Source organism: Streptomyces sp. NPDC097595 (assembly GCF_044761525.1).
Classification (GTDB): Bacteria; Actinomycetota; Actinomycetes; order Streptomycetales; family Streptomycetaceae; genus Streptomyces; species Streptomyces drozdowiczii_A.
In genome coordinates this window covers 1-54,000 of the sequence record NZ_JBIWCN010000034.1, presented here as the reverse complement: position 1 = coordinate 54,000, position 54,000 = coordinate 1, and the positions used below count along the sequence as shown (strand labels likewise).

General features: G+C 72.5%; 40 protein-coding genes and 1 pseudogene. 16 read left to right on the top strand and 25 right to left on the bottom strand.

The features are described from left to right. Window positions 1-109 precede the first annotated feature (109 nt). Together ACIQZN_RS34605 and ACIQZN_RS34600 are read left to right on the top strand one after the other, a co-directional pair. Window positions 110-925: an alpha/beta fold hydrolase gene (locus ACIQZN_RS34605; RefSeq protein WP_404002634.1), complete on the top strand. Its 816-nt coding sequence runs from the start codon at window positions 110-112 to the stop codon at window positions 923-925. Beyond that, window positions 918-1,568, top strand: coding sequence for a hypothetical protein (locus ACIQZN_RS34600; RefSeq protein ID WP_404002632.1), 651 nt, complete (start codon window positions 918-920; stop codon window positions 1,566-1,568). Before ACIQZN_RS34605 ends, ACIQZN_RS34600 begins: the two co-directional genes overlap by 8 nt. Window positions 1,569-1,629: 61 nt before the next feature. Here ACIQZN_RS34600 and ACIQZN_RS34595 read toward each other — a convergent pair whose 3' ends face one another. Then, the gene (locus tag ACIQZN_RS34595) at window positions 1,630-2,103 is read right to left on the bottom strand and encodes a MarR family winged helix-turn-helix transcriptional regulator (protein WP_404002630.1); all 474 of its coding nucleotides are present in this window, start codon (window positions 2,101-2,103) and stop codon (window positions 1,630-1,632) included. Window positions 2,104-2,189: 86 nt separating this feature from the next. On the opposite strand from ACIQZN_RS34595, the gene ACIQZN_RS34590 reads away from it, so the two are divergent. Continuing rightward, complete coding sequence (locus ACIQZN_RS34590; RefSeq protein ID WP_404002629.1) at window positions 2,190-3,119, top strand: zinc-binding alcohol dehydrogenase family protein; 930 nt, start codon at window positions 2,190-2,192, stop codon at window positions 3,117-3,119. A 55-nt stretch (window positions 3,120-3,174) separates the two neighbouring features. Next, on the top strand, window positions 3,175-3,774 hold the full coding sequence (locus ACIQZN_RS34585; protein WP_404002627.1) for a hypothetical protein: 600 nt from the start codon (window positions 3,175-3,177) through the stop codon (window positions 3,772-3,774). A 4-nt stretch (window positions 3,775-3,778) separates the two neighbouring features. Here the strand turns inward: ACIQZN_RS34585 and ACIQZN_RS34580 are convergent. The 6 genes and pseudogenes from ACIQZN_RS34580 to ACIQZN_RS34555 all read right to left on the bottom strand — a co-directional run. Beyond that, window positions 3,779-3,928 (bottom strand): annotated as a pseudogene (locus ACIQZN_RS34580) (SAM-dependent methyltransferase); the annotation flags it as partial. Window positions 3,929-3,934: 6 nt separating this feature from the next. Then, window positions 3,935-4,684, bottom strand: a complete 750-nt coding sequence (locus ACIQZN_RS34575; protein ID WP_404002625.1) for a hypothetical protein — start codon at window positions 4,682-4,684, stop codon at window positions 3,935-3,937. Between the two features lie 119 nt (window positions 4,685-4,803). Next, window positions 4,804-5,718 (bottom strand): ABC transporter ATP-binding protein, encoded by a 915-nt coding sequence (locus tag ACIQZN_RS34570; protein ID WP_404002623.1) that lies wholly within the window; start codon window positions 5,716-5,718, stop codon window positions 4,804-4,806. Window positions 5,719-5,960: 242 nt separating this feature from the next. Beyond that, on the bottom strand, window positions 5,961-6,236 hold the full coding sequence (locus ACIQZN_RS34565; RefSeq protein ID WP_404002621.1) for a hypothetical protein: 276 nt from the start codon (window positions 6,234-6,236) through the stop codon (window positions 5,961-5,963). A 123-nt stretch (window positions 6,237-6,359) separates the two neighbouring features. After that, window positions 6,360-6,761 (bottom strand): hypothetical protein, encoded by a 402-nt coding sequence (locus tag ACIQZN_RS34560; protein WP_404002620.1) that lies wholly within the window; start codon window positions 6,759-6,761, stop codon window positions 6,360-6,362. 566 nt (window positions 6,762-7,327) lie between these two features. Beyond that, window positions 7,328-8,494, bottom strand: a complete 1,167-nt coding sequence (locus ACIQZN_RS34555; RefSeq protein WP_404002618.1) for a serine hydrolase domain-containing protein — start codon at window positions 8,492-8,494, stop codon at window positions 7,328-7,330. Window positions 8,495-8,644: 150 nt separating this feature from the next. Between ACIQZN_RS34555 and ACIQZN_RS34550 the strand changes: the two genes are divergently transcribed. Beyond that, window positions 8,645-9,538 carry an NAD(P)/FAD-dependent oxidoreductase gene (locus tag ACIQZN_RS34550; RefSeq protein WP_404002616.1) on the top strand — a complete coding sequence of 298 codons (894 nt, stop codon included), beginning with the start codon at window positions 8,645-8,647 and terminating at the stop codon, window positions 9,536-9,538. Here ACIQZN_RS34550 and ACIQZN_RS34545 read toward each other — a convergent pair. Together ACIQZN_RS34545 and ACIQZN_RS34540 are read right to left on the bottom strand one after the other, a co-directional pair. After that, entirely contained in the window at window positions 9,502-10,821 is a 1,320-nt protein-coding gene (locus tag ACIQZN_RS34545; protein WP_404002614.1) for an MFS transporter, read from the bottom strand. The two genes, ACIQZN_RS34550 and ACIQZN_RS34545, sit on opposite strands and share 37 nt — an antisense overlap. After that, window positions 10,818-11,480: an ArsR/SmtB family transcription factor gene (locus tag ACIQZN_RS34540; RefSeq protein ID WP_404002612.1), complete on the bottom strand. Its 663-nt coding sequence runs from the start codon at window positions 11,478-11,480 to the stop codon at window positions 10,818-10,820. Before ACIQZN_RS34540 ends, ACIQZN_RS34545 begins: the two co-directional genes overlap by 4 nt. 188 nt (window positions 11,481-11,668) lie before the next feature. Between ACIQZN_RS34540 and ACIQZN_RS34535 the strand changes: the two genes are divergently transcribed. Continuing rightward, entirely contained in the window at window positions 11,669-12,868 is a 1,200-nt protein-coding gene (locus ACIQZN_RS34535; RefSeq protein WP_404002610.1) for an alpha/beta hydrolase family protein, read from the top strand. A gap of 71 nt (window positions 12,869-12,939) precedes the next feature. Here ACIQZN_RS34535 and ACIQZN_RS34530 read toward each other — a convergent pair whose 3' ends face one another. The 6 genes from ACIQZN_RS34530 to ACIQZN_RS34505 form a co-directional block, all read right to left on the bottom strand. Next, window positions 12,940-13,407, bottom strand: a complete 468-nt coding sequence (locus tag ACIQZN_RS34530; RefSeq protein ID WP_404002609.1) for a DUF2871 domain-containing protein — start codon at window positions 13,405-13,407, stop codon at window positions 12,940-12,942. Window positions 13,408-13,582: 175 nt separating this feature from the next. Beyond that, window positions 13,583-14,074 carry a nucleotidyltransferase domain-containing protein gene (locus ACIQZN_RS34525; protein WP_404002607.1) on the bottom strand — a complete coding sequence of 164 codons (492 nt, stop codon included), beginning with the start codon at window positions 14,072-14,074 and terminating at the stop codon, window positions 13,583-13,585. Then, on the bottom strand, window positions 14,071-14,832 hold the full coding sequence (locus ACIQZN_RS34520; protein ID WP_404002605.1) for a histidine phosphatase family protein: 762 nt from the start codon (window positions 14,830-14,832) through the stop codon (window positions 14,071-14,073). The genes ACIQZN_RS34525 and ACIQZN_RS34520 overlap by 4 nt, the downstream gene beginning before the upstream one ends. Window positions 14,833-14,854: 22 nt before the next feature. Then, window positions 14,855-15,916, bottom strand: coding sequence for a CU044_5270 family protein (locus ACIQZN_RS34515; RefSeq protein WP_404002603.1), 1,062 nt, complete (start codon window positions 15,914-15,916; stop codon window positions 14,855-14,857). After that, window positions 15,913-16,563: an RNA polymerase sigma factor gene (locus tag ACIQZN_RS34510; RefSeq protein ID WP_404002601.1), complete on the bottom strand. Its 651-nt coding sequence runs from the start codon at window positions 16,561-16,563 to the stop codon at window positions 15,913-15,915. The genes ACIQZN_RS34515 and ACIQZN_RS34510 overlap by 4 nt, the downstream gene beginning before the upstream one ends. 93 nt (window positions 16,564-16,656) lie before the next feature. After that, window positions 16,657-17,133 carry a nuclear transport factor 2 family protein gene (locus ACIQZN_RS34505; RefSeq protein ID WP_404002599.1) on the bottom strand — a complete coding sequence of 159 codons (477 nt, stop codon included), beginning with the start codon at window positions 17,131-17,133 and terminating at the stop codon, window positions 16,657-16,659. Between the two features lie 75 nt (window positions 17,134-17,208). Here ACIQZN_RS34505 and ACIQZN_RS34500 point away from each other — a divergent pair, with 75 nt between their 5' ends. Beyond that, the gene (locus tag ACIQZN_RS34500; protein ID WP_404002597.1) at window positions 17,209-17,682 is read left to right on the top strand and encodes a VOC family protein; all 474 of its coding nucleotides are present in this window, start codon (window positions 17,209-17,211) and stop codon (window positions 17,680-17,682) included. A 57-nt stretch (window positions 17,683-17,739) separates the two neighbouring features. On the opposite strand, the gene ACIQZN_RS34495 is transcribed toward ACIQZN_RS34500, so the two are convergent. From ACIQZN_RS34495 to ACIQZN_RS34475, 5 genes are all read right to left on the bottom strand, one after another. Further along, window positions 17,740-18,093, bottom strand: a complete 354-nt coding sequence (locus ACIQZN_RS34495; RefSeq protein WP_161211803.1) for a beta/gamma crystallin domain-containing protein — start codon at window positions 18,091-18,093, stop codon at window positions 17,740-17,742. Window positions 18,094-18,276: 183 nt separating this feature from the next. Next, window positions 18,277-19,227, bottom strand: a complete 951-nt coding sequence (locus ACIQZN_RS34490; RefSeq protein WP_404002595.1) for an RNA polymerase sigma-70 factor — start codon at window positions 19,225-19,227, stop codon at window positions 18,277-18,279. Beyond that, on the bottom strand, window positions 19,224-20,471 hold the full coding sequence (locus ACIQZN_RS34485; protein ID WP_404002593.1) for an NAD(P)/FAD-dependent oxidoreductase: 1,248 nt from the start codon (window positions 20,469-20,471) through the stop codon (window positions 19,224-19,226). The genes ACIQZN_RS34490 and ACIQZN_RS34485 overlap by 4 nt, the downstream gene beginning before the upstream one ends. 97 nt (window positions 20,472-20,568) lie before the next feature. Beyond that, window positions 20,569-21,807: an FAD-dependent monooxygenase gene (locus ACIQZN_RS34480; protein ID WP_404002591.1), complete on the bottom strand. Its 1,239-nt coding sequence runs from the start codon at window positions 21,805-21,807 to the stop codon at window positions 20,569-20,571. 12 nt (window positions 21,808-21,819) lie between these two features. Next, window positions 21,820-22,644 (bottom strand): alpha/beta fold hydrolase, encoded by an 825-nt coding sequence (locus ACIQZN_RS34475; RefSeq protein WP_404002589.1) that lies wholly within the window; start codon window positions 22,642-22,644, stop codon window positions 21,820-21,822. A 91-nt stretch (window positions 22,645-22,735) separates the two neighbouring features. Between ACIQZN_RS34475 and ACIQZN_RS34470 the strand changes: the two genes are divergently transcribed. From ACIQZN_RS34470 to ACIQZN_RS34460, 3 genes are all read left to right on the top strand, one after another. Next, on the top strand, window positions 22,736-23,566 hold the full coding sequence (locus ACIQZN_RS34470) for a helix-turn-helix domain-containing protein (RefSeq protein ID WP_404002588.1): 831 nt from the start codon (window positions 22,736-22,738) through the stop codon (window positions 23,564-23,566). A 118-nt stretch (window positions 23,567-23,684) separates the two neighbouring features. After that, the gene (locus tag ACIQZN_RS34465) at window positions 23,685-25,217 is read left to right on the top strand and encodes an ArnT family glycosyltransferase (RefSeq protein ID WP_404002587.1); all 1,533 of its coding nucleotides are present in this window, start codon (window positions 23,685-23,687) and stop codon (window positions 25,215-25,217) included. A gap of 26 nt (window positions 25,218-25,243) precedes the next feature. After that, window positions 25,244-25,900 (top strand): maleylpyruvate isomerase N-terminal domain-containing protein, encoded by a 657-nt coding sequence (locus ACIQZN_RS34460; protein WP_404002585.1) that lies wholly within the window; start codon window positions 25,244-25,246, stop codon window positions 25,898-25,900. 4 nt (window positions 25,901-25,904) lie between these two features. On the opposite strand, the gene ACIQZN_RS34455 is transcribed toward ACIQZN_RS34460, so the two are convergent. Continuing rightward, window positions 25,905-26,261: a hypothetical protein gene (locus tag ACIQZN_RS34455; RefSeq protein ID WP_404002584.1), complete on the bottom strand. Its 357-nt coding sequence runs from the start codon at window positions 26,259-26,261 to the stop codon at window positions 25,905-25,907. A 359-nt stretch (window positions 26,262-26,620) separates the two neighbouring features. Here ACIQZN_RS34455 and ACIQZN_RS34450 point away from each other — a divergent pair, with 359 nt between their 5' ends. The 4 genes from ACIQZN_RS34450 to ACIQZN_RS34435 all read left to right on the top strand — a co-directional run bounded on the left by ACIQZN_RS34450 (window position 26,621) and on the right by ACIQZN_RS34435 (window position 45,743). Beyond that, window positions 26,621-27,415, top strand: a complete 795-nt coding sequence (locus ACIQZN_RS34450; RefSeq protein ID WP_404002582.1) for a thioesterase II family protein — start codon at window positions 26,621-26,623, stop codon at window positions 27,413-27,415. Between the two features lie 116 nt (window positions 27,416-27,531). Next, a complete protein-coding gene (locus ACIQZN_RS34445) occupies window positions 27,532-30,144 on the top strand; it encodes an AAA family ATPase (RefSeq protein ID WP_404002580.1) in 2,613 nt (870 codons plus the stop codon). A gap of 104 nt (window positions 30,145-30,248) precedes the next feature. Then, the gene (locus ACIQZN_RS34440; protein ID WP_404002636.1) at window positions 30,249-44,030 is read left to right on the top strand and encodes a type I polyketide synthase; all 13,782 of its coding nucleotides are present in this window, start codon (window positions 30,249-30,251) and stop codon (window positions 44,028-44,030) included. 108 nt (window positions 44,031-44,138) lie between these two features. Further along, window positions 44,139-45,743 (top strand): DHA2 family efflux MFS transporter permease subunit, encoded by a 1,605-nt coding sequence (locus ACIQZN_RS34435; RefSeq protein WP_404002578.1) that lies wholly within the window; start codon window positions 44,139-44,141, stop codon window positions 45,741-45,743. 146 nt (window positions 45,744-45,889) lie between these two features. On the opposite strand, the gene ACIQZN_RS34430 is transcribed toward ACIQZN_RS34435, so the two are convergent. Next, entirely contained in the window at window positions 45,890-47,095 is a 1,206-nt protein-coding gene (locus ACIQZN_RS34430) for a cytochrome P450 (protein ID WP_404002577.1), read from the bottom strand. Between the two features lie 92 nt (window positions 47,096-47,187). Next, window positions 47,188-47,820, bottom strand: coding sequence for a TetR/AcrR family transcriptional regulator (locus ACIQZN_RS34425; protein ID WP_404002575.1), 633 nt, complete (start codon window positions 47,818-47,820; stop codon window positions 47,188-47,190). 99 nt (window positions 47,821-47,919) lie between these two features. On the opposite strand from ACIQZN_RS34425, the gene ACIQZN_RS34420 reads away from it, so the two are divergent. Continuing rightward, window positions 47,920-48,945, top strand: a complete 1,026-nt coding sequence (locus ACIQZN_RS34420) for a ketoacyl-ACP synthase III family protein (RefSeq protein WP_404002573.1) — start codon at window positions 47,920-47,922, stop codon at window positions 48,943-48,945. 32 nt (window positions 48,946-48,977) lie between these two features. Beyond that, window positions 48,978-49,211: a phosphopantetheine-binding protein gene (locus ACIQZN_RS34415; protein ID WP_404002571.1), complete on the top strand. Its 234-nt coding sequence runs from the start codon at window positions 48,978-48,980 to the stop codon at window positions 49,209-49,211. 90 nt (window positions 49,212-49,301) lie between these two features. Here the strand turns inward: ACIQZN_RS34415 and ACIQZN_RS34410 are convergent, their stop codons facing one another. Both ACIQZN_RS34410 and ACIQZN_RS34405 read right to left on the bottom strand, forming a co-directional pair. Continuing rightward, complete coding sequence (locus tag ACIQZN_RS34410) at window positions 49,302-50,768, bottom strand: FAD-dependent monooxygenase (RefSeq protein WP_404002569.1); 1,467 nt, start codon at window positions 50,766-50,768, stop codon at window positions 49,302-49,304. Between the two features lie 83 nt (window positions 50,769-50,851). Next, window positions 50,852-54,000 (bottom strand): SDR family NAD(P)-dependent oxidoreductase (locus ACIQZN_RS34405; RefSeq protein ID WP_404002568.1); only part of this gene is annotated, 3,149 nt, incomplete at its 5' end.

Genomic DNA, 54,000 nt, shown 5'->3' with positions numbered 1-54,000 from the left:
ACCCGGACCCTAGACAAGTCCTATCGTCCCAGGTCAGAGGCACTCCTCACCTTTTTGATCACGCTTCGGACAGGCTCGTTCGTGAAAGCGCGAGGCTAAGGTGCCCAGCATGAACGCCATAGCGCTGCGCGGCGCCACGATTCACTACGACGACCTCGGGCCCTCCGCCGGGACGCCGGTCCTGTTGGTTCACGGGCATCCGTTCAACCGCACACTGTGGGCGCCCCAGAGCGAGGCGCTGGCCGAGGCGGGGTATCGGGTCGTCACCCCTGATCTGCGGGGTTACGGCGACAGTGGCGTCACCCGGGGAAAGGTCTTCCTCTCCGACTTCGCCGATGATCTCGCCGCGCTCCTCGACCACCTCGGTATCGAACGGGCCGTGGTCGGCGGTGTTTCGATGGGCGGCCAGATCTCCATGGAGTTCCAGCGCCTTCACCCGCAGCGGGTGCGCGCCCTGGTCCTGTCCGACACCTCCGCCCCCGCCGAGACCGAGGACGGCAAGGAGTTCCGTAACCGCTTGGCCGACCGGCTTCTCGCCGAGGGTATGGACGGTTACGCGAACGAGGTGATCGACAAGATGCTCGCCGCGTACAACGTCGCGGCGATGCCGGAGGTCGCCGGCCGCGTCCTGGGCATGATGCGTGCCACGGACCCCCACGGCGCGGCGGCAGCCCTACGGGGGCGGGCCGAACGCCCCGACTACCGGGACACGTTGGCGGAGGTCCGGAAGCCGGTGCTGGTCGTGGTCGGCGCGGACGACGTCTACACCCCGGTCGCGGACGCCGAGGTGATCCGCGGCCTCGTCCCCCACGCGACCCTGGCCGTCATCGAAAAGGCCGGGCACCTGCCCGGCGCCGAGCAGCCAGACTCCTTCAACGCCGCTCTGCTGGACTTCCTCACCACCCGAGTGGCCAGCGTTGACTGAGCCGCACCCGCTCCTCGCCTACTTCACCGACGCCGCGCACGGTCATTTTCCGCCCTGCGACGGCGGCGTGACGGTGTTGCCGCCGCTGTCCGGCGGCCTGGAAGCCTCGGTCGCCTTCACGGGGCACGCGGTGATCGCCACCGCACTGGACACCGCGGAACTGCTCGCCCTGAGACCCGACGGCTTCGGTGCCTCCCTGGCTCCCGACTTCCTCCGCCACCTCGCAGGCACCGAGGGGACCATCGGCGTCACCGACGCCACCCTGACGGCCCGCGGCGTCGGCGGAACGCCCCGACTCGCCGAGCTGGGGGACGAAGCACACGATCACCCACGCGTCCGGCACGCCCGCGAGCTGAGGACCGACATCAAGGTCTACGGCGACGAGCGGGGGCTGATCACGTTGGCGGACGGCCTCGCCGGGCGGCATGAACTGAGCATCGAACTGCATGCCCCTCACCACGGCAGCCACGGCCACGGACGTGGCCTCCTGGCGGACGCTCTCACGCTCGTTCCGGCGGGCGAACCGCTCTTCGCCGCTGTGTCCCCGGGCAACGCCCGCTCGCTCCGGGCCTTTCTGGCCTGCGAATTCACACCGATCGGCAGCGAAGTGATCCTCCGGCCTCAGCGATTGGCGGAGCACTGAGCTGAGGACGACTTGGCCGGGGGTGCCCGCCCCCCGTCGCCACCCCCGCCAGGCGGCCCAGCTAACCGTCCAGGACGCCTGACCGGCCGGCCGGTCGCCGGGGGGTGAGGGGCAGGGGCGGGGAGAGCAGGGGCTCCAGGAGCTGTGCCAACTCGCGCCGCGCGCCCGGGTCGAGCCGGTCGGTGGCCGGTGCCAGCTCCTCCCGCCCCTGTGCGTAGAGCCGTTCGATGAGCTCGCGCCCCTCGTCGGTGATCAGGACGACCACGGCCCGCTTGTCCTCGGCGCTGTGGCCCCGTTTCAGCAGGCCCCGGCGCTCGGCGCGGGCGATCAGGCCGGACAGGGTCGACTTGTCCAGGCCGAGGAAGGCCGCCAGATCGCTCATGCGAGGTTCTCGGTCGCGCAGGATGCCGAGCACGCGGAGCTGGGTGAGGGACAGGTCGTGCTCGGCGCCGATCCGTGTGAGGACGCCCATGATCTGGAAGGCGCTGCGGACCAGGCCGTCCAGCAGGACATCGGTGGAGTCGTCGGGGGCCATGCCTCCCACCCTACTTGACATTGTTGGTATTACAAACAACTCTGGTAATGATTGGTAATACAAACCAAAACAGTCAGGGAGTCCTCATGCACGCAGCAGTCATCACGGCGCTCGGCACCCCGCCCGTCTACCGTGAGCACCCCGAACCCGTGGCCCGGGGCGAGCACGAGAGGGTCGTGGACGTCCTCGCGGCGGGCCTGCACCACCTCACCCGGTCCAAGGCCGAGGGCACGCACTACTCGGCCACCGGCGTCTTCCCGATCGTGCCCGGCGTCGACGCCGTCGTGCGCGAGCCCTCGGGCCGCCTGCGCTACGCGATCCTGGACGACACGGACCTGGGCACCTTCGCCGAGCGCACCGTGATCGACGTACGCCGCAGCGTTGCCCTTCCCGACAACGCGGACCCGGTCCGGATCGCCGCCGCGATGAACCCGGGCATGTCCTCCTGGGTCGCGCTGCGCCGCCGCATCGCCTTCCGGGAGGGGCAGCGCGTCCTCGTCCTCGGTGCCACCGGCAGCGCCGGACGCATGGCCGTCCAGATCGCCAAGCGGTTCGGCGCGGCGGAGGTCTTCGCGGCCGGCCGGGACACCGCCCGCCTGGCCGAGCTGCCCGCCCTCGGCGCGGACCGCGCGCTGACCTTCGAAGAGATCGCCGCCGCGGCCGACGTCGACATCGTCCTCGACTACGTCTGGGGCGAGCCCGCGGCAGGCGCCATGCTCCCCCTCCTCACCGCGCGCGCCGACCGCTCCGCCCCGCTCACCTGGGTGCAGATCGGCTCCATGGCGGGCCCGACCGCACCGATCCCCTCCGCGGCGCTGCGCAAGGCCCGGCTGGAGATCGTGGGCAGCGGCATCGGATCGCTCGCCGCCCGCGACTTCCTCGCCGAACTCCCGGAGCTGGCCGCTGCGGTGACCGAGGGCGCCATCGACGTCCGGGCGCGGGCCGTGGAGCCGGCCGGGATCGCACAGGCATGGAACGACCACCGGAGCGACGAACGCCTCGTCTTCGTCCCGTAAGCCTCGGCGACACCGGGGCGGCATCTCCGTACACCCGGGTCGATAGGCTCGCCCCATGGGCGTCGACCTCACCACACTGATCGCCGACTGGTCCTGGCTGGCCGAGGTCCCGCCCCCGGAACGGCTGGGACGGCTGCGGAGCGCCTGGTACGACGAGGCGACCGGGTTGTGGGACGCCGCGTCGGTGACGTACGGGTGGGAGTGGCCGCGCGGGCCGCACAGCGCGCTCTTCGGCGTGTACGAGTTCCCCGGCACCCTCGGCTCGTACAAGCCGCACTTCTGGGCGGGGCAGGCGTGGGAGAAGGCGCGCGACCACGTGGACCCGACCGTGCGGGCGGAGCTGGACGCGCTGCTCGGCGGGCTGATCTGGGACGGGCCGGACTACGACGACGAGGAGCCGGGCGAGGGCCACGCCTTCTTCTTCGGGGGCGACGGTCTGCTGGTAGCGCAGTCCCCGGAAGGCGTACGGGAACTGCTCGCGACCTGGGAGCGCGTACGGCCCCGGCTCGACGAGCTCCGCGCGCCCTACGAGGAGCGCTCCGAAGCGTCCCAGTACAGAGGCTTCGACGCCTTCGTGCGCCTCCTGACCGACTGGGGCGAAGTCCTGGCCGAGGCCGCCCGCCGGGGCTGGGGGATCGCGGGCGTGAACGGGTAAGCGGTCAGCGCCTGCGGGAGACCCCCAACTCGATCAGGTAGCGCTTCGTCACCCAGCCCCCGTACCGCCCGTCGATCAGCTCCGCGACGGAGTCCAGCAGCCCGAGCCGGGCGGCCTCGGGGAGCGCCCGGTGCCCGGAGTACGTGCGCAGCACGCACGGTCAGGTCTTCTTCGGGTCTCTACGGCAGTACGCCCACATTCCGGTCCCGGCGAAAGCCGCCGTGGACAGGACGAAGACCGCGGCTGCGGTCGGGGCGGGCAGGTGGGAACCGATGAGTGCCTGCACGAAGGAGCGGTCTTCTCCGGCGTAGGCCGACACGTCGGTGAGCATCGCCCGCCCGGCCGCGAACGGAAGCCAGTTGCCTATGCCATCCAGCCCGGGGACGTATCCGAGGAGCGCACCTGCGATGCGTTCTCCCAGCAGAGGCCACAGGACCAGGAAGAGGACGGAGACTGTACGACTGCGCAGCAGGGCGACGGCGGCCGGGCAGATCAGTGCCCAGCACCCCATCCAGACCACGAAGCGGGCGGCGGGTGCCACGATCTCGTCCCATGCGGGCTGGGACGCGCCGGCCGCGGCCAGTGTGACGGCGCAGGACAGCGCCCCCAGTGGTGCGCTGGCGACGGCGGTGCCGGTCCCGAACGCGACGCCGACCGCGCTCTTGGCGGCGTAGGCGGAGCCGCGCCCGTTCACGGTGAGCCATGCCGTCCGGGCGGCACCTGACACAAGGTCGGTCGCTACGGGGCCGGTGCCCAGGACCAGCATGAAGAAGCAGAGGGCGGGGACCTGGAGGGACAGCGGAGTCCATGCGATCACGTCGGCCACTGCGGCGGGGGCCGGGGCGGCTGACTGCTGCTTGTCGAGGTCGAGGAGGATCGTGATGCCGGTCAGCACACTGAGGACCGTCACCACGCTCAGCAGGACCCATGTCGAGCGGAGAGCGGTGAGGTGGCGCCACTCGTATCGGCATGCCCGGCGGAACGCCTCCGCGGGGCCAACCGGTACCGGTACTGCTACCGCGGCAGACGTCACGAGATCCTGAACTCCTCTTCGGCTACGTTGAGATAGAAGTCCTCCAGCGACGGCTTCACCTCGTGCAACCAGTACAGGGGGACCTGCGCTTCCAGCGCGAGCGTGCCGATCTGTATGCGGTCCAGGCCGGTTACGGTCGCGGTGTGCTCGCCGCTCGGCGTCAGGCGGCCGCCCCGCACTGCGACCAGGCGGGCGAGCTCGGTCAGGTCCGGTGCCTCCAGTGTGACGGTCCGGCGGCCTGCCGCTCGTTCGAGGATCTCTGCCATGGGCTCCGATGCCACGGTGCGGCCGCGTGAGAGAACGACGACGTGATCGGCCAGCTGCTCCATCTCACCGAGGAGATGGCTCGATACCAGTACGGCGCGGCCCTGTGCCGCCTGAGCGCGCAGGAAGTTCCGCAACCAGCGGATCGAATGGGGATCAAGCCCGTTCGCCGGTTCATCGAGGACCAGCACGGGCGGGTCGCCCAGGAGCGCCTGGGCGATGCCGGCGCGCTGCGCCATCCCCAGCGACAGCTCGGACAACTTCCTGCCGGCCGCCTCGGTCAGTCCCACTGTCTCCAGCAGGTCGTCCACGCGTCGGTCGGACACCGCGGATCCTGCGGCCACCATGCGCAGATGCGCGCGCAGTCGGTGACCGGAATGGCCCGCCACGCCCCCCAGAACAGCGCCTACGACGGTGCCGGGCGCACCCCACCCGTACAGGGGCCTGCCGAGGTAGCGAGTTCGTCCTTCGCCCTTCAGCAGACCCAGCATGAGGTGTATCGCTGTGGTCTTTCCCGCACCGTTCGCTCCGACCAAGCCTGCCACTTCGCCGCTGCGCAGGGTCAGCGAGACTGCGTCCAGGACGCGCACGGAGCCGAAGACCCTGCCCAGGCCCTGCGCCTCGGCGAGGACTTCGCCCTTCTCCACGGTGCTTCCTTCATGGGCCCTGCGGCTGTCGGGCCGGCCGGGCTGCCGCTGCTTTGGCTGAACAGTGTCCGTTTTCATATCGCTTCAGGTCATGTAGGGTCTTCTTGCGTTATCGCAAGGGGGAGGAAGCCTGCAAAGGTGACCTGAACAGGCGTGGAAACCGAAGGGTCCCCACGCGGACTTCTTCCCCCGATTACCATTCGGCGCCTTCGCTCGAAGCGGTGCGCATTCCCTCGCCGGTGTCAATGGCGAACAACAGCGATCAGCTGCCAGGCCCAGACGGCGTGCACCAGAATGCACATACTCCATGCGCCGGCTCCCCGCATTCCGCGCCGGAATACGGAAACCCAGCCGACCGCGATAAACAGTGCTGCCGCGGCGCAAAGGATCCAGGAAACGACGAGCCACGGGGTGGAGGGCTCGGTGAGCAGGGTGATCGCGGCAAGCGGTACGAGCGTCAGCAGAGGCAGAGCCCAGGTGCCCTCGGTAGCTGTTCGGGGGGACGTGGTTACGGTCATGCGGGACGCTCCGTCTTTCTGTGTGCGGTGTGCTGCCGACAGGCCGGGCGCGCCCGGCGGAACCAGGTACGTCCGGCCTGTCGCCATTCAGGCAGGGGTCACGATGCTGCCCGTGACCCCTCGTCAGTGGAGAGCGTTGTAGATCTCCAGGAGCGTCAGCCCCGGGGAGATCGCGGCGAGAGGCGCCCGCACCCACCAGGAGAGGCCGTCGTACCACTTCTTGAAGTCGCTGTACTTCCCGGCGATGGCCTTGGCGAAGCCGCCGACCTTGCTGAAGGCAGCCCTGATGGCGCTCCACTTGCTCGCCGCGACGACTTCACCGTTGGCGATCTGGTTCATCTCGGTCCGCTCGGCGGCCGAGAGACTGACCGCGAACGGGCTCGCCAGCAGAGCGCGCGCGGCCTGCTGGGCTTCGGCCTGCTGGGTGGCTGAAACGGCCTGCGGCGTGGCCGCGGGGGCCTGCGCCTGCGCCAGGCCGGCGGCCCCGCCGAGCGCTATGGCGGCGGCGGCCGAGACAGCGGCCATCCGCAGAGTATTACGCTTCATTCGTTTTCCCTTACGTCGTCGCAAGGGGAAGGAAGCCTGCAGGGAAACCCGAACAGGCGTGGAAACCGAAAGGTTCCCCGGACTTCTATCCCTCGATTATGTGGAACTTGCCATTCCTCCGGTCAAAGAAGAACGGACGTGCTGGTGCCAAGATCCTCGGCGCCGAGCACATGTGCACGCTACCTTCCGACCGGTCACTTGACCATGGTGAAAACAGTCGGTCGCGGCGCATATTCGACCCCGCTCCCCGCCGACCTGCAGATGTGGTACTTGGGAAGCTCCTACCCTTGGCTTGAACCAGACTTTGCCATGAGGGCGGCGGTTGCCTTCACCGTCACACTGCTCGATCGGCAACAAAAAACGACGAAATAAAAAACGGGTTCCCCCTCGGCTCGCCGCTTTCCAGCCCACGCGGACCGCGTGATACTCCGCCGCGACCGGCCCGGGGCGCGTCCTCACCGACCGTCACAGCAGCAGATGGCCCAAGCCCCGGTCCTTCCCTCGCCCGTGGCCATGGTCACCCGGCGGGCGCTGAGCACCCACGGTCATTCAGCGCGCAAGACGTGTGTCCGATGTACAACCTGGCGCCGCGCCCCGCACAGCCCCGACTCCACCGCGGCCTCGATGTCGTCGTCCTGGGCGTCCGTGCCGCCCGGGTCGAGGTTCACCATGACCGAGGTCTGACGGCCGTCCACGGTGGCGCCCCCGGCGGTCTGGAAGCCGAAGATGTCGCCGCCGTGGCCCCAGTAGGAGCCGCCGCACGGCAGCCACCGGCGCTCCAGGCCCAGGCCGTACGCCCGGCCGTCACCCACCGGAAGGGCCTTCATCATCTCCCCGAGCTGCGCCGGTTCCAGCAGCCGGCCGGCCAGGAGGGCCGCCAGGAACCGGTTGAGGTCGGAGGCGCTGGAGATCATCTCGCCGGAGGCGCCGGCGACCGACGGGTTGATCGCGGTGGCGTCCATGAGCGGCGCGTCCGCGCCCGGCCGTACGTAACCGCGCGGATGCGGGCCGGGGATCGCCGGGTCGTCACCGGGCACGGAGGTCGCCGTCAGGCCGAGCGGCTGGATGATGCGGCGGCGGATCTCCTCTCCGTACGGACGGCCCGTCACCCTCTCTATGAGCATTCCGGCCAGCAGGTAGTTCGTGTTGGAGTAGTCCCAGCCGCGCCCGGGCCGGAACGTACGGGGCTGGTCGAGCGCCAGGTCCACCAGCTCGCGGGTGTCGTGGTGGGCGAGCGGGTCCGTCAGGATGTCCTGCGGGCTGAGGAAGTCGAGATAGTCGGGCAGGCCGCTGGTGTGCTGGAGCAGCCGCCGTACGGTGACGCCCCGCCAGTCGCCGGGGTGGTCGCGGACGACGTCCGGAAGGTAGCGCTCCACGGGTGCGTCGAGGGCGACGCGGTGTTCGCCGACGAGCTGGAGCACCACCGTGGCCACGAAGGGCTTGGTCATGCTGCCGATCCGGAAGCGGCTGTCCCCGCGTACCGGCGCCCCGCTGTCGATGTCCGCGACACCGCTGGTCAGTACGGTGGCGCCGCGCCGGCCGCGCGCTTCGACCAGCGCCCCGGGGGCGCCGTCGACGGTGGTCAGCCGGTGCAGGATGCCGGGGAGCGGTGCGGCGGGCCGCTCCGCCGCGACCGCTGCCCCGCCCGCCGCCACACCGAAAGCCACGGCCAGGGCGAGCGCGCCGGACAGCGTCCGCTTGTGCTTGATCATGGGTCTCCTCCGTCGCGCGGCAACGTCACCGCGAGGTCGTCTTCCGTGTGACCTCACGATGTCCGACGGGCACGGGCGGCCGCGATGAGGCGATCATCCGTATCGGGGGTGGGGGCAGCCCCATGCCGGAAGTTTTGCTGGAATGGCCCCATGGCCGACACGCTGTACGACACCGACCTGCTCGTCATCGGCGGCGGCCCCGCCGGCTGTGCCGCCGTCCGGATGGCTGCCGGGGTGGGGCTGCGTACGGTGCTGGTCGAGCCGGGCCGGCTGTGCCGGAATCTCTACCGCATCCCCGCCCTCGACAACGTGCTCGGCGGCCACACCAGCGGCCCCGCGCTCGCCGACGCCATCACGGCGGAGGTCATGGGCACGGGGCTGTGTCGGCTCGAACTCGGGTGTTACGTGAATGAGTTGCGCGCCGGTGACGACCACGTGGCCGTCACACTCGACACCGGAGCCCGCTTCACCGCCCCGTACGCCGTCGTCGCCACCGGCGTCGGGCCGCTCCAGCCGCGCGACGTCCCCTGGATCACCGCACCGGACGGGCTCACCCTGCCGCCGCTGTGGCAGGCCGGGGCGGAAGAGGGCCGGACTCTCCTCGTACTCGGCGGCGACCGTCCGACCGGGACCTTCCTGCGCGCCCACCAGGACACCGGCACCCGCCTGCTCGTGGCGTACCCGGCGGCGGACGCGTACAAGACGGACGAGATCCGCGACGACCCCCGCGTCACGCTCGTCCCCGTGGAACACCTGACGCTCTCGGGGGCGGCGGAGGTGACGGCCCCGGAGGACCTACGGCGGACACTCGCCGCGGACGCCGTCTTCCTCAGCCTCGGCAGCGCGCCGGCCGCCCCGCCGGGCGACCTGGTCCGAGGTCCCGACGGCTACTGCGCCCCCGCCGACCAGCACCCTCGTGTCCTCGTCGCGGGCGACCTCCGCTCGGCGCGCTACCAGCGCATCATGACCGCCTTCGGCTCCGGCAGCGAGGCCGCGCTGCACGCGTACTACGCCGGGCGGGACCTGCTCGGCGCGGCCGGGTAGTCGTCGGGGGCCGCCCGCGCACGGTCCATCTCGCGCCACTCGGGCCGCAGTCCGGTCAGGTTCGTCGTCAGGAAGTACACGGCCCCACACGTGAGCAGCATCGGCACGAGTCCGGTGGCGGTCACCGCGGCCCCGACCAGCAGTCCGCCGAGGGGGATGCCTGCCCAGGCCAGCGAGTCACCGAGCGCGTTGACCCGGCCCAGCATCCGGCGCGGCACCCGCTCCACGAGGACGGCACCCATCACCGGGTTGACGAAGCCGGCCCCGAACCCGCTGACGGCGAAGACGGCCAGCACACCCCACAGCGGGGCGCCGGAGGCGAGCACCAGGAACCTCGGCGCCCCCGCCAGCAGGAACCCGGCGAGCACCACCATGCGCCGCGGCAGCCTGTGCGCGACGACGGCGGCGATCAGGCTCCCGGCGACCCCTCCGGCCCCCATCACGCCGCCCATCAGGCCGATCGCGGTCGGCCCGTTGCCGGAGTCCCTGGCCCAGACCGGAGCGAGGACCGAGGTGAACGCCGCGTCCAGCAGGTTGGTGACGCCGATCATGACGATGGCCGTGAGCAGGAGCGGCTCACCGCGCAGGAAGGCGAAGCCCTCGCCGAAGCGCCGCCAGTACCCCGGCTTCGATTCCTGGGGCGCGTCGGGGGCATCGTCGGCGGTGCGCCCCGCGCCCCGCGGCAGCGCGATCCTGATGACCACCGAACCCAGGGCGAAGCAGCCCGCGTTGACGGCGAGCGCGGTCAGTGGGCCCAGCAGCGCCACCAGAGAGCCGCCGAGCGCCATGCCGACCGTGGAGGCGAGCCGCTCGATCACGCCGGACAGCCCCGTGGCGCGCTCCAGCGGCACCCGGCCGCGCTCGGCCGCTTCCGGGACCATCACTTCCTTGGCCAGGTCGCCGGGGCCCCGGGCCGCCCCGATCAGCGCGACCATCCCCAGCAGCAGCGGGAAGGAGAGCACGTCCAGGACGTGCAGAACGGGGATCGCGGCGGCGGCGGTCGCGCTGGCCAGGTCGGTGGTCCAGGAGACGGCCCGCGGACCGGTCCGGTCCACCAGGGGGCCGGTGAACGCCTTGACCACCACGTAGGGGGCCATCTCGCAGAAGGCGACGAGCCCGGTGCGGCCGGCGCTGCCGGTCGTGACGAGGACGAACCAGGGCAGCGCCACGACGGAGATCCGCGTGCCGGTCAGCGACATCGCCATGGCCGTCAGCACCCCGGCGAGCGGCCGTAAGGACCGCGTGGCCGCTATGCCGCCGCTCTCCGGCGCGTCCTCGGTCATGACGCGGGCCCGTCGTCCGCTTCCGGGGGCGCGGGGTACGGCGACGCGCCAGGTGCGTCCAGTTCGGGCAGGACGTACGTGATCACGGTGACCCGCTCGGCGCCTTCGGGGGCGCCTGCCGCGGCCGCCGGTTCGTCCCGCCGGTAGCGCGAGACGACCTCCTTCAACTCCTGCTCCAGGGAGCCGGCTTCCTCGGGCGTGAGGCGTAGCGCCCAGTCGCTCATGTCGAAGGAGTTCCGCCATGCCGGGGGCATCGTCAGGAGCTCGTTCAGCGTCTGCTGCACGCGAAGGGTGTGGATGGCGGCGACGGACTGGAGATAGGCCAGGACCGCCTCCGGTTCCCGTTCGGCCAGCTCCGGGTCGTTGAACCAGATCGTGCGGTGCACCGAGCGCCACCAGCGCTCCCGCGCGTTGCCGCGCTCGGCGTCCTCCTCCACGAAGCCGGCCGCGCCGAGCTGCCGCAGGTGGTAGCTGGCCGTCCCGGAGTTCACCCCCAGCCGCTCCGCGAGCCGGGTGGCCGTCGAGGGGCCGTATTTCCGCAGCAGCCCGATCAGTTGTACGCGGACCGGGTGGGCCAGGGCGCGCAGTCCCTTGGCGTCCAGAACGACGGAGTCCTTGTCGAGGGCCGGGTCGTCCGGCCCCTTCACCACATCAGCCATGCGGCACACGATAGACCGCAAAGAGTTCTTCGCAAAGAGTTCTTCGCGAAGAATTGTTTGCGAAGAACTCTTCGTGAAGGGATCAGCCCGTGGTACGACACGCGCCTCGCGCGTGCGACCTCGGAGGTACCAAATCGCAGCCCGTGGGCGGACGTTGGGGCGTCGGTGCCCCGCCTAGCGTTCCGATCATGAGAACTCGTCACCGCGCCCTGGCCGCCTCGCTCCTCGTCCTCGCCGCCCTGGGCGCCACGGCCGCCACCCCGGCCGTCGCCGCCGCCCCGCGACCCGCCTCCGGCGCAACCGTGTCCGGCGTCCCCGCCCCGCAGCTGCGGCTCCCCGCCCCGTCCGGCCCGTACGCCGTCGGCGAGGACACCGTGCACCTGCGGGACACCGGGCGCACCGACCCGTACGTGCCCGAGTCGGGCGCACGCGAACTGCTGGTGTCCGTGTTCTATCCGGCGCGGGCCGGGAGCGGGGTGCGCGCCCCGTACATGAGCACGAAGGAGGCGGAACTGCTGCTGGAGTCAAGGGGGTTGGGCGGCGTGGTCGCCCCCGGGGTGATCGGGGCCACCGAGACGTACGCGCGCACCGGTGCGGCGCCCGCGCGCGGGCGGTTTCCGCTCGTCGTCCTGTCGCCCGGGTTCGGGCAGAGCCGCTTCACGCTGACGTCCCTCGCGACGGACCTGGCGTCCCGGGGGTACGTCGTCGCGGCGGTGGACCACGCCCACGAGTCCCTCGCCACCGTCTTCCCGGGCGGGCGCGTACTGCCCTGCGCCGCCTGCGACTACGTGGAGCGGGTCGGTGACGCGGGGCTGGCGGAGGTCGCACGTAACCGGGCGAAGGACGTCCCGTTCCTGCTGGACCGGCTGACGGGCGGTCACCCCGCCTGGCGGTACGCCTCGATGATCGACCGGCGGCGCATCGGCATGGCCGGGCACTCCATCGGCGGCAACTCCGCCGCGTCCACGATGGCCGCCGACCGGCGCGTGCGCGCGGGCGTGAACATGGACGGGACCTTCTACGAGCCGGTCCCCGCCGCAGGGCTCCGGGGCCGGCCGTTCATGATGCTCGGCACCGAGGTCGACCACACGTCCGGCGGCACCTTCGACACCACGTGGGACCGCGACTGGGCGCGCCTCGACGGCTGGAAGAGGTGGCTCACGGTGGCCGGCTCCGGCCACTTCACGTTCACCGACCTGCCCATGATCGGGGCGGAGTTGGGCATCACCGACCCCTCGGCACCGCTGCCGGCCGACCGGTCCGGCGACATCACCCGCGACTACGTCGCCGCCTTCTTCGACCTCCACCTCAAGGGCGTACCGCAGGGTCTGCTCGACGGCCCGACGCCGGGCAATCCCGAGGTGACGTTCCAGGCGCCTGCGCGGTAGCGGGCGCGCGGTTGCACGAAGCGGGGGCCTCGATTATTACGGCGTAATAATCGAGGCCCCGGGGTGCGAGCTCAGACGGCGCCCGCCGTCTCCGCGGTCGGCTCGTTCGGCGTGGCAGCCGGCTTGACGTGCTCGTTGACGCGCTTGCCGAGCAGGATGAAGAGCAGGATCAGCCCGACGGTCAGCAGGATGTGGCCGAGCCCGGCGGTCAGCGGCACGGCCTCCGCGATGTGGTCCTCGTCGCGGCCGAGCACCGTCAGGATGCCGTGGACGCCCATCATCGCCGTCGAGATGGCGATGCCGATGTTGTAGAACCAGAAGAACGCGGTGAACAGCTTCGAGCCGGACAGTCCGAAGACCTTGTCCAGGGCGAGGACGATCAGGAAGACGAGCATGCCGAGCGCCAGCAGGTGCGTGTGCATGAGCGCCAGCTGGGTGTCGCCGTGGAAGTCCTTGATCTTCGTGAACTCCCGGTAGAAGAGCCCTGAGATCACTCCGATGATCATGTAGACATGTGCTGCGTGAAATGACTTCCGCATCGCGGAGTTCGCCCCCCTGGGTCGAATACCGTATTGATCGCGGCCATTCAAGCACCCTGTCCCGCGCGCGACGGCGTTTCACGCAGCTCGCCGGGGAACTTCGCGAGCGAACCTCAAGCCGCCGTCAAGCGCTTCTCGTGCACGGTTGGGCTACCGGTCCCACCCGACTCCAGGATCAGAAGTGCGTGCTGATCCCGAACGCCTCGCGGAGCTGCGCCATGTCGTGGAGATCCCGGTCCCTGGGCTCGTAACCCTGGTGGAAGGAGACCTGCTGCGCGGCGGACAGGCAGGGCACGGTACGGCCCTCGACGCTGCCCATGACGAAGCAGTCCGTCGGATAGACGAACGGCTTCCCGGGCTCCAGCGACTCCTGGAGTGCGCCCCCGTCGATGCCGAACACGAGCGGATGCAGATCGATCTGACGCCCCGTCGTATCCGCAACGACGAACCGCACGGGTCGCCAGTCGAGCGTTTCGGCGAACCCGGCCGCGGCAAGAGCGGCGAGGACCGCCGGCTCCTGCTCCAGGCGGTGCATCAGGTCCAGATCCTGGTGCTCCCGCGTCTGCCGCCCCACCAGCGCGTCGATGCCCCAGCCCCCGCCGACCCAGACCTCCGAACCGGCCTCCCGCAGCAGGCCCAGGATCTCCAGCACGTCGTCGCCCGTCATGCGGCACCGTCGCCTTCCAGGTGTGCGGTCCCGCCCCAGAGCCGCAGGTCCAGGCGGTGGCCGTCGCCCTGCCAGTGGGAGAGCGAGGCGTTGGGTACCGGCGGTACGGCCTCGGGGGTCGCCGCGCCGAGGCCCGCCAGGGCGAAGCGGAGGGCGACGACCGCCGCGTCGTGCGCGACGAGCAGGACGCGCCGCCCGGGCGCGCCCCGCTCCAGATCGGCGAGGAAGCCGCGCACCCGCAGGGCGACATCGGCGAGGGATTCCCCGCCGGGCGGGCGGTAGAACCACTCGCCCAGGCGGTCCCTGCGCGCGGCCTCCTCCGGGTCGCGCGCGGCCAGGGCGGCCGGCGGGTGCAGCTCGAAGACGCCCATCTCCCGGTCGCGCAACCGCTCGTCCACGAGAAGCGGAAGCGGAGCGACGCCCTCACCGGCCGCGTACCCGGCCATCGCCTGCCAGGTCTGCCGGGCCCGTACGTACGGCGAGCAGACGACGAGGTCCAGCTCACCGGCGTACTCCACGAGCCACCGCCCGAGCGCCCGCCCCTGTGCCTGTCCGAGGGCGGACAGCGGTACGTCGCGGTCGCGGCCTTCCACGCGCACCGCGCCCGCCTCGGCGAAGGCGACGTTGGCGGTGCTCTGTCCGTGCCGGACCGCCCACAGCGCGCCCAGCGCGTTCGGTAGGGCGAGGGGCGCCCCGCCCGGTTCCCCTTCGGGACGCCAGGGCGCCGCCTCGCCGCTTCCCCGTACCGCGTCTGTCATGCCGTCAGGGTAGGTCCCCGGGTCACGCCGTGGTCGACGGCTTCTCGCGGAGGGCGTCGACCACCGCGCGTTCCAGGACCGCCGACGTGCCCGTGACGGTGCCCTTCCGGCCCATGGAGGTGTCCCGGATGAGGTAGGTCCGCTCGCCCAGGTACGCCAGGGTCTTCGCGTCGAAGATCCAGGCGGTGCGCCAGCCGGCGCGCTCGTTGTCACGGGCCACGCCGATGCCGTGCCGGCCGGCCGCGTCCACCGCGTCGGTGTCCACGCTCACGCCGGGGATCCTCGCCGCGGCCTTGTACAGCGCGGCCGCGGTCCTCGGCGGCATCAGGGTCTCCCGCAGCAGTTCGCCGATGGCCTCGAAGGCGTCCTGTTCCGGGTCCCGCTCGTCGGCCGGGGTGTTCCGCGCGTCCTGGTCCGCGGTGATCTCGCCGGCGAGCCGGCGGAGCAGGGCGTCGGGGTCGGTGGGCAGGGAGGCGAGCCAGGTGTACGTGGGCCGGTTGAGGCCGGCCGGGTAGCCGACGGGCTTCTCGCCGTCGGGGACGCCGACCTCGATCGGGTAGTACGTGCCGTCCTGGTGGATCAGGCCCTCATCGATCACCGGTCCGGACTTCTGCGCCATCCAGACCTCGCGCTCACCGGGCCTGCCCAGCTTCACCGGACCGCCGAACGTGCCCGTGTTCTCGGCCTGCAACGTCCTGACGTACACGTACTGCGCGTCGGTGACCTCGATCGCGTCGCTCTTCGACGCGACCGTGGCGATCCGGTCCAGCAGCACGGTCGCGCCGCGCGGGGCCGGGGCCGTGGCGGCGGTGCGGGGGGTCTCGTCCCGGCCGGTCACCGCGAGGGTGGTGAACAGGACCCCGCCCAGGGCCAGCCCGGCGGCGGGCAGCAGGACGGCGGGGCGCAGGAGGCGGGGCCGGGGGCGGGCGGTGGCGCGGTCGCCGTCCTGGTCGATCAGCTGCATCAGGGTTTCCTTGTGGTGGAGATGGCGCCCCGGGGGCAGATTCCGTTCGGCCGGGACCGGCACCAGCCGGGCCAGTTCCTCGCGTTCGGCCCGGGTGGGGCCGGAGGTGCGGTCGTTCATCGGGCTTCCTCCTGGATGGGCAGGGCCACGAACGCGGCCCTGCCCTGTACCTCTCCGCGACGGGGGCTGGGTTCCGTGGCGTCGCCGTTCCGTTCCCGTTCCTGTTTCCGTTCCCGGGCCAGTCGTTCGTCCGTGAGCCGCCGCAGCCGTTCGCGGGCGCGGGACAGCCGCGACCGCACCGTGCCCACCGGGACGCCGAGCGCCTCGGCGGCCTCCGCGTAATCGAGGCCGGACCAGACGCAGAGGGCCAGCACCTCGCGGTCCTGGCGGCGCAGCCCGTCCAGCGCCTCCCGGACCGCGGCGAGCCGCCGGGCGTCGTCCACCTGCCCGGCCGTGGCGTCCGCGATGTCCTCGACGGGCTCCGGGGCGGGGCGGCGGGCCAGGAAGGCGAGGCGCCGGCCGGTGCCCCGGTTGGCGTTGCGCGCCTTGTTGGTGGCGATGCCGAGCAGCCACGGCAGCAGCGATTCGCCCTCCGGCTCGACGGCCTGCCGGGTGCGCCAGGCGGCGAGGAAGGTCTCGGACATGACCTCCTCGGCCGCCGACCAGTCGCCCGTCAGCCGGTAGGCATGGTTGTAGACCGGCCGCGCGTACTCCTCGTAGAGCGCGGCGAACGCCTGGCGGTCGCCCGCCCTGATGCGTGTGCGCATACGCTCCCGGTCTTCCTGATCATCACATCTCACACCCCTACCTCTCCGGCCGGTGCGGCGGGTTCCCGTGACCCCCGCCACACCGGGCGGGCGTCAGCCGGCGACCGGTGCGAAGTCCGCCGGCAGGCGCGGCGGAGTCCCCTGTGTCCATACGATCCGCAGCGCGGTGGCGGAGACCCGCCAGCCGTCGGCCGTCCTGACCAGCTCGGTCTCCGTGTGCCCGGCGGAGACGAAGACATCGTCCGGGCCGCCCGCGAGGACATGGGTGCTCAGCTGGGCGCCACGAACCGTGGCCCGGTCACCGTCGACCTCGATGACGTTGTTCGTACCGAAATGCACGGTCCGGTCGAACAGCGCCATACCCCGCCGCACGCGGTCCCGTACGGCGTCGCGCCCCTGGACGGTGCCCACGGGCATCTCGGCGGTGACGTCCTCGGTGTGGAACGCGCGAGCCCACTCGTCGTCGATGACTCCGTGGTCCAGGGAATGGAGGTAGCGGTCCAGGAGATCGGTGATCTCGGCACGATCGGTCAGGTACCGCAGCTGCCGCTGCGCTTCTTGGGTATCCATGACACAAGCCTCATTCCTCAAGCGGACTTGAGGTCAAGGCGCCTCGTTGTCGGACCCGTCTGGGATGCTCCGGCGATGGAGACAGAGAGGGCGGCCGAGATGTCCGTGCAGCTGACGATCGACTGTGCCGATCCGCAGCGGATGGTGGCCTTCTGGGCCGAGGCCCTGGATTACGTCCCCGAGCCGCCGCCGGAGGGGCATGTCAGCTGGCGCGCCTACTGGGAGGACATGGGGGTGCCCGAGGAGGAACTGCCGCCCGGGGCCGGGGACGTACCGGAGTCGATCGTGGATCCGGCCGGGCACGGGCCGCGGGTGTGGTTCCAGAAGGTTCCGGAGGCGAAGGCGGTCAAGAATCGGTGGCACTTCGACCTCAAGGTGGGCGGGGGGCGTGCCGTTCCGCTGGAGGTCCGCAAGCGGCGGGTCGATGCCGCGGTGGCGCGGCTGGTCGGGGCCGGGGCCACGGTGGCGCAGGTCAGGGAGCTGCCGGAGATGGACTTCTACGCCACCGCCATGCTGGACCCGGAGGGCAATGAGTTCGACGTGGTCTGACGGCCACGGTCACCGCCGCTCGTGCGCGGCGGTGACCGGTGGTGCGCTCCCGGGCGCTCAGAGGATCTGGATGCTCTTGATCCGGGGCGGGTTGTTCGGGAACGTGATGTCCGTCCAGCGGTTGATCCGGACCGAGTCCCCGTTGACGTCGTAGTAGATGAGGTCGTTGTTGCCGGTGACGATCCGGTCCGCCCACCAGCCGCCGAAGTCGGTCCGGCCCGCGTTGGCGTAGCAGTCGACGCTCTGACGGCCGTCGAGGTGGGAGTAGATCTTCAGGAAGTCCGCGCCGCCGACGCACTCCACGTGGTCGATGGCGTAGGCGGACCCTACGGGGACGGCGACGGTCAGCGAGGCCGCGGCGGCGAATGCCATGGCCAGGGAGCCGAGGATCCGCTTGCCCTGTGCGATCACGGGATCTCCTTCGTACGGGTCCGGGCTGAGGCCCGGCCGTGTCGGTGACGTGGCGCCGCGACGAACGGGCGCGCTCCGCCGAGCCGGTGGCGACTCGTTGACGATCTTGTAGCCGTGGCACCGGCAGGTGCGGCAGGCGGAGCGGCGCCGCCCGTTTTCGACCCGATCGGGCGAGGGCGACGGCTACCGTGCCCCGACGTCGTACGCGACACCCTCGGTGACCGCCCGCAGCTTGTCCGGGTTGGCCACGTTGTGGATTGCGGTGATGCGCCCCCGCGCGTCGAAGTCGAAGGTCATGGTGGCGATGACACGGTCCGGGCCGCTGAACACCATGCCCGGACCGCCGTTGATCTCGACGAGTTCGGCCCTCATGTCGGCGGGCTCGACGCCCTGGTAGGCGACCGTGCCGATCGCCGAGAACCAGCCGGCCACCGTCGCCGCGCCGGTCACCGGGCGCAGCGCCTGGCGGACCTTGCCGCCGCCGTCGGTCCACAGGGTGACGTCGGGGGAGAGGAGTTCGAGGAGCGCGTTGACGTCACCGCCCGTCGCGGCGGCGTGGAAACGTTCCGCCGCCTCGCGCTGCCGCGCCCGGTCCGCCTCGAAGCGCGGGCGCCGGGCCCGCACATGCTCACGGGCGCGGTGCGCGGCCTGCCGCACCGCCGCCTCGGAACGCTCCACCGCCTCGGCGATCTCGGCGTGGCTGAAGGCGAACACCTCCTTCAGCACGAACACCGCGCGCTCCAGCGGACTGAGCGTTTCGAGGACCACCAGCATGGCCATCGACACCGACTCGGCGCCCAGCGCGGCCGATTCGCCGTCCGGGACGGGCTCGGAGGGGGTGCCGCCGGTCAGGATGGGCTCCGGCAGCCACGGCCCGACGTACGTCTCCCGCTTGTACCGGGCGGACCGCAGCCGCTCCAGCGCCAGGTTCGTCACGATCCGGGTCAGATACGCCTTGGGGTCGGCCACTTGCGAACGGTCGGCGGCGGACCACTTGAGCCAGGCGTCCTGGACGCAGTCCTCGGCATCGGCGGCGGTGCCGAGGACGCGGTACGCCACGGAGAACAGCAGCCGCCGGTACTCCAGGAAGACCTGCTGGCCGGGCTGGGCGGAACGGTCGTCGGCGTCGGTCACTTGTCCCCCCGGATACGTCGGATGCGGGTGAAGCGGCCTCCGCGAGGCCAGAACGCGCCCGATGCGGGCATCTTCTTCATACGGCCGTACGTCGGCCAGGGCGAGGCTGTCACGGTCTCCTTGTACCGGACGGCCACCGCCCCCACCAGGCAGATCCGGCGCGGGCTGTCGTCGGGCCGGGTGAACTGCACGACCGCGTCGCCCCGGCCCAGGCTCACCGGCGTGTGGTAGTAGCCGAACCGGAACGGCCTGGGCTCCTTGCCCCGCAGCACCCGGTCGATCGACAGCGCCGCGTGCACCCCGGTCGGCATGCCGCCCTGGCAGGTCCCGTGCATGACCCCGTAGCCCTGGCGGATCGCGGCCGCGTCGCCGACCGCGTACACCTCCGGGTGCGAAACGGAACGCAGCGCCCGGTCGGTGACGATGCGTCCGCGCGCGTCCACGTCCAGGCCGGCCGCTGCGGCGAGCGGTGCCACCCGGGTGCCGCCCGTCCACAGGACCGCATCGGCCGCGATGCTCTCGCCGCCCTCCAACTCCACCGAACCGGCGAGCACCTTCGCCACGCGGACGCCACCGCGCACGCGTACACCCAGCCGGTCGAGTGCGGCCCGCACATGCGCCGCCGCCTTGGCGTTCATGGTCGCGCCGGGCTGCTCGCCGCCGAGCAGGACGACGTCGAGGCGGGGGTACCGCTCGGCGATCTCCGCCGCCGACTCGATGCCGGTGAGCCCGGTGCCGACGACGACCACGGTGCCGTGGATGCCTGCACCGCCCTCGTCGTCCTCGCCGTCGAGGGCCTTCAGCCGGTCGTCGAGCAGCTGCGCGTCCTGGGCGCTGCTCAGGGTGTACGCGTAGTCGTCCGCGCCCGGCACCGGCGAGGTGTCGGCGACCCCGCCCAGCGCGTACACCAGCGTGTCGTAGGGCAGGTCGTGCTCGTCGTCGATGCGTACGGTCCTGGCCCCGGCGTCCACCGCCGTCACCCAGCCCCGCGTGAACCGCGCGCCCGTGCCCTCCAGCATCTCCGGGATGCCCATCGCGTCGAGGGGGCGGCCGGCGGCGGTCATGTGCAGCCGCATCCGCTCGGTGAAGCGTTCCCCCGCGTTCACGACGGTCACCCGCACCGCGTCGCGCCGCTTCCCGGTCCGGGCCGCCAGCTGCACGGCGGCGGCCATGCCCGCGTACCCGGCCCCCAGAACCACCACGTGGTGGGTGCCGTCCGTACGAGTCTCCCGCTGTGCGCTCATGATCGGTCCTTCCTCCATCGGTCGCTGACAACCAGGGGATGGGGGCGGGGCCCTCGGATGTGACATGGCGCGATTGTGGCGTGCGTCATCGCCCCGGCTACGACCGCGTCCGGTGACCCCCGCCGGCAGGCGCGTAGTCCTCGACGGCCATCGCGTCGTAGAGCCGCGCGCTGCGCGTCGTGAGGCGGAGCAGCGCGCGGCCCGGCCCCGCCGGCAGGGCGGAGACCAGCCGGGCCCCCTGCGCCAGGCCCCAGCCGCCCACCCGGGACGTGGGGATCAGCGTCCGCGCCGCGCTCGACGCCACCGCCTGGCTGCCGCGTACGTGCTCCGCCATCACCCGCTCGTACGCCGGGAACGCCCGCTCGTGGTCGCCCCCGGCCCGGGCCAGCTCCCCGGCCAGCACGTACGCGCCGACCACGGCCAGCGTGGTGCTGCCGCCGACCGCAGGACCGGGGCAGTAGCCCGCGTCCCCGACGAGCGTCACCCGCCCCCGCGACCAGCTGTCCATCTCCAGCCGGCTGATCGAGTCGAAGTAGAACGCCGGCGTACGGTCCAGCTCCTCCAGCCACCCGTCCACCTGGGGATGCAGCCCGGCGAACGCCCCGCGCACCAGCTCCTTCTGCCGGGGTACGTCCCGGTGGTCCCAGTCGGGTTCGCGCGCGCTCCGGAACAGGAACAGGACCCGTGCGTCGTCCAGGTGGCGCGCCCCGTACGCACCGGCGGTGCGCCCCACCCCGACGTGCATCAGCAACTCCCCGTCCAGGCCGGAGACGTTCGGCAGGCTCAGCACCGCGAAGTAGGCCCCGAGGAAGGAGCTGCGGCCCGCGTCCGCGCCGAAGACGAGGCGGCGCACGGTGGAGTGCAGCCCGTCCGCGCCGACGACGAGATCGAAGCGGCGCGGCGCGGCGTGCTCGAACGTCACCTCGCACCCGGTCGCGTCCTCGGAGGCCACAGAGGTGACCGAGTCGCCGAAGAGGTACTCGACGTCGTCGCGGGTGGCGTCGTGGTAGATCGTGGTGAGGTCGTCCCGCATGACCTCGACATGCCGGTCGGAGGCACCGCTGAAGATCTTGGTGAGGTCCGCCCGGACGGGCCGCCGGGCGCCCTCCCGGAAGACGCTCAGCCGGTCGGTTCCGGTGGCCCGCTCCTCGATGCGCGGCAGCACCCCCATCCGCTCCGAGATGTCCACGGCGGGCCGGAAGAGGTCGACCGCGTGGCCGCCGGTCCTGCGCGGCGCCGGGGCGCGCTCCACGACGGTGACCTCGAAGCCGTACCGGGTGAGCCAGTGGGCCAGCACCGGACCGGCGATCCCGGCCCCGGAGACGAGAATCCGCACGACGCCCTCCCCTCAGCCGTGGAGCGCGGCGAAGTCGAGCAGGGGCCCGGCGACCCGGGGCGGGTCCTCCAGGATCGGCGAGTGCCCAAGCCCCGGCAGCAGCTCCACCCGGGCGCCCGGCACGGCGCGGTAGTCGGCGGCGGACGAGGAGCGCCAGCGGCGGTCGTCCTCGCCGAAGAGCACCAGCAGCGGCTTCCCGGGCACCGCCAGGCGCTCCGGCAGCGCGCGCTCCTCCAGATAGGCGCGGGTGGCCCGCATGGTGGCCGCGAAGGAGTGCGGCGTCATGGCGCGCACCTCGCCGAGCAGCGCGTCCGGCACCCGGTAGCCGGGGCGGCTGAAGCCCGTGCTCGCGAACTGCCGGATCTGCTCGTCGCTCGGCGGCCACTGCGCGGGGGCGGCGGCGCCGGAGCCGGTAGCGATGAACGCGCCCAGGCTCGGCCCGGTGTTGACGAGCACCAGCGCGGACACCAGCCCGGGGCGCTCTTCGGCGAGGGCCGTCGCGGTCACCCCGCCGCTGGAATGGCCCACCACCACGGCCCGCCCGGCACCGAGCCGGTCCAGCACCTCGCCGGCCCGCCGCGCCTGGTCCGGAATCGCGTAGCGGCCGTCGTCCGGCTTGTCCGACCGGCCGTGCCCGAGCAGATCGACCCGTACGACGCGGTGGGTCCCGGGCGCCGTCAGCAGGGGCACCAGCGCGTCCCACGAGCGCGCCGAGGACGCCGAGCCGTGGATCAGCAGGAGCACGGGGGCCGCGCGCGGCCCGTCCTGGCACACATGGAGGGTGTCGCCGTCGCCCAGCGTGAGGAACGACGACTCGGTGGTCCTGGAAGCAGTCATGCCCCCACTGTCGCGACCGGCCCCGCCCGCGTATTGAACGAATGTTCCGGCGGTCGGCTTACCCGTCGCGGCGCCCTCGTAGCATGGAGGGGTGCCCACGTTCATGCACGGTACGGCTGTGTGGGACGTCGCCCGTCCGCAGCGGCCGAGCCGGGTGGCCGGAGTCACCATGGCCGGGTTCGGCGTGCACGACCTGGGCGCGTTGCGCATGGTCCCGCACCCGGCGGTCACGCTGCTCCTCGAATTCGGCGCCGGTACGCCCGTGCTCGACCGCGCCACGGGTGAGCGGCAGCGCGGGTGCCTCGTCGCCGGACCCGGGCTCGGGTCCGGGGGAGCGGTGCGGGTGCGCGGGGAGAACGTGGAGTGCGTGCAGGTGCGGCTGTCCCCGGTGATCGCCCGCGCGGTCCTCGGCGTGCCGCCCGCCGAGCTCGACGGCGCCGTCGTCCCGCTGGACGCCCTGTGGGGCCGCGAGGCGTCCCGGATCCGCGAACAGCTCGGCGAAGCCCCGTCCTGGCAGGCCCGCTTCGCGCTCGCGGACGCCCTGATCACCCGCCGTTACGCGGCCGGGGCACCGGTGGACCCGGAGCTGGCCTGGGCCTGGCGGCGGCTCACCGACGGGCACGGGCTGCCCCGGGTCGAGGAGCTCGCCGCCGACGTCGGGTGGAGCCGCAAGCGGCTGTGGTCCCGCTTCCGCTCCCAGCTCGGCCTGCCGCCCAAGCGCGCGGCGACCCTGGTCCGCTTCGACCACGCCGCCCACCGCCTGGTCGCGGGCGAGGGCCCGGCCCGGGTGGCCGCCGACGCGGGGTACGCCGACCAGTCCCACCTGCACCGCGACGTCATGGCGTTCACCGGGGCCACCCCGGCGACGCTGGCCGCCGAACCGTTCCTCGCCGTGGACGACCTCGCCTGGCCGGGGCGCTGAGAGGGCCCCAACGGTCTTGACAGGGAAGAGGATTAGGGTGTGGGCGGCCTGGCAGCGTACGGGCCGCCCGGGCCGCGGACGACGCCCCGGGCCGCCGGAACCCAGGGGGACGTACGACATGGCGGACGACACGGAAACACCCGCACCGGCCACCGCGAGCCACCCCCTCGCCCCGCCCGACCGCCGCGTCCTCCTCGTCGCCGGCGGGGTCTTCGTCCTCCTCATGGCGCTGTCCACGCGCTACGGCTTCCACATCGACGAGCTGTACTTCCTCGACTGCGCCCGGCACCTCCAGGCGAGCTACGTGGACCAGCCGGTCCTGGCCCCGTTGCTGGCGCGCGTCTCGCTGGAGCTGTTCGGTGCGTCGGAGGCCGGGCTGCGGCTGTGGCCCGCGCTGGCCGCCGCCGGCACGGTGGTCGTGGGCGGGCTGACGGCGCGTGAGCTCGGCGGCGCCCGGCGGACGCAGCTCCTCGCGGCGGTCGCGACCGCCGCCATGCCCGTGCTCCTGGGCGGCGCGCACGTCGCCAACACCACGGCGTACGAGGTGCTGGCCTGGGCGGCGATCGCACTCGTGGTCGTACGGATCGGCCGCACCGGCGACACCCGCTGGTGGCTCGCGGCCGGGGCGCTCGTCGGGATCGGGGCCGAGTTCAACCACCTCGCCGGCATCTTCGGCATCGTCCTGGTGGCCGCCGTCCTGCTCGGCCCGGCCCGGCGCACGGTGGCCGACCGGTGGCTCCTGGCGGGGGCGGCGCTCGCCGTGCTGCTCGTGCTGCCGGACCTGTGGTGGCAGGCGCACCACGACTGGGCCATGTTCGACATGACCCGGGCGCTCAACGAGAAGAACGGAGGCCCGGGGCACATCCCCACCTGGATCGTCGGCCAGCTCGCGACGGCCGGATTCGCCACGGTGCTCCTCTGGTTCGCGGGCCTGCGCTTCCTGTGGCGCTCCGGCCGGCCCCTGTGGCAGTGCCTGGTCGCCGCGTACGCCGTGCTGTTCGTGCTGTTCGCCGTGACCACGGGCGCCCAGATCTACTACCTGGGCGGTCTGTACGTATGCCTGCTGGCGGCCGGTGCCGTCGGGCTCGACGGGTGGCTGTACGCCCGCCGGGACCGCCTGCGGGACCTCATGATCGCGACGGCGGCCTCGACCACCGTGCTCGCCGTCATCGTCCTGCCCGTCCTGCCGCCGGGCGCGGTCGCCTGGACGTACGGCGTCAGCACGAACACGGGGGAGACCCTGGGCTGGCCCCAACTCGTCGGCACCGTGAGCCAGGTGTGGGACGGGCTGCCGCAGGAGCAGCGCGCACACGCGGTGATCTACACGGCCGACTACGGAGAAGCGGGCGCCATCAACGAACTCGGGCGCGGCACCGGCCTGCCGCACGCCGTGAGCGCCCACAACACCGACTGGTGGTGGGGCCCCGGCGACCCGGCCGCCACCACGGTCCTCGCGGTCGCCCCCGGCCCGGAGCACGCCCCGGGCTACGAGGCCCAGCTGCGCCGGTACTTCCGGCACGTCACCGTGGCCGCCGGCCTCACCAACCCGTACGGCATGCACAACGTGGAACAGGGCGGTCACGTCTACGTCTGTACGGGGCCGCGCCGCTCCTGGGCCGAGACGTGGCCGCAATTGCGCCACTACGGATGAGACGTGCACGCCCTAGCGTGGGGCTCATGCATCCGTTTTCGCGTTCCTGGTCAGCTCTGCTCGACGCCGTGGCCGGTCTTCCCGATGAGGACTTCGGGAAACCTTCCGGCTGTACGGGGTGGCTCGTCCGGGACCTGGTGTGCCACCTGGTCATCGACGCGCAGGACGTCCTGATCACCCTGGTCACCCCCGCCGACGAGCCCGCCACGACCGACGCGCCCGGCTACTGGAGCCTCCTGCCCGAGCCCCCGACCGGCGACGACCCGCTCGACGCGCTGATCCCCCGGCTGGCGGCGGCGTACGGCGAACCGCGCTGGCTCAAGCACCACATCGACGACGTCGGCACGGCCGCAGTCCGCGCCGCCGGTCTCGCGGACCCGGCCGCCCGGGTCCGTACGCAGGACATGGTCCTCACGGTCGCCGACTACCTCTCCGCGTACGTCCTCGAAGGCACCCTGCACCACCTCGACCTCGTGGCCCACCTGCCCGCCGCCCCCGAACCGCCCGCCGAGACCCTGGCCGTGGCCCGCCGAGCGCTGGAGGCCGTCGCGGGCGCCGCGTTCCCCGCCTCGCTCACGGACGCCGACGCGCTGCGGATCGGCACGGGGCGCAGTGCCCCGACCTCCGCGCAGACGGCGGACCTGGGCGGCCTGGCGGCGCGGCTCCCGTTCATCCTCGGCTGAGGCTTCAGTGACGCCCCGTCAGGTAGACCGAGCGCAGCTTGAGCTGGTCGGACGCGGGGAGTCCGTGCGGACGCAGGGTCCAGGAGTCGCCGGTGCAGTCGGTCCCGGTGAACACCATGGCCCACTCGTCGGTCCCGTTCTGCGGGGCGAAGGCCGGCTCGGAGGCGCGGGTGTCGGCGACCTCGGGGAGCGTGACGCAGCCGGGGCTCGGGGGCTCGTGCAGGGTGACCGTGCGCGGCATGCCGTCGAGCCCGGCGTACGTGTAGGAGAAGTCCCCCGCTGCGGCGCTCGCGGACCCCGACTGCGCGGCGAGGAGAGCGAGCGCGCCGAACGCGGCGGCCGCCCCCTGACGAAGCCTCATGAAACCCATGTCGATGCACCCGTGCCGATCCGGGGCATGCGCGGCCGCCCCGACGCCGGGCCCCGGCGAGCTGTCGGACCCGCAGGTCCATCCCCCGAGCGGGGCCCCCGGATGCGCGGGGTCACCCGCGCGGGGCCCGGCGTAACGATTCTTCGTACTCCATCCAGAGGCCGTGCGGTGTCCGCCCTTCAGTCGGAGCCGGCGCCCCGCAGCTGCTCGGCGGCGGGCCGGTACGCGTCCGAGGTGAAACTCACCGAGAGCGGCGGACTCACCCGCACAAGTACCGCTTAACCCCCCACCGCTACCTTGCCCCCCGCGCACTCGACGCGTACCGGGCAACGACGAGGAGCAGGAACGGGATGAGCACCAACGACACCGACACGGAGCTGTGGGTCCGCCGCTTCCACCCGGCCCCCGAGCAGCCGTACCGCCTCGTCTGCCTCCCGCACGCGGGGGGCACGGCCTCCGCCTTCTTCTCCTTCTCCCAGGCCCTGGCCGCCCACGCCGACGTCCTGGCCATCCAGTACCCGGGCCGCCAGGACCGCCGCCACGAGCCTCCGATCACCGTCACCGAGGAACTCGTCGACGCCATCCACCAGGCGCTGCGCCCCTGGGCCGACCGCCCGCTGGTCCTCTTCGGACACAGCATGGGCGCCGTACTGGGGTTCGAACTCGCCCGCCGCATGGAGGCGGAGGGCGAACCGCCGCTCGGCCTGATCGTCTCCGGCCGCCGCGCCCCGCACATGCCGCGCCCCGACAGCGTGCACACCAAGGGCGACGACGCCCTCATCGCGGAGATCCAGCAACTGGCCGGTACCGACCCGGGGGTGCTCGCCGACGAGGAGATCGTCCGCATGGTGCTGCCCGCCATCCGCGCCGACTTCAAGGCCATCGAGACGTACCGCTACCGCCCCGACCCCGGCCGGGACACGGCGCTGAGCTGCCCGCTCAGCGTGCTCACCGGGGAGTCCGACCCCCGCGTGAGCCTGTACGAGGCGATGGAGTGGCGCGAGCACACCTCCGGAAACTTCACCTTTCGCAGCTTCCCCGGCGGCCACTTCTACCTCACCCCGCAGCAGGACGCGGTGACCCGTGCCATCGCCGACGACTTGGCGGCCCTGGGCAAGGAGCGGCTCGGTACCGCCGTCGGCTGACCGGCGCGCGGAGTTGTGGCCAGGCAATAACTGGCCACTGCGGAGCGCGGGTGAGCCCCTCGGCCGGTCCCTACGCTGGGCGGACAAGTGACGCCGCGCAACGGGGGAAATGGCTGATGACGCTCTTGTCCCGGGACACCGAACTCGCCCGGCTGAACGCCGCCCTTGCCGCGGCGGAGGCCGGTGCGACCGCCATCGTGCTCATCGAAGGGGCCGCCGGGTGCGGGAAGTCCGAAACGCTCAGGACCGTCGCCGACACCGCCCGCGAACGTGGCGCGACCGTGCTGTGGGCCGCCGCCACCCCCGAAGGGTCCGCCACGGGCCACCGCGCGCTGGACGAATGGGCCGAGGCACTGCGCACTCCCGGGGCCGACCCCGCCCCCTTCACGGCCACCGCCTTCAACGCGGCCGTCCGGGGGCTGGACAGTCCCGCACCGCTCGTCGTCTGCCTCGATGACCTCCAGTACGCCGACGCGGCCTCCCTCGCCTGCCTGACCGGTTCGACCCGGGCACCGCGTGGCACCGGCCTGTTCATCGTGCTCACCGGCCCGCTCGGCGGCCCGGGCGCGGACGCCCGCGACGCCGTCACCGAACTGCTGCGCCACCCGGGCTTCGACCGCATCCGCCTCGGCCGCCTCGACCGCACCGCCACCGCCGCCCTCCTGCGCGACCGCCTCCGGGGCGGGGCGCGCGGCGAATCGGCCGACCGCCTGTACGCGCGCACCGGTGGCAATCCGCTGCTGCTCAGAGCCCTGCTGTCCGAGTACGACACCGCCCGCCCCGAACCGGCGGGACCGTTCGCCGACGCGGTGCGGGCCTGCCTCCAGCGCTGCGGCCACCCCGCCCGCGATCTCGCCCGCGCCCTGGCCGTCCTCGGGACCCACGCCACCGTCGAACGCGCCGCCGCCATCGCCGGGGCAGCCCCCGCGGAAGCCGCCCGGGCCCTCGCCGCACTGGACGAGACCGGACTCACCGACGGGTCCGTACTGCGGCATCCCGACATCGCCGCCGCCGCGCTGGAGACCCTCGGAGCGGCCGAGCGCACCCGTCTGCACGGCCGTACGGCCGAGGTCCTGTACGCCGACCGGGCCGAAGCCGAGACCGTCGCCTCGTATCTGCGCGTCCACGGCAGCGCTCCCGGCGACTGGGCCGTGCGTACGCTCTGCGAGGCCGGACAGCAGGCCCTCGCCGCCGACGAGACCGAACGCGCCGCCGCCTGCCTGCAACTCGCCCACGCCGGCACCGACGACGAACCGACCCGGTGGCGGATCGGCCTCCAGCTCGCCGCCCTCACCTGGCGCCTCACCCCCGCCGCCGCCGAACAGCACCTCGACGCTCCGCTCGCCGCACTGCGTGCCGGACGCTCCGGCGCCCCCACGGGCTCGCTGGCCCGTCTGCTCGTCGCCCAGGGGCGGGTGGCGGAGGCGGCGGAGGCACTGCGGCTCGCGCCCTCCGGCGCCGGCGCCCTGCGTGACCTCTTCGCGGTCCCACCCGCCTCGGAGAGCGACGAAACCCTCCTCTGCGCCGCGCTGTGGACCCACCCCGGCGGCCCCCGGGCAGCGGCCACCGCCGAACGGCTGCTTGAGGAAACCCCGCTGGCCCACGACACCTTCGAACCGCTGGTCCAGGCCGTACGCATCCTGCTCCACACCGGGCACCCGCGCCGGGCCGCCGCCCGGTGCGGGGAACTGCACGCCGATGCCGAGCACCGCCGGGCCCGAGGCTGGCAGGCCATGTTCGCCTCGCTGCGCGGCGAGGCACTCGTCCACCTCGGTGACCTCGCCGGTGCCGAGCGCGCGGCGAGCGCTGCCGTGGCGGCGGTCGCGGGACGCGGCGGAACGTTCATGTACCGCCCCGTCGCGGTCCTCGTGACCGCGCTCACCGCCATGGGCCGCTACGACGACGCCGCCCGGCACCTTCCGCTGCCCCTGCCCGACCAGCTTCCCGACCACCTGCCCGGCACCGTGCACGCCCTGCCGTACTTGCACGCACGGGGCCGGTACTACCTGGCCACACACCGTTCCCAGGCCGCCCTGAGCGAGTTCCTCGACGTGGGCCGCCTGGCCGGGCGGTGGGGCCTGGACCACCCCGGCGGACTGCCCTGGCGCGTCGACGCCGCCGACGCCCTGCTGCGGCTGCGCCGCCCCGGTGAGGCACGCGTGCTGACCACGGCGCAGCTCGCCGTCCCGGGTATCGGCGCGCGGACGCGCGGCATGGCGCTGCGCCTGCACGCCGCGACCGAGGAGGCCCACGGCCGGCCGGCCCTCCTCACCCGGGCCATCGCAGACCTGCGCGGCTGCGGTGACCGCCTGGAACTCGCCAAGGCCGTGGCCGACTTCGGCCGGAGCCTCCAGACCCTGGGCGAGGGACCGCGCGCGGGCTCCGTCATCAGGCGCGCGTGGCGACTGGCCGACGAGTGCGACGCGACACCGCTCTGCGGGGAGATACTGCCGGACCGGCGGCGCGGAGACGCCGCCGCCGAGGTGCGGCGCTGCGCCCCGGCGGCCGCCGAGCCCGACGTCGGCCTGCTCAGCCAGTCCGAACGGCGCGTGGCCGCCCTGGCCTCCGCCGGATACACGAACCGGGAGATAGGGGCCAAGCTGTTCGTCACGACGAGCACGGTCGAGCAGCACCTCACGCGGATCTACCGCAAGCTCAGCATTTCCCGTCGGCAGGACCTGCCGATCGACTTGCAGCTCGACATTCTCGAGCACGTCGGAGTCCAGTGAGCACGCAAGACGGGCTTTAGCCGGCGTTGTGACGATCGGCTTGGACCCCTGCGGTGCGACCTGGTGACGAAGTGGAGACAGGCATCATGAATCCGGACTTTGGCATGCCGAAAAACGGCCCTGTCGGCCCTATTGCCGTTGTCGGTATGTCGTGCCGTTTCCCGGGTGCTGAGGGTGGGCCGGGGGAGTTTTGGGAGGGGCTGGTCGGTGGGCTCGATGCGGTGGGTGAGGTGCCTTCGGATCGTTGGGACGGTGAGGGGTTTTATGATCCGGATCCGTCGGTGGCGGGGAGGTCGGTTGCTCGGCGTGCGGGGTTTTTGAGTCGGGTTGATGGTTTTGACGCGCGGTTTTTTGGTATTTCGCCGCGTGAGGCTGTGGCGATGGATCCGCAGCAGCGGTTGGTGTTGGAGTTGGCGTGGGAGGCGTTCGAGGACGCCGGTGTGGTGGCGGGTTCGGTGCGGGGGTCTGCCGCTGGTGTGTTCGTGGGGGCGATGGCGGATGATTATGCGGTTCTGGCGCGGCGGGGTGGTGTGGAGGGGATTGGTGCCTTCACGTCGACGGGTCTCGCGCGGAGTGTGATCGCGAATCGGGTGTCGTTTCTGTTGGGTTTGACGGGTCCGTCGTTGGTGGTGGATTCGGGTCAGTCGTCGGCGTTGGTGGCGGTGTATCAGGCGTGTGAGGCGTTGCGTCGTGGTGAGGTGTCGTTGGCGTTGGCGGGTGGGGTGAATTTGATGCTGGCGCCGGAGTCTTCGGTGGCGGTGTCGAAGTTCGGTGGGTTGTCGCCGGATGGGCGTGCGTTTGTTTTCGATGGTCGGGCGAATGGTTATGTGCGGGGTGAGGGTGGGGGTCTTGTTGTTCTGAAGCGGCTGGAGGATGCGGTCGCTGAGGGTGATGATGTGGTGTGTGTGATCGCGGGGGGTGCGGTCAACAATGATGGTGGTGGTGATGGTCTGACGGCTCCGCGTGTGGAGGGTCAGGCCGGGGTGTTGCGGCTTGCGTGTGAGCGTGCGGGTGTGGCGCCGGGCGAGGTCGGTTACGTGGAACTGCACGGGACCGGAACGGCGCTGGGTGACCCGGTCGAGGCTGCGGCTCTGGGGTTGGTGCTGGGGAATGCGCCGGGGCGTTCCGAGCCCCTTCTAGTGGGCTCGGCGAAGACGAATGTCGGGCACTTGGAGGGCGCGGCGGGGATCGTCGGTCTGATCAAGGCCGCGATGTCGGTGCGGTATGGGGTGGTGCCGGCGAGTCTGAACTTTGAGTCGGCTAATCCTGCGATTGATCTCGATGCGTTGAATCTGCGGGTCCAGACCCGAACAGGGGCTTGGGAGGGGGCCCGTGTTGCGGGTGTGTCGTCGTTCGGGATGGGCGGGACGAACTGCCACCTGATTCTGCGGCCGGCACCCGAGCGGGCCCCCCTTGCAGAAGGTGCGGAGCCCGGGCTGGTTCCGTGGGTGGTCTCCGCGCGGAGTGCGGAGGCGTTGCGTGCGCAGGCGGACAAGCTCGCCGAGTTCGTACGTACTTCTGACGCGTCGCTGCTAGATGTCGGGTATTCGCTGGTGTCGTCGCGCACGGTTTTTGAGCACCGTGCGGTGGTGGTGGGCGCGAACCGCGACGAGCTGGTCACGGCGCTCGAAGCTGTCCGTGGTGGACGTGCTGTGGGTGCTGCGGGGACGGCGTTCTTGTTCACGGGGCAGGGGTGCCAGCGGGCCGGTATGGGCCGGGAGTTGTATGAGGCGTTCCCGGTGTTCGCGGAGGCGTTCGATGCGGCGTGTGCGTATCTGGACGGGCATCTCGGCCGGTCACTGAAGGACGTGGTGTTCGGGGGTGATCCAGCGCTGGATCAGACCCGGTTCACGCAGGCCGCCCTGTTCGCCCTTGAGTCGGCTCTTTTCACGTTGGTGTCGTCGTTCGGGGTGCGTCCTGATGCGCTGATCGGTCACTCGATCGGTGAGGTGACCGCCGCGTACGCAGCGGGGGTGTTCTCGCTTGAGGACGCGTGTGCTCTGGTCGCGGTACGCGGGCGGCTGATGCAGGCCGCCCGCGCGGGCGGGGCCATGCTCGCCATCGCCGCCCCCGAAGCCGACGTCCTGCCCGAGCTCGGCGAGGCCGTGTCGCTCGCTGCGGTGAACGGCCCCGCAGCGGTCGTCGTCTCCGGTGACGCGGACGCGGTTGAGGCGCTGGAGGAGCTGTTCCGTGGGCGCGGGGTCAAGGTCAAGCGCCTCACGGTCTCGCACGCCTTCCACTCCGCGCACATGGACACGGCCCTGACGGAGTTCGAGGAGACGATCCGCTCACTGACGTTCAACGAGCCGCAGATCACGGTCATATCGAACGTGACCGGACAGGTCGCGGACGAGCTGACCAGCCCCGCCTATTGGGCGCGCCAGATCCGCGCGGCGGTCCGTTTCGCCGATGGCATCAGCACTCTGGACGCCCAGGGCATCACCACGTATCTCGAACTGGGCCCGGACCCGGTCCTGACCTCCCTCGTTCAGAACACCCTGGACACCCCGACCGCCGCCTCCGTGCTCAACGTCCGCAGCGAAGAGCCCCGCGCTCTGCTGCGAGCGCTGGGCACCGCGTACGCCAGCGGGACCGAGGTCGACTGGACCGCTTTCCTGACCGGCGGGAACCGGGTCAAGCTCCCTACGTACGCCTTCCAGCGCAAGCGCTACTGGATCGACGTCCCCGACGCCCTCGACAGCCGCTCCGTTGCCATAGCGGAGGAGGCGCCGGAGCAGGAGCCGGAAGGCGTACTGGGGGAGTGGGCGAGCCGGGTGCGCAAGCTCACCGGCAAGCAGGGCGCTCTTCTGCGTCAGAAGCTGATCACGGGTCTGATCTGCCGCCACACCGCCGAGATCCTCGAATACGACAGCGCCGATGCGATCGATTCCGAACTGCCCTTCAAGGACCTGGGCTACAACTCGCTCACCTCCGTCGAGCTGCGCAGCCGCCTGGCCGCCGACCTCGGCATCGCCCTGCCGTCCTCGCTCGTCTACGACTACCCGACCCCCGCCGTTCTTGCTCGCCACATCGTTCGCGACCTGGTGGGTGCGCCCGACCCGGACGCCGTGGACGCGGTCCTTGCCGGAGTCGAGGACGTGTCCGATGAGCCGTTGGCGATTGTGGGCATGGCGTGCCGGTATCCGGGTGGGGTGGTGTCGCCGGAGGGGCTGTGGGGCCTGGTCGCCGAGGGCGGGGACGCGATTGGTGGGTGGCCGGAGGATCGTGGCTGGGACATCGAGGGTCTGTACGACGCCGAGCGGGGTGTGCCCGGCAAGTCGTATGCGCGTTACGGCGGCTTCTTGCAGGGTGCGGACGGGTTCGACGCGGAGTTCTTCGGGATCTCGCCGCGTGAGGCGTTGGCGATGGATCCGCAGCAGCGCTTGCTGCTGGAGACGGCGTGGGAGGCGTTGGAGCGGTCGGGGATTGTTCCGCAGTCGCTCAAGGGCAGTCGGACGGGTGTGTTCGTCGGTGCGATGACGGCGGAGTACGGTCCGCGTCTGGCGGAGCCGGCGCCGGGGACGGAGGGGTACCTCCTCACCGGTAATACGGCGAGTGTCGCCTCGGGCCGTATTTCCTACACCCTCGGCCTGGAGGGGCCGGCGCTGACCGTGGATACGGCCTGTTCCTCCTCCCTGGTGGCCCTTCACCTGGCGGCGCAGGCGCTGCAACGGGGTGAGTGCTCGCTCGCCCTGGCCGGTGGTGCGACGGTGATGTCGTCGCCGGGGATGTTCGTGGAGTTCTCGCGACAGCAGGGGTTGTCGCAGGACGGCCGCTGCAAGGCGTTCTCCGCGAGTGCGGACGGTACGGCGTGGGGCGAGGGCGCGGGCGTCCTGCTGCTGGAGCGGCTGTCCGATGCCCAGGCCAACGGCCACCCGGTGCTGGCGGTGATCCGGGGTTCGGCGGTCAACCAGGACGGTGCGAGCAATGGTCTGAGCGCGCCGAATGGTCCTTCGCAGCAGCGTGTCATCCGCCAAGCGCTGGCCAACGCCGGCCTGACGGGTACGGACGTCGATGCCGTGGAGGCGCACGGTACGGGGACCAAGCTCGGTGACCCGATCGAGGCGCAGGCCCTGATCGCGACGTACGGGCAGGAGCGCTCCCCCGAACAGCCCCTGTGGCTCGGCTCGTTGAAGTCGAACATCGGGCACACCATGGCCGCCGCTGGCGTGGGCGGTGTCATCAAGATGGTCATGGCGATGCGTCAGGGAATCCTCCCGCAGACGCTGAACGTCACCGACCCGACGTCCCACGTGGACTGGTCCCAGGGCTCGGTGGAGCTGCTGACCGAGCAGCGGCCGTGGCCCGAGGTGGACCGCCCGCGCCGTGCGGCCGTCTCCTCCTTCGGGATCTCGGGCACGAACGCGCACATGATTCTGGAGCAGGCCCCGGAGGCCTCGCTGCCGGAGGTTTCCGCCAGTGGTGCGGTGCCGTGGCTCCTGTCCGGTCGGACCGAAGAGGCCCTGCGCGATCAGGTGGCCCGTCTGACGGAGTTCGTGGAGAGCGCCTCCGAGCTCACACCGAGTGCCGTGGCGACCGCACTGGCCTCCCATCGCACGGTGTTCGGGCAGCGCAAGGCCGTGGTCGGCAGCACCCGCCAGGAACTGCTGGATGCCCTGCGTGCGGACGCCGGCGCGTCGGGCGAGGCGGTCACGGGACGCACGGTGTTCGTCTTCCCGGGTCAGGGCTCGCAGTGGATCGGCATGGCGGCGGGTCTGTACGGGGCGTCGCCGGCGTTCCGGGAGCGTCTTGAGGAGTGCGCGCGGGCTCTGTCGGCTCATACGGACTGGGATCTGCTGTCAGTACTGCTGGAAGGTGACCCGGACGGCTTGCTGGAGCGGGTGGATGTGATCCAGCCCGCGCTGTGGGCGGTGATGGTGTCCCTCGCTGAGGCGTGGCGCTCCTTTGGCGTTGTGCCGGACGCGGTGGTCGGGCATTCGCAGGGCGAGATCGCGGCCGCTGTCGTCTCCGGTGCGCTGTCCTTGGAGGACGGTGCTCTGGTGGTGGCGCTGCGGAGCCGGGCCATCATCGCTCTGGCCGGCCGAGGCGGCATGCTGTCCGTCGCGCTGCCCGCTGATGCGGTGCGTCCGTATCTGACGCGGTGGGCGGACGATCTGGGTGTGGCCACGGTCAACGGCCCGTCGTCCACGGTCGTGTCGGGTACGGGCAGTGCCCTGGACGAGCTGGTCGCGGTGCTCGACGCGGACGGGGTGCGTTCGCGTCGTATCGCGGTGGATTACGCCTCGCACTCCCCGCACGTGGAGTCGATCCGGGACGAGCTGGCGGAGCTTCTGGCACCGGTCGCGCCTCGTGTGCCGGAGATTCCGTTCTATTCGACCGTCACGAATGAGGTCGTGGACAGCGCGGTCCTGGACGCGGGGTACTGGTACCGGAATCTGCGTCAGACGGTGGAGTTCGAGAAGACGACCCGGGCCCTGCTCGCGGACGGTTTCACCACGTTCATCGAGTCCAGCGCTCACCCGGTCCTGACGATCGGTCTCCAGGAGACCTTCGAGGCCGCCGATGCGGAAACGGCGCTCGCGGTGCCGTCGCTCCGCAGGGACGAAGGCGGCCTGGACCGGTTCCTGCTCTCCGTCGGTCAGGCGTGGGCCCACGGCGTCCCCGTCGACTGGACGACAGCCCTCCCCGAACCCCAGAAGCCCCTCGACCTCCCCACGTACCCCTTCCAGCGCACCCGCTACTGGCTCGAATCCGCCCCCACCACCGGCGACGTCACGATGGCCGGCCTCACCTCTGCCGAGCACCCCCTCCTCGGAGCGGTGACCGAGGTCGCCGGCAGCGGGTCCGCCGTGCTGTCCGGGCGGCTCTCGCTGAAGTCGCACCCGTGGCTCGCCGATCACGCCGTCTCCGGCACGGTCCTGCTGCCCGGCACCGCCTTCGTCGAGCTCGCCCTCCGGGCCGGGTACGAGACCGGCTGCGAGGTCCTCGAAGAGCTCACCCTCGAAGCTCCGCTGCTGCTCGGCGCCACCGGGGCTGTTCGCCTCCAGGTCGTTGTCGACGCCGAGGAGAGCGGCCGCCGTGCCGTCACCGTGTACTCCCGCCCCGAGAGCGCGGAGGAGAGCGGCGACGACGGGGCCGAGTGGACCCGGCACGCCACCGGCGAGCTCGGCCACGGCGGCGCCCCCGGCGCACCGGCCGACGAGGTGTGGCCCCCGGCCGGGGCGGTCCGCCTGGACACGAGCACGCTGTACGAGGAGCTGGCGGCAGCCGGTTACGAGTACGGGCCCGTCTTCCAGGGCGTCCAGGCCGCATGGCGCAACGGCGACGCCGTCTTCGCCGAGGTCGCCCTCGCCGAGGACCAGCACAGCGATGCCGACACCTTCGGCATCCACCCCGCCCTGCTCGACGCCACCCTCCACACCGCACTCCTCACCCCCGGCACCGAACTGCCCGCACCCCGCCTCCCCTTCGCCTGGTCCGGCATCCACCTCCACGCCACCGGCGCCACCACCGTCCGCGTCCACATCACCCCCGCCCACACCGACAGCATCACCCTCCACATCACCGACACCACCGGACAACCCGTCGCCACCATCACCTCCCTCGCACTCCGAGAGGTGCCGGCGGGCGGACTGGCGCCCGCGACCGCTGCCCGTCCCGTCCCCTACGTCGTGGAGTGGGCCGAGGCGGTGCTCCCGGACGCGGACGCTTCCGAGGCGACGGCCGTGCTCGGCGGTTCCCCGACGGACCGCGCACTCGCCGAGGCGCTGGGGGCCGGGCTCCACGACGACGCCGCCGCCCTGCTGGCAGCCGTACAGCAGGGGACGGCCGCACCGGAGTCCGTAGTGCTCCTCGTCCCCGGGGCTACCGCCGAGGACGGGTCCTCGCTGCCCGAGCGGGTCCGGGCCGTTGTCGGCCGGGCTCTGGAGACGGTCCAGACGTGGCTGGCCGACGAAGGACTCGCCGGCACCCGGCTGGTCGTCGCCACCCGGGGCGCGCTCGCCGCGCAGGAGGGCGAGGACGTACGGGACCTCGCGGGCGCCGCCGTATGGGGTCTGCTGCGCACCGCGCAGGCGGAGGAGCCGGGCCGCTTCGCCCTCCTCGATCTGGACCCGAGCGGCAGTGACGACCTGGACGCCCTGGTCCGCGCCGTGTCGGGGGCGCCCTCCGAGCCTCAGCTCGCGGTGCGTGGCGGGGCCGTCCTCGCGCCCCGGCTGATCCGCGCCGCCGACGGCCCCACCACGGTTCCGGCCCTCGACCCGGCCGGGACCGTCCTGGTCACCGGCGCCTCCGGGACGCTCGGCGGACTGTTCGCCCGGCACCTGGTCACCGCCTACGGCGTACGGCACCTGCTGCTGGCCAGCCGCCGGGGTGCCGACGCGCCCGGTGCGGCCGAACTGAGTGCGCAGCTCCGGGAGATGGGTGCCGAGGCCACCTTCGCGTCCTGCGACGTCGCCGACCGGGACGCGCTCGCGGCCCTCCTGACCACCGTCCCCACCGACCACCCCCTCACCGCCGTCGTCCACACGGCGGGCGCCCTCGACGACGGCACGGTCACCGCGCTCACCCCCGAGCGTCTCGACACCGTCCTGCGCCCCAAGGCCGACGCCGCCTGGCACCTGCACGAACTCACCCGCGACACCGACCTCGCCGCGTTCGTCCTCTTCTCCTCCGTCACCGCCACGCTCGGCAATCCGGGCCAGGGCAACTACACCGCCGCCAACGGTCTGCTCGACGGCCTCGCCGCCCACCGCCACGCACTCGGGCTGCCGGCCACCTCCCTCGCCTGGGGTCTGTGGGGCCAGGCATCCGGACTGACCGGTCACCTCAGTGACACCGACCTGTCCCGGATGACCCGAGGGGGCATCGCCGCGCTCGACACCGAGGAAGGGCTCGCGCTGTTCGACGCCTCCCTGGCGACCGGGCGTTCCGCGACCGTTCCGGCACGCCTCGACCTGGGCGCGCTGCGTGCTGAGGCGGTCGCGGGCCGGCTCCCGGCGCTGCTCCGTTCGCTGGTCCGGGTCCCCGCCCGGCGCACGGCCGCCGCCGCGGGCACCGGGCAGCCCGGAGCCTGGGCCGAGCGGATCGCCGCGCTGCCCGAGGACGCGCGGACGGAGGCGGTCGCCTCGGTCGTACGGGCCAGTGTGGCGACGGTCCTGGGGCACGGTTCGCCCGACTCGGTGGGCGAGCAGCGGCCGTTCAAGGACTTCGGCTTCGACTCGCTCGCCTCCGTGGAGCTGCGCAACCGGCTCGGGGCCGCGACCGGCCTGACCCTGCCGGCGACCCTCGTCTTCGACCACCCGACGCCGCGCGCGGTCACCGGCTACCTGCTGGAGCGGGTCCTCGGCGCGAGCACCCCGGTCGCCGAACCGGCGCGGGACACGGGCACCGCCGGGGAGGACGAGCCGATCGCCGTGGTCGCGATGAGCTGCCGCTACCCGGGCGGTGTCACCTCGCCGGAGGACCTGTGGCACCTGGTCGAGACGGGGACCGACGCGGTCGGCTCCTTCCCCGCGTCGCGGGGCTGGGACGAGGAGAAGCTGTACGACCCGGACCCGGACGCGGTCGGGCGTACGTACTCCACGCAGGGCGGATTCCTGCACGGAGCCGAGGACTTCGACGCCGAGTTCTTCGGCATCAGCCCGCGTGAGGCCCTGGCCACCGACCCGCAGCAGCGTCTGCTCCTTGAGACCGCGTGGGAGGCGTTCGAGCGGGCCGGGATCGACCCGGCCGCCGTGCGCGGCAGCCGTACCGGTGTCTTCGCGGGCGTCATGTACAACGACTACGCCTCGCGGCTCAAGCCCGCGCCCACGGGGTACGAGGGCTACCTCGGCAACGGCAGCATGGGCAGTGTCGCCTCCGGGCGCATCGCGTACACCTTCGGGTTCGAAGGCCCTGCGATCACCGTGGACACGGCCTGCTCCTCCTCGTTGGTGGCCCTGCACCTGGCCGCCGGGGCGCTGCGCTCGGGCGAGTGCACGATGGCGCTGGCCGGCGGTGTGACGCTCATGGCGACGCCCACCACCTATCTGGAGTTCAGCCGCCAGCGGGCCCTGTCGCCCGACGGCCGCTGCAAGGCCTTCGCCGCCCAGTCCAACGGGACCGGCTGGGCCGAGGGCGTCGGCCTGGTGCTCCTGGAGAAGCTCTCCGACGCCCAGGCCAACGGGCACCAGGTGCTCGCCGTGATCCGTGGCAGCGCCGTCAACCAGGACGGTGCGAGCAACGGCCTGACGGCCCCCAGCGGCCCCGCCCAGCAGCGGGTGATCCGCCAGGCGCTCGCGGACGCCGGACTGAGCGGCGCCGACGTGGACGCCGTGGAGGCGCACGGCACCGGCACCACGCTGGGCGATCCGATCGAGGCACAGGCGCTGCTGGCCACCTACGGCGAGGAGCACAGCCCCGAAGTTCCGCTGTGGCTGGGCTCGCTCAAGTCCAACATCGGGCACGCGCAGGCGGCGTCCGGCGTCGCCGGAGTCATCAAGATGATCATGGCGCTGCGCAGCGGGGTCCTGCCCCGGACCCTCCACGTGGATGCCCCGACCCCGCACGTGGACTGGTCCTCCGGGACGGTGGAACTGCTCACCGAGCAGCGGCCGTGGCCCGAGCTGGACCGCCCGCGCCGCGCGGCCGTCTCCTCCTTCGGCATCTCCGGCACCAACGCCCACCTGATCCTGGAACAGGCGCCGCAGGGCTTCCTGCCCGAGGGCGCGGCGGAGGCCGGGGAGCCGGCCGGACCCGTTCCCGTGCCGTGGGTACTCTCCGCCCGTACCGAGGAGGCGTTGCGGGACCAGGCGTCCCGCCTGCGCGACCACGTGGCCGCCGAAGGACCGGCGGTGGCGGACGTGGCCCTCGCGCTCGCCACCACGCGCGCCCGCTTCGAGCACCGCGCGGTGGTCGCCGGCGCGGACCGGGCGGAGCTCCTGGAGGCGCTGGCCGCACTCGCCGCCGGCACCGACACGCCCGCCGTCGTCCGGGGGACGGCAGCCGGCGTACCGAAGACCGCCGTGATGTTCACCGGCCAGGGCAGCCAGCGGCCCGGCATGGGACGCGACCTGTACGAGACCTTCCCGGTCTTCGCCGCCGCCTTCGACGCGGTCTGCGCCCACCTCGACCCCGAGCTGGGACGCCCGCTGAAGGAGATCGTCTTCTCGGTCCCGGACAGCCACGAGGCCGATCTGCTGGACCAGACCGTGCACACCCAGGCCGCGCTGTTCGCCCTGGAGACCTCGCTGTTCAGGCTCGCCGAGCACGCGGGCCTCGCCCCGGCCGTACTCATCGGCCACTCCGTGGGCGAGATCAGCGCCGCGCACGCCGCGGGTGTGCTGAGCCTCGCCGACGCCTGCACCCTGGTGGCCGCCCGTGGCCGGCTCATGCAGGCGGCCCCGGCGGGCGGCGCCATGATCGCGATCCGGGCCGCGGAGGCCGACGTACTGCCCCACCTGGAGCGGCACGCGGGCCGGCTGAGCCTGGCGGCCGTCAACGGGCCGGACTCGGTGGTGGTCTCCGGAGACCCGGACGCGGCCGACGAGGTCGCCGAGGACTTCCGCGCGCAGGGGGTCAAGACCCGCCGGCTGACCGTCTCGCACGCCTTCCACTCGCCCCACATGGACGGCGTCCTCGCCGAGTTCGAGGAGATCACCCGCACCCTGGACCTGCGGGAGCCCGCCATCCCCGTCGTCTCCAATATCACCGGCCGGATCGCCGGACCCGGCGAGCTGACCGACCCCGGCTACTGGGCCCGGCACATCCGGGCCGCCGTCCGCTTCCACGACGGCGTACGCACCCTGCACGAGCAGGGCGTCACCAGCTACCTGGAACTCGGTCCCGACCCGGTGCTGACGGCCATGGTGCGCGGCGCCGTGGACGGAGCCGACGCGGTGTCCGCCCTGCGCGCCGGGCACCCGGAAGGGCGGTCCCTCCTCACGGCACTGGGTACGGTCCACACCCGGGGCGCCGCCGTGGACTGGCCGTCGCTGCTGCCGGCCGCGCGCACGGTGGAACTGCCGACGTACGCCTTCCAGCGGACCCGCTACTGGCTGGAGGCCCCAGCCGTTGCCCAGGACGCGGCGGCGGCAGGACAGGAGGGCGCCGGCCACCCGCTGCTGAGCGCGGTCGTCACCCTCGCCGGCGGCCGGGGGGCGGTGCTGACCGGCCGCATCGGGTCGGCCGGCCTCCCGTGGCTCGGCGATCACGTCGTCGCGGGCTCGGTCCTCCTGCCGGGCGCCGCCTTCGCGGACCTCGCGGTGTACGCCGGGGACCAGGTGGGCTGCGACACCGTCGAGGAACTGAACCTGGAGGCGCCGCTGGTGCTCCCGGAGCACGCCGCACCGCGCCTCCAGATCCAGGTCACCGACACCGGCGACGGCAGCGGGCGGCACACCTTCGCCGTCCACTCCGGCGTCGACGGCGGCGACTGGACCCGGCACGCCACCGGCACCCTGGCACCGTCCGCGCCCACCGCGCCGCCCGCCGCGCCCTGGGCCGAGGCATGGCCCCCGGCCGGCGCCGAGCCGGTGGACGTGGACGCGCTCGCCGACCGGCTCGTGGCCGCCGGGCTCGGCTACGGCCCCGCCTTCCAGGGACTGGCCGCGGCCTGGCGGGAAGGCGACGTCCGCTACCTGGACGTACGGCTGCCCGAGGAAGCGGGCGCCGGTGAAGGGGACTTCGGCCTGCACCCCGCGCTGCTCGACTCGGCCCTGCGCACCCTCGCGCTCGGCGGCCACGGCCGGAGCGACGACGGGGAGGGCGAAGAGTCCGACCGGATCCACGTCCCCTTCCTGTGGAGCGGCCTCCGCCTGCACGCCACCGGGGCGGGCGCCCTGCGCGTCCGCGTCGCCCCCACGGGCGCCGAGGGCACGTACCGACTGGACCTCGCCGACCCGCAGGGGCGGACGGTCGCCACGGTCGACGCCCTCGCCGTACGCCCGCTCCCCGAAGGCGCCCTCGCCACCGCCGCCCAGAGCGGCCAGGGCGCGGACGGCGGGCTCCTGCGCCCCGACTGGATCCCCCTGCCGCTGCCGCAGAACGGCCGGACCGGCCCGGCGGAATGGGCCCTGCTCGGCCCCGCGTCCGAGGGGGCCGCCGTACCCGCCGGGACCACGTACTACGGCGGCCTGGCCGCGCTCACCGAGGCCGTCCGGTCCGGGGCGTCCGTGCCTCGCTTCGTCGTCACCGACGCCGTGGTCCCGTCCGAGGAGTCGGCCTCCGAGGCCACGACCCCGCCCGAGGCGCTCCGCGAAGCCATCGGCGGGCTGCTGGGGCTCCTCCAGACCTGGCCGGCCGAGGACGCGTTCGCCGACAGCAGCCTCGTCCTGCTCACCCGGGGCGGCGCGCCCGTCGGCGACGGCGTACCCGACCCTGTGGCCGCCGCCCTGCTGGGCCTGCTGCGCTCCGCCCAGGCGGAGCACCCCGGACGCCTCGTCGTCCTGGACCTGGACGAGGATCCGGCCTCCGAGGCCGCCGTCCCCGCCGCGGCGCTCCTCGCCGTGGAGCACGGCGAGCCACAGCTCGCGCTGCGCGCGGGAGCCGTCCACGCTCCACGCCTCGTGCCGGCCCGGCCCGACGACCCGGCCCCGGCCCCGGCGTTCCGGGAGGGCGGAACCGTCCTGCTCACCGGCGCCGGCGGGTTCCTGGGCGGGCTGGTCGCCCGGCACCTGGTGACCACGTACGGGGTACGGCATCTGCTGCTCGCGAGCCGCCGGGGCGCCGACGCACCCGGCGCGGCGGAACTCGGCGCGCAGCTGCGGGATCTGGGCGCGGAGGCCGTCTTCGCCGCCTGCGACGTCGCCGACCGCGACGCGCTCGCCGGACTCCTGGGACAGGTGGCACAGGACCATCCGCTGACCTCGGTCGTGCACACCGCCGGCGTACTGGACGACGGGGTGCTGACCGGGCTCACCGCCGAGCGGTTCGACACCGTGCTGCGGCCCAAGGCCGACGCCGTGTGGAATCTGCACGAGCTGACCCGTGGGACCGCCCTCGACTCCTTCGTCGTGTTCTCCTCGGTCGCCGCGCTGCTGGGCACCGCGGGGCAGGCCAACTACGCCGCCGCCAACGCCTTCCTGGACGCCTTCGCCCATCAGCGCCACGCGGCCGGACTGCCCGCGCTGTCCCTCGCCTGGGGTCTGTGGGGCGGCGACGGCGCGGGCATGGCCGAGGAGCTCGGCGCCGCCGACCGCGCCCGGCTGGCCCGCACCGGCCTCGCCCCGATGTCCGCCGAACAGGGCCTGGCCCTGCTGGACGCGGCCCTGGCCGCCCGCTCGCGGCCGGCCCTGGCTCCGGTCCTGCTGGATTCCGGCGCACTGCGGACCCGGGCAGGGGCGGGCACCCTCCCCGCGCCGCTGCGCGGCCTCGTCCGCACCCCGGCCCGGCGCAGCGCGGCGGCGGCCGCCACCAGCCCGGGCGCCGCGGCGACCTCGCTCGCGGACCGGCTCGCCGCACTCGGCGCCGAAGAGCGTGCCGACGTCGTACTGGACCTGGTGCGGGGCGAGATCGCCGGGGTGCTGGGCCACGCGGACAACCGGCAGGTCGATCCCGTACGCAGCCTTCAGGAACTCGGCTTCGACTCGCTCACCTCGGTCGAACTGCGCGACCGCCTCACCACGGCCACCGGGCTGCGTCTGTCGGCCACGCTCGTCTTCGACCACCCGACGGCCGAGGCGCTCACCGCCGAACTGCTGGGCCGGCTCGTACCGGAGGATTCCGGGGCCGGCGGGCTGTCCCAGGAGCTGGACCGGCTGGAGGCGGCCCTCGAAGCGGCCGAGGCTGGCACCGACGACCACGAACGGGCCGGCGGCCGGCTGCGCGAACTGCTGCGCAGGTGGCAGGCGGCCGCCGACAGCGCCGCCGAGCCGTCCGACGAGGGGCTGGCGGACATCTCCGACGCCGAACTGTTTTCCGCACTCGACGAGGAACTCAGTCAGTGAGACGTGGGCCCGCTCCCAACGGGCCCTGGTAAGTGGGGCATTGACATTTTCGGGTCACTGTCCCAGATTTTAGAGGCGAGCCACTTCGGTGGAGGACGAGGAGCATCCGTGAGTAAGTTGCGCGGGAACCCGTGGGCGGTCTTGATGACGCTCGGTCTCGGGTTCTTCATGACACTGCTGGACCTGACGATCGTGAACATCGCGATCCCCGACATGATGGAGAGACTCGGTTCCTCCCTTGACGAGGCCCTGTGGGTGGTCAGTGCCTATGCGCTCGTCCTCGCTGTCACCCTGATCACCTTCGGCCGGCTCGGTGACCTCCGCGGTCCTCGTACCCTGTTCGCCTCGGGCGTCGTGCTGTTCACCCTGGCCAGCGTCGCCTGCGGCCTCGCCGTCGACCCCGGCATGCTCATCGCCACCCGTGCGGTGCAGGGCCTGGGCGCGGCGATGATGGTGCCTCAGACGATGGTGATGATCATCGCGGTGTTCCCGGCGGACCGGCGCGGTGCGGCCATGGGCGTCTGGGGCTCCATCGCCGGTGTCGCCACCATCTCCGGGCCGACGCTCGGCGGGCTGATCGTCAGCACCGTCGGCTGGCGCTGGATCTTCTTCATCAACGTGCCCGTCGGCATCGCCGTGCTCGTGCTGACCTTCCTGCTCGTGCCCGACATCCGCCCGGCCCGGACCCACAAGTTCGACATCGGCGGCGTCCTCATCGTCACCGTCGCGCTGTTCTGCCTGAGCTTCGGCCTCCAGGAGGGCGAGCGCTACGACTGGAACACGGGCATCGTGGCCCTGATCGCCGGCGGAGTGGCCCTGCTCGGCGTGTTCGTGCTCTACCAGCGCCGCAAGCAGGACGACGAGCCGCTCGTACCGTTCGCGCTCTTCAAGGACCGGAACTTCACCGTGATGACCGTGATCGTCGCGCTCATCTCGATGGCGTTGCTCGGTCTGGTGCTGCCGGTGAACATCTACCTTCAGTCCGTGCTCGGCATGTCCGCCGTGCAGGCAGGTCTGACCCTCGCCCCCTCGCCGCTGCTGTCGATGATGACCGCCCCGTTCGCGGGCCGCCTGTCCGACAAGATCGGCGGCAAGAACGTGCTGCTGTTCGGCCTCGCGGTGTACGGCACCGGCATCTCGCTGGTCCTCGCGTTCGCCGCGGTGGACAGCCACTGGTACACCTTCACGCTGCCGATGGCCGTGGTGGGCCTGGGCACCGGCTGCCTGCTCGCGCCGATGGCCACCGAGGCCATGCGCAACGTACCGCCGCGCCTGGCGGGCGCCGCCTCCGGCGTCAACAACACCATCCGGCAGATCGGCTCGGTCCTCGGCGCCTCCGTCGTCGGCGCCGTTCTGCAGAGCCGGCTCGCCACCACCCTGCACGAGGAGGCCGCCACACGCTCCTCCGAGCTGCCCGCCCGGAGCCGCGAGGGCTTCGTCGACGCCTTCTCCTCCGGCGCGAGCCCCGACGCCGGCACGATCAAGGAGCTCGCCCAGGGCCTGCCGACGGCGGCCGCCCGGCAACTCGCCGCCGCGGCCGAGGCCGTCTACGACCACGGGTTCGTCACCACCATGCACAGCACGCTGATCCTGCCGCTCGGCGCCGTCGTCGGCTCCGTGCTGCTCTGCCTGGCGGCCAAGAACCACCGGTCGGCCCAGAAGGCCGCCGCGGCCGAGCCGGTGGCTCCGCCGCAGCCCGAACCCTCCCGCTGATCCGCCGCTTCCGGCGGATCCCCCCGACGTCCGGCCCCCGCGTCATCCCCCGCCGCGGGGGCCGGATGATGTCCCGGCACAGGACGCCCGGACACGAAGAGGCGGCGCGCCCCCCAGGGGACGCGCCGCCTCTTCGTATGTGCGGACTACCAGGTGACCGGCAGCGAGGCCAGACCACCCGTCAGGGTGTCGTCACGGAACCGCAGTTCCGCCGGGTCCACCGCCAGTTGCAGGTTCGGGAACCGGACGAACAGCGTGGAGAACAGCGCCTGGAGCTCCAGCCGGGCCAGACCCGAACCGAGGCAGAAGCGCGGACCGTGACCGAAGGCCAGGTGCTGCGTGCTGTCCCGGGTGATGTCGAAGACGTTCGGGTCGGAGAAGATGTCCGGGTCGCGGTTGGTGGCCGTGAACGCCAGCATCACCAGGTCGCCCTTGGGAATGGTGGTACCGGCGATCTCGATGTCGTCGTGCGTGTAGCGGGGCAGCACGTCCTGCGTGGACGGCGCCGCCATCCGCAGGATCTCCTCGACCGCGCCCTGCACGAGCCCCTTCGGGTCCGCCTGCAGCTTCTTGCGCTCCTCGGGGTGGGTGAGCAGCAGCAGCGTCCCGAGGTCCAGCCGGGTCACCGTGGTCTCGTGCCCGGCGAACAGCAGACCGGCGGCCATCCGCGCGATCTCGTCGTCCGCCAGGCCCTCCTTCTCCTGTACGGCGACGAGGTCCGAGAACACGTCCTCGCCCGGGGTGCTGCGCTTCACCTCGATGAGGCTGCGCATGTAGCCGTGCAGCTCGCCCCAGGACGCCTTGGCCTTCTCCACGTCCGTCAGGCTGGTGGCACCCGCCGACATCCGGCGGAACTCCTCGCGGTCCCCGCCGGGTACGCCGAGCAGCTGGCAGATGACCAGTACGGGCAGCGGGAAGGACAGCGCCTCGTGGAAGTCCCCGGAGTTCGGGCCCTTCGCCAGGTCGTCCAGCAGCTGGTCGATCAGCTGCTGGACGCCGCCCTGGAGCTTCTGCACCCGGCGCGCCGAGAAGGCGGGGGCCAGCAGCCGGCGCAGCTTCGTGCGGGCGGGCACCTCCTCCTCGGGCTTGCCCAGCGGACCGGTCAGCACGGCGGCGTTGGCCACGCGGGAGGCCGTCTCCGGGGCGTGGTGGGAGCGGCCGAGGCGGGGGTCGTTGAGGAGCTGCTTGACCTCGCCGTAGCGGGTGACGAGCCAGGCCTCGTCGCCGGCCGAGGTGGTCACGCGGACCACCGGCGACTCGGTGCGCAGCGAGCGGAACTTCGGCGCGATGCCGTTGACATCGTCGGGGTCACGGTCGAAGGGAAGTCGCGGAAGGTCCTGGATCTGGGTCACGATCGTGCTCCTCGGTGGTGTGGCGATACGCCCGTCGTCGCCGAAGGCTAGAAGCAGCTTCTAAAGCAGCCTTAAACCGCCGGGCGGCCGCGTCAGTGCGACGCCCGCTCCACCGCGGGGGCCAACAGGTCCAGGGTCCGGGCGAAGAGGTCGTCCAGATCCGGCTCCCCGTCCTGGTCCACCCAGAAGCGCAGGGTCTCGGCCACCGCGCCCCCGATCGCCGCGGCCAGCACCCGCGTCCTGTACCCCTCCGGCGCGTCGGGATCCGTCCCGTCCCGGGCCGCCAGCAACCGGGCCAGCTCGCGCAGCCCCTCCTGGGTGCGCTGGGCGTTGAGGGCCCGCAGCTCCGGTACCCGGTTGATCATGCGCAACCGGGTCAGCAGCTCCGCACGGCCCTCGTCGAAGGCCCCGCTCGCGCGTACACCGGCCAGCATGACCCGCAGCCCGGCCAGCAGGGAACCGCCCTCGGGCAGACCGCCGTCCGCGAAGTGCAGCGGGTGCCCGCCGGAGGTCTCCGCCGCCTCCGGCCCGCGGTCGTGGACCCCGGACAGGATCACGTCCTCCTTGGAGGAGTAGTAGCGGTAGAAGGTCGTCGTGGACACCTCCGCCGCCGCGGCGATCTCCTCGACCGTCGTCGCCCGGTACCCGCGCTCTTCGAACAGGCGCAGCGTCTCCCGCTGGATCGCCTGCCTGACCTTGAGTTTCTTCATCTCCCGCAGCCCCACGCCCACATCATGCTGCAAGCGCCACGAAAGAGCCGCACAAGGGCCGCCTGGGAAGGTGCCCCGTACCCTCACAGGCTCTTCTGAAAGCGGGCGCACAGGATGAAAGTGGACAACGTGTATCTGGCCGGGATCGGCAGCTGGATACCTGACCGGGTCAGCGTCGACGAGGCCATCGAAAACGGCTGGTACGACGAGACCCTGCGGGCGTCCAGCGGCATGGTCTCGGTCGCGGTCGCCGGGGACATGCCCGCCCCCGACATGGCGATCGCCGCGGCCGAGGAGGCCCTCAAACGCTCCGGGCACGAGCCGGAGGAGATCGCGGCGCTCATCCACACGCCCGTCTTCCACCAGGGCCCCGACATCTGGTCGGCCCCCCACTACATCCTGCACCGCACGGTGAACCGGCCCGTGCCCGCCCTGGAACTGCGCCAGGGCTGCCTCGGCATGATCACCTCGCTGCGGTTCGCCGCCACCATGCTGACCGCCGACCCGGCCGCCGACGCCGTGCTGATCACCGCGGGCGACAACTTCTCCACCCCGGGCCTGGACCGCTGGCGGGTCAGCTCGAATTACGTACTCGGCGACGCGGGCTCCGCCGCCGTGCTCTCCCGGCGAGAAGGCTTCGCCAAGCTGCTGTCCGTCTCCTCGATCTCCATCCCGGAGGCCGAGATCCTGCACCGCGGCGGCGACCCGCTCTTCCCGCCGAGCGTCACCCTGGGCCGCCCGCTCGACCTGGAGGCCCGCACCGACTACATCCGCGCCCAGTGGATGCAGGGCGTGGCCCCGCCCGTCTTCCACCTCGGCGACATCGTCGTCGAGGCCGTCACGGCCGCCCTCGCCGACGCCGGCCGCACCCTCGATGACATCACGCGCGTCGCGCACAGCGCCGTTGCCCTCGACCAGATCCGGAACGGCTTCCTGGAGCCGCTGGGCATCGAGGAGTCCCGGGGGACCTGGGAGTTCAACCGCCGCGTCGGCCACTCCGGCGGCACCGACCAGATCGTCGGCCTCGAACACCTGCTGGCCTCCGGCGAACTGCGCCCCGGCGACCACGTCCTGCTGCTCGCGGCCGCCGTCGGCATGGAAGTGGGCTGCGCCGTTCTGGAGATCGTCGACATCCCGTAGTCCCGGACAGGACCGGAAAGAAAGGGCCCACCATGAGCCAGACCACCACCGCACCCACCGCCGACGAGATACGCGAGGCCGTCGCCGAACTCGTCGGCTTCCACGCCCGGGACATCGCCGACGACGCCAACCTCATCGCCCTCGGCCTCAAGTCCCTGCACATCATGCAGCTCGTCAACGTCTGGCGGCGCGCTGGCCTGACCGTCTCCTTCAAGGACCTCGCGAGCGAGCCCACCGTGGCCGCGTGGGCGGGCCGGTTCTCCTGACGCGACGGGACGGCGACGGGTGCATGGTGAAGGGCCGGGGCGATCTGCCCCGGCCCTTCACCATGCACCCGTCGGGGCCGGAGACAGCCCTCAGGCCCTCGGCGTCCCGAACCACTGCTCCAGCACCGGCCGCAGGGTGGCGTCCCCCGGCTCACCGGCCCACGCCACATGCCCGTCCGGCCGTACGAGTACGGCCGACGCACCGATCGCCGCGACCGGCTCGGCCGCCACCAGGTCGACGCGGTCCGCCCACGCCGCCACCGGATTCGCCGCGCTCCCGGAGCCCGTCAGGTCCAGGAACACGCCCCGCCCGGCGTGCAGCGCCGCGGCCACACTGCCGGCGCCGCCCTCCGTCACGAGCGGCACGTGCGGCAGCCGCCGCCCCACGGGCGCGGCCGCGCCCTCGGGGGCGTAGCTGACGTCCAGGCCCGTGGACAGCTCCAGCAGATAGCGGTTCGCGTCCGGGAACTTCAGCAGCTCCGCCATCAGCGCCCGCACCGGCGCCACCTTCTCCACCGGGTGGATCAGGGCCAGCTGGGTGTCGGTCGCGGCAGCCGCGCGCAGGCCCTGCGGGCGCCGCTCCGCCGTGTAGGTGTCGAGCAGGTTGGGCGGGGCCCAGCCGAGCAGGTCCGCCGCGAGCTTCCAGCCCAGGTTGACCGCGTCCTGAAGCACCAGGTTCATGCGCAGCCCGGCCAGCGGGTAAAACGTGTGCGCCGCGTCGCCCACGAGGAAGACCCTCTCGGCCTGGTACGTCTCGGCGACGCGTGACGGGCCGCCGTAGCGGCGGATCCAGCGCACCGGGACATCCGGGAAGGGCGTGTCGTTGAGCCGCTCGATGGCCCGGCGCAGCTCGGCCGCCGTCGGCTCCACCGTCGGACCCGGCAGGTCCGTGTCGAACTCCGCGGTGATCACCCGGGTGACCCCCGGCTCCACGGGCACCGACGAGTACAGCCCGCCCACCGGGCAGAACCGGGCGCCGCGGTGGATCTCCGGCAGGTCCTGGATGTCGATCTCCACGTCCGCGACCAGACCGCAACTGGCCGGCCCCGTACCGGAGAAGGTGATCCCGGACAGTGTGCGGACCACGCTGTCCTCGCCGTCGGCGCCCACCAGGTAGCTGCCGCGCAGCTCGTACGTCTCCTCACCGGCGCGCACCGTGACGCCGACCCCGAACTCGTCCTGCGTGTAGCCCGCCAGCTCATGCCCGTAACGAACCTCGGCGCCGCGCTTGAGCGCGTGCCGCTCCAGCTCCTTCTCCAGATACTCCTGGGCGAGCAGCAGCGCCGGCTGGTGGCGTCCTTCGAGCGGGGCCATGTCGAGCCACAGCAGGGAGAAATGGGTCCCCTGGACCGGAGTGGTGTGCTTCTCCAGACCCTCCAGCAGGCCCCGCTGGTCCAGCAGTTCCACGACGGTGGTGTTGACCGCCTGGCCCACGGACCGGCCGCTGCGGGACGGCAGCCGCTCCAGCACGATGCTGTCGATGCCCCACAGTCCGAGCTCGTGGGCAAGCATCAGCCCTGCGGGCCCGCCACCCGCGATGATAACGGGATCGGACATATCCTGTTCCTCCGGTTTCTGGTGTGGTACGTGGTGCCTGGCGCGCGGCCCCGGGCCCGTGGCGGGCCCGGGGCCGCGCGGCCTCAGGCGATGCCGAGCTCGTTGTCGATGAGGTCGAAGATCTCGTCGTCCGTCGCCACGGAGATCCGCTCGGCGGACTCCTCGTCGTCGCTCGCAGGTCCGGACCCGCCGTGCTCCTCCAGCCGCAGCAGGAAGTCCTGCAGGCGGGCTGTCAGCCGGCCCACGGCCGCCGCGGACGGCTCGGTCGAACCCAACGCGCCCTGAACCAGGTCGAGTTCGCTGACGATGCCGGCGAAGACGTCCCGCTCCGGGGGAGCGAGCAGCTCGTCCAGGTGCGCGGTCAGCGCGGCGGGGGTGGGGTGGTCGAAGATCAGGGTCGGGGTGAGGCGTCGGCCGGTGGCGGCGCCGAGGCGGTTGCGCAGCTCGACGGCGGACAGCGAGTCGAAGCCGAGCGACTGGAACAGCCGGTCCGCTCCCACGCTGTCGGCCGAGGAGTGACCGAGCACGGCCGCGACATGCTCACCGACCAGCTCCGCCAGCCGCTTGCGCCGCTCCTGGGCCGACAGGGGAGCGAGCCTCTCGGCCAGGGAGATCTCATCCATACCCCCGCCCGTGGAACGGCCGGCGGCACGCGCCACCGGGCGCGGGCGCGCCTGTCGCACCAGGGCGCTGAACAGCGGATCCAGCAGGCCCGCCCGCGCCCGCTCGGCGAGCGTCGCCGGATCGAGACCCATCGCCACGGAGACGGGCTGGCGCAGCCCGAGCGCCGCGTCGAAGCGGGCCAGGCCGTCGGCGGAGGACAGCGCGGTCACACCGGTACGGGCCAGCCGGGCCAGCGCCGTCTCGTCCAGCTGCCCCGTCATCGTGCTCGCCTGGTCCCAGAGTCCCCAGGCGAGGGAGGTGGCGGGGAGTCCTTGGGTGTGGCGGTGTGCGGCGAGGGCGTCGAGGAAGGTGTTGGCGGCGGCGTAGTTGGCTTGTCCGGCGTTGCCGAGGATGCCGGCGGCGGAGGAGTAGAGGACGAAGGCGGCGAGGTCGGTGTCGCGGGTGAGTTCGTGCAGGTGCCAGGCGGTGTCGGCCTTGGGGCGCAGGACGGTGTCGAGGCGTTCGGGGGTGAGGGTGTCGATGGTGCCGTCGTCGAGGACGCCCGCGGTGTGGATGACGGCGGTGAGGGGGTGGTCGGTGGGGACGGTGTTCAGGAGCGCGGTGAGGGCGTCGCGGTCGGCGGTGTCGCAGGCGGTGAGGGTGACGGTCGCGCCGAGGGCTTCGAGTTCGGTCCGCAGGGTGTCGGCTCCGGGGGCGTCGGGGCCCCGGCGGCTGGTCAGGAGGAGGTGGCGGACGTCGTGGTGGGTGACGAGGTGGCGGGCGAGGAGGGTGCCCAGGGTGCCGGTGGCCCCGGTGATCAGGACCGTCCCCGCCGGATCCAGCTCACGCGGCAGCGACAGCAGCGTCTTGCCCACGTGCTGCGCCTGGCTGAGGTGACGCAGAGCGGCCGGTGCGTGGCTCACGTCCCAGGCGGTCAGCGGCGGCGGGCTCAGCACCCCGGCCTCGAACAGCTCCACCAGGTCCCTCAGCATCTCCTGGGTCCGCTCCGGGCCGGCGTCCATGAGGTCGAACGCCTGGTAGACGACGCCCGGGTGCGCGGCGGCCACCTCCTGGGCATCCCGGATGTCCGTCTTACCGATCTCCAGGAAGCGGCCGCCGTGGGGCTGGAGGCGCAGGGTGGCGTCGACGAATTCCTTGGCGAGGGAGTCGAGTACGACGTCGAAGCCGTGGCCTTCGGTGGCGGTGGTGAACTGCTGCTCGAAGTCGAGGGTGCGGGAGCTGGCCAGGTGCGGGTCGTCGAAGCCGAGCGCGCGCAGGGTGTCCCACTTGCCGGTGCTGGCCGTGCCGAACACCTCGGCGCCCAGGTGCCGGGCGATCTGGGTGGCGGCCATACCGACCCCGCCCGCCGCCGAATGGATGAGCAGCCGCTCGCCCGCCCGCAGCCCCGCCAGATCCGTCAGACCGTAATAGGCCGTCAGGTACACGACCGGGATGACGGATGCCTGACCGAAGGAGAGCCCTCGCGGGATCCGGGCGGTCAGCCGGTGGTCGGTGACCCCGACCGGCCCCAGCCCGCCCGAGGGGAACATGCCGAACACCCGGTCGCCGACGGAGAGTCCGGTCACCTCGGAGCCGGTCTCCAGGACGACACCCGCTCCCTCGCCACCGATCATGGCATCGTCGCCCGGGTACATGCCGAGGCCGATCATCACGTCACGGAAGTTGAGACCACCCGCGCGCATCGCCACCCGGATTTCGTGGGCGGCGAGCGCACGCTCCCCCTCGGGGTGCGGCACGAGCGCCACATTGCCGAGCGTGCCCTTGCTGGTGACATCGACGCGCCAGGAGTCGACGCCGACGGGCGGGGTCAGCACCCCTGCGGCGTCCGCCGGCCGCACCAACCGCGGTACGTGGGCGCTCCCGTCCCGGACCGCCGCTTCGGGCAACTCCTCCAGCAGCACCTGTAGCACCGCGTCCGCCGCCGCCGAAGCGATGGCCGGCACGGTGTCCAGGTCCAGGAGCGCGAAGCGCTCCGGGTTCTCCGTCCTCGCCGAACGCACCAGACCCCAGACGGGAGCCGCCGCGAGGTCCCGTATCTCCGGTCCCGGCCGGGTGGCGACGGCGTTACGCGTCACGACGACCAGCCGGGATCGCGCGAACCGTTCGTCGGACAGCCACTCCTGCACCAGGCCGGTGGCCCCGTACAGCACGGTCCGGGTCGCCGTCAGGACGTCCGTGGTGTCCTCGCCCTCGCCGGCCACGCTCACCAGGACCAGGCCGGGTGCCTCGGCACCGGCGTCCACGGCGGCGCCCAGCGCCGCCAGATCCTCGTAGCGGGCGCAGCCCCCGAGCACGGGGGCCAGCTCCAGCGGGTCGGCCGTCCCGAGCAGGGCCACCGACTGCGGGGCCGGCACGTCCTCGGCCGGGGGCAGCGGAGTCCATTCGAGCAGATGGACGCCCGATTCGTCGGTGGTGCCGGCCGCCGCGCCCAACTGCTGTTGGCTGACGGGCCGGGTGGTGAGCCCGCCGATGTGGGCGACCGGGTTGCCGCCGGCGTCGAACAGGGCCAGTTCGACGGTGTCGGGGGTGGTGGGGGTGAGGTGGGCGTGGAGGGTGGTGGCGTGGGTGGCGTGGAGGGTGATGTTGTTCCAGGCGAAGGGGATGCGTT

What these genes read in the sequence shown, in the direction of transcription:
- ACIQZN_RS34605 (WP_404002634.1), top strand. Translation starts at nt 110, where the DNA reads ATGAACGCCATAGCGCTGCGCGGCGCCACGATTCACTACGACGACCTC.
- ACIQZN_RS34595 (WP_404002630.1), bottom strand. Translation starts at nt 2,103, where the DNA reads ATGGCCCCCGACGACTCCACCGATGTCCTGCTGGACGGCCTGGTCCGC.
- ACIQZN_RS34590 (WP_404002629.1), top strand. Translation starts at nt 2,190, where the DNA reads ATGCACGCAGCAGTCATCACGGCGCTCGGCACCCCGCCCGTCTACCGT.
- ACIQZN_RS34585 (WP_404002627.1), top strand. Translation starts at nt 3,175, where the DNA reads ATGGGCGTCGACCTCACCACACTGATCGCCGACTGGTCCTGGCTGGCC.
- ACIQZN_RS34565 (WP_404002621.1), bottom strand. Translation starts at nt 6,236, where the DNA reads ATGACCGTAACCACGTCCCCCCGAACAGCTACCGAGGGCACCTGGGCT.
- ACIQZN_RS34560 (WP_404002620.1), bottom strand. Translation starts at nt 6,761, where the DNA reads ATGGCCGCTGTCTCGGCCGCCGCCGCCATAGCGCTCGGCGGGGCCGCC.
- ACIQZN_RS34555 (WP_404002618.1), bottom strand. Translation starts at nt 8,494, where the DNA reads ATGATCAAGCACAAGCGGACGCTGTCCGGCGCGCTCGCCCTGGCCGTG.
- ACIQZN_RS34550 (WP_404002616.1), top strand. Translation starts at nt 8,645, where the DNA reads ATGGCCGACACGCTGTACGACACCGACCTGCTCGTCATCGGCGGCGGC.
- ACIQZN_RS34545 (WP_404002614.1), bottom strand. Translation starts at nt 10,821, where the DNA reads ATGACCGAGGACGCGCCGGAGAGCGGCGGCATAGCGGCCACGCGGTCC.
- ACIQZN_RS34540 (WP_404002612.1), bottom strand. Translation starts at nt 11,480, where the DNA reads ATGGCTGATGTGGTGAAGGGGCCGGACGACCCGGCCCTCGACAAGGAC.
- ACIQZN_RS34535 (WP_404002610.1), top strand. Translation starts at nt 11,669, where the DNA reads ATGAGAACTCGTCACCGCGCCCTGGCCGCCTCGCTCCTCGTCCTCGCC.
- ACIQZN_RS34530 (WP_404002609.1), bottom strand. Translation starts at nt 13,407, where the DNA reads ATGCGGAAGTCATTTCACGCAGCACATGTCTACATGATCATCGGAGTG.
- ACIQZN_RS34525 (WP_404002607.1), bottom strand. Translation starts at nt 14,074, where the DNA reads ATGACGGGCGACGACGTGCTGGAGATCCTGGGCCTGCTGCGGGAGGCC.
- ACIQZN_RS34520 (WP_404002605.1), bottom strand. Translation starts at nt 14,832, where the DNA reads ATGACAGACGCGGTACGGGGAAGCGGCGAGGCGGCGCCCTGGCGTCCC.
- ACIQZN_RS34515 (WP_404002603.1), bottom strand. Translation starts at nt 15,916, where the DNA reads ATGAACGACCGCACCTCCGGCCCCACCCGGGCCGAACGCGAGGAACTG.
- ACIQZN_RS34510 (WP_404002601.1), bottom strand. Translation starts at nt 16,563, where the DNA reads ATGCGCACACGCATCAGGGCGGGCGACCGCCAGGCGTTCGCCGCGCTC.
- ACIQZN_RS34505 (WP_404002599.1), bottom strand. Translation starts at nt 17,133, where the DNA reads ATGGATACCCAAGAAGCGCAGCGGCAGCTGCGGTACCTGACCGATCGT.
- ACIQZN_RS34500 (WP_404002597.1), top strand. Translation starts at nt 17,209, where the DNA reads ATGGAGACAGAGAGGGCGGCCGAGATGTCCGTGCAGCTGACGATCGAC.
- ACIQZN_RS34485 (WP_404002593.1), bottom strand. Translation starts at nt 20,471, where the DNA reads ATGAGCGCACAGCGGGAGACTCGTACGGACGGCACCCACCACGTGGTG.
- ACIQZN_RS34475 (WP_404002589.1), bottom strand. Translation starts at nt 22,644, where the DNA reads ATGACTGCTTCCAGGACCACCGAGTCGTCGTTCCTCACGCTGGGCGAC.
- ACIQZN_RS34465 (WP_404002587.1), top strand. Translation starts at nt 23,685, where the DNA reads ATGGCGGACGACACGGAAACACCCGCACCGGCCACCGCGAGCCACCCC.
- ACIQZN_RS34460 (WP_404002585.1), top strand. Translation starts at nt 25,244, where the DNA reads ATGCATCCGTTTTCGCGTTCCTGGTCAGCTCTGCTCGACGCCGTGGCC.
- ACIQZN_RS34455 (WP_404002584.1), bottom strand. Translation starts at nt 26,261, where the DNA reads ATGAGGCTTCGTCAGGGGGCGGCCGCCGCGTTCGGCGCGCTCGCTCTC.
- ACIQZN_RS34450 (WP_404002582.1), top strand. Translation starts at nt 26,621, where the DNA reads ATGAGCACCAACGACACCGACACGGAGCTGTGGGTCCGCCGCTTCCAC.
- ACIQZN_RS34445 (WP_404002580.1), top strand. Translation starts at nt 27,532, where the DNA reads ATGACGCTCTTGTCCCGGGACACCGAACTCGCCCGGCTGAACGCCGCC.
- ACIQZN_RS34440 (WP_404002636.1), top strand. Translation starts at nt 30,249, where the DNA reads ATGCCGAAAAACGGCCCTGTCGGCCCTATTGCCGTTGTCGGTATGTCG.
- ACIQZN_RS34420 (WP_404002573.1), top strand. Translation starts at nt 47,920, where the DNA reads ATGAAAGTGGACAACGTGTATCTGGCCGGGATCGGCAGCTGGATACCT.
- ACIQZN_RS34415 (WP_404002571.1), top strand. Translation starts at nt 48,978, where the DNA reads ATGAGCCAGACCACCACCGCACCCACCGCCGACGAGATACGCGAGGCC.
- ACIQZN_RS34410 (WP_404002569.1), bottom strand. Translation starts at nt 50,768, where the DNA reads ATGTCCGATCCCGTTATCATCGCGGGTGGCGGGCCCGCAGGGCTGATG.